The following is a 56,105-nucleotide window of genomic DNA, read 5'->3' on the forward strand; positions in this document are numbered from 1 at the left end:
AGCCCGCGGCGCACCCCGACGCGTACCGAACGGCGCATTATCAAAGTCCGTGTCCTGCGGCGCTGGGGACCCGCCCGGTCGGACGGTCCAGCCAGCGCAGTTTGGCCAGGCCGTAGCGGGTCAACACCCGGTGCACTGTGGAAGGATGAACACCGAGTAAGTACCCGATACGGGCGGGTCCCCAGCGCCGCAGGACACGGACTTTGATAATGCGCCGTTCGGTACGCGTCGGGGTGCGCCGCGGGCTGCGATGCGGTCGTGAACTGCGATCAACCATGCCCGCGGCGCCGTCGACGCGATAGCGGCTGGCCCAGCGCGACGCCGTCGTCGACGAAACTTGAAACCGTTCCGCGGCCCGTCGAAGTGTCCAACCCTCCTCAACGACACAGCGAGCCAGCCGCAGGCGACCGGTTTCTGACAATGGGGCATTACGGTGGGACATGAAGACCTCCGACGGTGAGCAGTGCGTTCCTCGACAGCTCGCACTTCACTCGGAGGTCTTCGTCATGTCACCACGCCACGCCGTCCCTAACGTCCGTGGTCAGTACAGCTAGCCGCGCCTTCGGGCTCAGCGCGCCTGGCCCTGCGACGCCAGGAAGCCCGCGACACCGCGGACCATCGCGTCGGCGTACTTCTGCCTGCCCTCGGCCGACTCCATCAGCGCCGAATCCGCGGGATTCTTCATGTTGCCGCACTCGACCAGGATCGACGGATACTGCGCCAGGTTCAGCCCGGCCAGGTCCGAGCGCCCGTACAGCCCGCTCTGGCCGATGTAGTTGGCCGGCGGGATCCCGGAGGCCTGCATCTGGTCGCGCATGATCCGGGCGTACTGCACCGACGGTCCGGCCTGCACCTGGTTGAGCGGCGGCGCCGAGTAGTTGACGTGAAAGCCCCGGCCCGACGCGGGCCCGCCGTCGCCGTGGATGCTCAGCACCGCGTTGGGGTGCAGCGCGTTGGCCATGTTGGCGCGCTCGTCGACGCACGGCCCCAGCCCGGTGTCGTTGCCGCGGGCCAGGGCGGTCCGCACGCCCAGGGCGTTGAGCTCCTGACGTACCCGCAGCGCGGTGTCCCAGGTGAAGGTGTGCTCCGGGTAGCCGCCGTTGGTCGACGTCCCGCTCGCCTGGCAGTCCTTGGTGCCACCCCGGCCGGTGGGCACCTGGCGGCCGATGGAGGCGTCGTTGGCGCCGTTGTGCCCGGGGTCGATGAAGACCACCATGCCGGCGATGTTGGAGGGGGCTCCCCACGCGGCCGGCGCGATCGCCGTCGAAGCGGCAACCAGCACACCGATGACCAACCTGACGCCGACACGCCTGCTCACTCGTAGGTCCACGGCGCAAAGGTAGCGTCGCGCGGTCTACGCTGGGTGTTTCGAATCGCCGGACACCCGCAGGCGAAACCAGTTCGAGACCAAGATGCGAGGGAACTGTCATGCAACCCGGAGGCGACATGTCGGCGCTGCTGGCCCAGGCGCAGCAGATGCAGCAGAAGTTGATGGAAGCCCAGCAACAGCTCGCCAACGCCGAGGTGCACGGACAGGCCGGCGGCGGGTTGGTCAAGGTGACGGTGAAGGGCAGCGGCGAGGTGATCGCGGTGCAGATCGACCCCCAGGTCGTCGACCCCGCGGACGTCGAGACGCTGCAGGACCTGATCGTCGGGGCCATGGCGGACGCGTCCAAGCAGGTCACCCGCATGGCGCAGGAACGGCTCGGGGCACTGGCCGGCGGCCTCGGCGGGCCACCCCCGGGGCAGCCGCCGGCCCCGGAGCGCTAGACACCCCGCGACATGTTTGAAGGACCCGTCCAGGATCTGATCGACGAGCTCGGCAAGCTGCCGGGCATCGGGCCCAAGAGCGCTCAACGCATCGCCTTCCACCTGTTGTCGGTCGAGCCGCCGGATATCGACCGGCTGACCGCGGCGCTGGGGAAGGTCCGCGACGGCGTCCGGTTCTGCGAGGTGTGCGGCAACGTCTCCGACAACGAGCGCTGCCGGATCTGTTCGGACCCCCGCCGGGACGGCTCGCTGGTGTGCGTCGTCGAGGAGCCGAAGGACGTCCAGGCCGTCGAGCGCACCCGCGAGTTCCGCGGCCGCTACCACGTGCTGGGCGGCGCGCTCGACCCGCTGTCCGGGGTGGGGCCCGACCAGTTGCGGATCCGCGAGCTGCTGAGCCGGATCGGGGAGCGGGTCGACGACGTCGACATCGCCGAGGTGATCATCGCCACCGACCCCAACACCGAGGGCGAGGCCACCGCCACCTACCTGGTGCGGATGCTGCGCGACATCCCCGGGCTGACCGTGACGCGGATCGCCTCCGGCCTGCCGATGGGCGGCGACCTGGAGTTCGCCGACGAGCTGACGCTGGGCCGCGCGCTCGCCGGCCGCCGGGCGATGGTCTGAGGTCGCTCAGGACTTGATTAATCGGAACGGCCGGGTGACGGTCGAGCCTGGACCTCCACACCCGTCCGACGTGGTCGTCCGGCCCTCACCGGCAAGCGACACGGCGTCGAAGCCGTAGTCGACGGTTGCCGGGACCGAGGCTCCGTTCGCGCATGGCGCCTGCGTCGCGCCGCTGTGGGTCCAGCGTCCGTTCGCGAGGTCGAACTCCCAGCTGATGACGAACGTCCCGCCGTCCTGCGAGGTCGCCAGCGTGCAGTCCGACCCGCACGGGACGAACAGCCAACTGGTCGACTTGTCGCTGTCGGTATAGAGCACGGTGTACCGACCGCTCGGCACCTCCGGGGCGGCGTGCGCGGGCACCGGCGTGATCAATGCGGCTGCGACGAGCAGGGCGCCGCCGCCTGCCCACCCCGGCCGGCTGCTTCTCGCGATGTCTTTGCTCACGTCAGCGCGCCGCCAGCCGCTCCCGGCGCAACAACTCCACCTCTGGCAGGTTCAGCGGCGCCAGCTCACCGACGACCTTGCCCAGCAGCAGGTCGGCCAGTTCGGGGTTGCGGGCCAGGCATGGCCCGTGCATGTAGGTGGCGATGACGCTGCCCTGCACCGCGCCGTCGTAGCCGTCGCCCGCCCGGTTGCCCGCGCCCTTGATCACCGCGCCCAGCGGCGATGCGGCGGGTCCCAGCACGGTGCCGCCCCGGTGGTTCTCGAAACCGGTGAGCCGTTGGGTCAGCCCGGGCAGCAGCGGCTTGGTGATCAGCTCGCCGATGGTGCGGGCGTCCTGCGGCGAGGTGGTCGCGTCGAGCAGGCCCACGCCGTCGACCCGTTCCCCCGCCGACGTCTCGTACCACTGGCCGAGCACCTGAACGGCGGCGCAGATCGCCAGCACGGGCGCCCCCCGGTCGGCGGCGCGCTGCAGCCCTGGGTGCTTGATCAGGTGCCTGGTGGCCAGCCGTTGCGCGTAGTCCTCCGCCCCGCCCAGGGTGTAGAGGTCCAACGAGTCGGGAACCGGGTCGGCCAGCGTGATCTCGACGATCTCGGCGGCGATGCCCCGCAACCGCAGCCGCTGGCGCAGCACCAGCGCGTTGCCGCCGTCGCCGTAGGTGCCCATCACGTCGGGCAGCACCAGCCCGATCCGCACGGTCGAGTCAGCCATGACGCGCCAACGCCCGTTGCAGCTGCAGGAACGCGGTGTAGTTGGCGACCACCTCGACCCGCCCGGGCGGGCAGGACGCGATGGCGGCCACGGTGTCGTGCACCAGGGTGTGGTCGACGCCCGCGTAGCCGAGGCGCACGGCGAGGTCGGTGCCGCGCTCGCCGGCGGCGACGACGGCCGTCTCTTCGAAGTGCTCGAAGCGCACGTCCCACAGCCAGGACAGATCCTCGCCGTCGGGCACCTGGCCGTTGACCGCGATGACCACCCCGGCCGCGTGCTTGTCGACCATCGACAGCGCCTCCTGCCAGCCGGCCGGGTTCTTGGCCAGCAGGATCCGCGCCTGGTGGTCGCCGATGCGGACGGTCCGGTAGCGCCCGGCGACCTCGTCGACCCCGCTGACGGCCGTGACGGCCCTGGCCGGGTCCGCCCCCAGCGCGACGGCGGCGGCGACCGCCTGCGCGGCGTTGCCGCGGTTGACCGCGCCCGGCAGCGCCAGCCGCATCGGCAGGGCCAGCCCGTCGGGCCCGTACAGCGTCTCGTCGTCGAACCACCACTGCGGGCTGGGCCGCTTGAAGTCCGCGCCGGTGGAATACCAGTGGCCTTCCCCACCAGGGGGGTCGCGGACGATCACCTCGCCGCTGCGCGGGCAGCTGACCGAGTCGTTGGCCCACCCGCCGCCCGCGGCCACCCACACCACCTTCGGGCTGTCGTAGGCCGCCGACGTCATCAGCACGTCGTCGCAGTTGGCGACGACGACGGCCGCCGGGTGCCGCGCCAGGCCGGCGCGCAGCGTGCGTTCGATGACGTTGATCTCGCCGACGCGGTCCAGCTGGTCGCGCGAAAGGTTGAGCAGCACGACGACCGCGGGCTCGACGGCATCCGACACGTGCGGCACGTGCATCTCGTCGACCTCCAGGGCCGCCAGCGGCGCCTCGCGGTTGGCGGCCAGCGCGGCGACCAGGCCGGCGTCCATGTTGGCGCCCTCGGCGTTGGTGGCCACCGGTCCCAGCGTGCCGAGCGCGGCGGCGGTCATCCGGGTCGTGGTCGACTTGCCGTTGGTGCCGGTGACGACGACGGTGCGCCGTCCGGCCGCGAGCTGACGCAGGACCGAGCCGTCCAGGGTCATCGCGATCAGGCCGCCGATCATCGCGCCGGCGCCGCGCCCGGTCACCCGGGATGCCCAGCGCGCGCTCGATCCCGCGGCGAGGGCGAGACGCGCGCGGGTGGTGATCACCCGGGCAGATTACCGACCGACACGGCTGCGCAGCGACCCGGCGATGTCGGTCGGACGTGCCATCCTCGAGTCATGAACCGGGTGTCCTGGGGGCGGCCGGCCGTCGAGCCGGACGGGGGTTGGGCCGTCATCGACGTCGAGACCTCGGGCTTTCGGCCGGGCCAGGCCCGGGTGATCAGCCTGGCGGTGCTCGGGCTGGACGACGACGGCCGCGTCGAGCAGTCAGTCGTCAGCCTGCTCAACCCGGGCGTGGACCCCGGCCCCACCCACGTGCACGGCCTGACCGCGGCCATGCTCGAAGACCAGCCGCAGTTCGCCGACGTCGTCGACGACGTGGTCAAGGTGCTGGACGGCCGCACGCTGGTAGCCCACAACGTCGCGTTCGACTACGCGTTCCTGACCGCGGAAGCCGAGCTCGCCGAGGCCGAGCTGCCCATCGACTCCGTCATGTGCACGGTCGAGCTGGCCCGGCGGCTGGACCTCGGCATCGACAACCTGCGATTGGAGACCCTGGCGGCACACTGGGGCCTCCGCCAGGAACGGCCGCACGACGCCTTCGACGACGCCATGGTGCTGACCGGTGTGCTGGAGTCGGCGCTCGAGCGCGCCCGCGAACGCGACATCTGGCTTCCGGTGCATCCGGTCACCCGGCGCCGCTGGCCCAACGGCCGCGTCACCCACGACGAGCTGCGCCCGTTGAAGGTGCTGGCCTCGCGGATGCCGTGCCCGTACCTCAACCCGGGGCATTACGTGTGCGGCCGGCCGCTGGTGCAGGGCATGCGGGTGGCCCTGGCGGCCGAGGTCGCGCGCACCCACGAGGAGCTCGTCGAGCGGATCCTGCATGCCGGGCTGGCCTACAGCGACGCCGTCGACCGGGAGACCTCGCTGGTGGTCTGCAACGACCCCGCCCCCGATCAGGGCAAGGGGTATCTGGCGCGGCAGCTGGGGGTCCCGGTGGTTTCCGACGCGCAGTTCATGGAGTCCATCCGCGCGGTCGTCGGCGGCACCAGCATGGAGGAATTCACCGACACCACCACGCTCGACCAGCAACTCGCCCTGTTCTAGGCCCACCTAGGCCGGCTGGCCGGCACTACCGCGATGGTGCCGAACCGCGGCACCCGGCGCCGGCGCCGCGCTTGCGATCGGCACTAGCGCGACGCCCGGTTGACGGCCGACACGACGGCGCGCAGCGACGCGGTGGTGATCGACGGCGCGATGCCCACACCCCACACCGTGCGGCCGTTGACCGACGCCTCCACGTACGCGGCGGCCTGCGCGTCGTCACCGGCGCTCATCGCGTGCTCGGAGTAGTCGAGTACCGCGACGTCGAACCCGACGTCGCCCAGCGCGTGCACGAACGCCGCCAGGGGGCCGTTGCCCGCGCCGCTGATCTCGGTCTCCTCCCCGTTGACCTTGACGGTGGCCGAGATCGTGGTGGTGCCGCTGTCCTCCTCTGACGCCTCGACCCGCTGCTTCATCCGCTCCAGCGGCCACACCGGGGCCAGGTACTCCTCGTAGAAGGCGTCCCACATCTCCTTCGGGGAGACCTCCCCGCCCTCACCCTCGGTGATCTTCTGGACGGCCTGGGAGAACTCGATCTGCAGCCGCCGCGGCAGCGCCAGGCCGTGGTCGGACTTCATGATGTAGGCCACCCCGCCCTTGCCGGACTGCGAGTTGACCCGGATCACCGCCTCGTAGGTGCGCCCGACGTCCTTGGGGTCGATCGGCAGATACGGCACCTGCCAGAGCATGTCGTCGACGTCGGCGTCCGCGGCGTCCGCGTCGATCTTCATCTGGTCCAGGCCCTTGTTGATGGCGTCCTGGTGGCTGCCGGAGAACGCGGTGTACACCAGGTCCCCGCCGTAGGGGTGCCGCTCGTGCACCGGCAGCTGGTTGCAGTACTCCACCGTGCGGCGGATCTCGTCGATGTTGGAGAATTCGATCTGCGGGTCGACGCCGCGGGAGAACAGGTTGAGCCCCAGCGTCACCAGGCACACGTTGCCCGTGCGCTCGCCGTTGCCGAACAGGCAGCCCTCGATCCGGTCGGCGCCGGCGGCGAAGCCCAATTCGGCTGCGGCGACGGCTGTTCCGCGGTCGTTGTGCGGGTGCAGGCTCAGGATGACCGATTCCCGGTTGGCCAGGTTGCGGCTCATCCACTCGATCGAGTCGGCGTACACGTTGGGGGTGGCCATCTCCACCGTGGCGGGTAGGTTGAAGATGATCGGGTTGTGCGGGGTCGGCGCGATGATCTCGCCGACGGCGTCGCACACCTGCCGCGCATACTCCAGCTCGGTACCGGTGTAGGACTCCGGCGAATACTCGAAACGCCATTGTGTGCCAGGGTATTTGGCGGCCTCCTCGACGCATTTGCGGGCGCCGTCGGTGGCGATGGCCTGCACCGCCGCCCGGTCGGCGCGAAAGACCACGCGGCGCTGCAGGATTGACGTCGAGTTGTAGAAGTGCACGATGGCCCGCGGCGCGCCCTCGCACGCGAGGAAGGTGCGCTCGATGAGTTCGGGCCGGCACTGGGTCAGCACCTGGATGGTGACGTCGTCGGGAATCGCGCCGTCGGTGATGATCTCGCGCACGAAGTCGAAGTCGGTCTGACTGGCCGAGGGGAAGCCGACCTCGATCTCCTTGTAACCCATGCGCACCAGCAGATCGAACATGCGGCGCTTGCGGGTCGGGCTCATCGGGTCGATCAGCGCCTGGTTGCCGTCGCGCAGGTCCACCGCGCACCACAGCGGCGCGCGGTCGATGACGCGGTCGGGCCAGGTCCGGTCGGCCAGCCGGATGGGCTCGACCTCGTCGGCGAAGGACCGGTACCGGTTGACCGGCATCGCCGAACCGCGCTGGGGATTCCACCCGGGCTGGCCGGGCGCCCGCGGGCCCGCGGGTTTGACGATGGATCGTTGCGACGTATAAGCGTCGGGATGGGAAGTCACGGTGATTGCTCCGGGGGTGTCAGAAGGAACCTCAGACCGGCGCATCGCGAACACCCGCGACGGGAGGCCGGTCTGGATCAGACCCCGTCGCGGCGTCCGAGGAGGAGCACCCGCTGCACGAGGAGAACTCTACCGCGGTTGGCGCCACGGAGAAAATTGCGCGACAGTCGCCGGGTGTGCGGCGATGGCCTCGCGTGTGCGGTCAGGGCGGGAAACCCGCGAAAATTCAGCCCCGGACGCACACGCAAAGCCGTCAGTGCACACCGGACGCCTCGCCGAGAAAATCCCGATGTGCCGGCACGTATTCTGTTGTGGACCTAAACGCCTGTGGGAAAGGGAAACAGTGGCGCTCGTCGTGCAGAAGTACGGCGGATCCTCGGTGGCCGACGCCGATCGGATCCGCCGCGTCGCCGAGCGCATCGTCGCGACCAAGAAGCAGGGGAACGACGTCGTCGTGGTGGTCTCCGCCATGGGCGACACCACCGACGACCTGATGGACCTGGCGCAGCAGGTGTGCCCGGCCCCGCCGCCGCGGGAGCTCGACATGCTGCTGACCGCCGGCGAGCGCATCTCCAACGCGCTGGTGGCCATGGCGATCGAATCGCTGGGAGCGCAGGCGCGCTCGTTCACCGGCTCGCAGGCCGGCGTCATCACCACCGGCACCCACGGCAACGCGAAGATCCTCGAGGTCACGCCCGGCCGGCTGCAGGAAGCGCTCGACGAGGGGCGCATCGTGCTGGTCGCCGGGTTCCAGGGCGTCAGCCAGGACACCCGGGACGTCACCACCCTGGGCCGCGGCGGGTCGGACACCACCGCGGTCGCCCTGGCCGCCGCCCTGCACGCCGACGTCTGCGAGATCTACACCGACGTGGACGGCATCTTCAGCGCGGATCCCAGGATTGTGCACAACGCCCGCAAGCTCGACACGGTGTCCTTCGAGGAGATGCTCGAAATGGCGGCGTGCGGCGCCAAGGTGCTGATGCTGCGCTGTGTGGAATACGCCCGCCGCTACAACATCCCGGTGCACGTCCGCTCGTCGTATTCGGACAAGCCGGGCACCGTCGTCGTCGGATCGATCAAGGACAAGCCAATGGAAGACCCCATCCTGACCGGAGTCGCGCACGACCGCAGCGAGGCGAAGGTGACCGTCGTCGGCATCCCCGACATCCCGGGTTACGCGGCGAGGGTGTTCCGTGCCGTCGCGGACGCCGAGGTCAACATCGACATGGTGCTGCAGAACGTCTCGAAGATCGAGGACGGCAAGACCGACATCACCTTCACCTGCTCGCGGGACAGCGGGCCCACGGCGGTGGCCAAGCTGGACGCGCTCTCCGACGAGATCGGGTTCGCCCAGCTGCTCTACGACGATCACATCGGCAAGGTGTCGCTGATCGGCGCGGGCATGCGCAGCCACCCCGGCGTCACCGCGACGTTCTGTGAGGCCCTGGCGGAGGTGGGCGTCAACATCGAGCTGATCTCCACCTCCGAGATCCGCATCTCAGTGCTGTGCCGCGACACCGAACTGGACAAGGCCGTCGTGGCGTTGCACGAGGCGTTCGGGCTCGGCGGCGAGGAGTCGGCGACGGTGTATGCGGGGACGGGTAGGTAGATGGTTTCCATCGGGGTAGTGGGCGCCACCGGCCAGGTGGGCCAGGTGATGCGCAGGTTGCTCGACGAGCGGGACTTCCCCGCTCGGGATAGTGGGGGGTCGGTGCGGTTCTTCGCGTCGGCCCGCTCGCAGGGGCGCAAGCTGGAATTCCGCGGCCAGGAGATCGAGGTCGAGGACGCCGCGACGGCCGACCCGACGGGGCTGGATATCGCGTTGTTCTCCGCGGGCAAGGCGATGTCGCTGGTGCAGGCGCCGCGGTTCGCCGCGGCGGGCGTGACGGTGATCGACAACTCGTCGGCGTGGCGCAAGGACCCCGACGTGCCGCTGGTGGTCTCCGAGGTGAACTTCGAGAGGGATGTCGCCGCGGGCGCCCAGTCCCTGAAGAAGGGCATCATCGCCAACCCGAACTGCACCACGATGGCCGCGATGCCGGTGCTCAAGGTGCTGCACGACGAGGCCGAGCTGGTGCGCCTGGTGGTCTCGAGCTACCAGGCGGTGTCGGGCAGCGGGCTGGCCGGGGTCGAGGAGCTGGCGACCCAGGCGCGCGCGGTCATCGGCGACGCCGAGCAGCTGGTGCACGACGGTTCGGCGGTCGAGTTCCCGGCGCCCAAGACGTACGTCGCGCCGATCGCGTTCAACGTCGTGCCGCTCGCCGGCTCGCTGGTCGACGACGGCTCCGGGGAGACCGACGAGGACCAGAAGCTGCGGCACGAGAGCCGCAAGATCCTCGGCATCCCCGGGCTGGCGGTGAGCGGGACCTGCGTGCGGGTCCCGGTGTTCACCGGGCACTCGCTGTCGATCAACGCCGAATTCGCCCGGCCGCTGTCGCCCGAACGCGCCCGCGCGCTGCTCGACCGCGCGCCCGGTGTCAAGGTGGTCGACGTGCCGACCCCGCTGGCGGCCGCCGGCGTCGACGAGTCGCTGGTCGGCCGCATCCGGCGCGACCAGGGGGTGCCCGACGGGCGCGGCCTCGCCCTGTTCGTGTCGGGGGACAACCTGCGCAAGGGGGCGGCGCTGAACACCATCCAGATCGCCGAGCTGCTGGCCGCCCAGTTGTGAGAAGCGGGTGAGCACCGCCCACACCCGACTGGTCGCGCGGTGCTCGCTTGCACTGATTCTGGTTGCGCCGCAATGGTGTTGGGTTGCCCATGCCTACCCGCCGGCGCCGGCCCCCGAGCCGATCGTGCAGCCGCTGGCTCCCGGTCAGGTGTTGCGGATCGGCCCCACGGCCGGCACCGGCACCCCCACCGGCGACTACGGCATCGGGGCGACCGACCTCTGTGAGTTCGTCGAATTCCCCACCGAGTTGCTCCAGGTCTGCGGCGACAGCTTCGCCGGCCAGGGCGTGGGTTTCGGCGGCTGGTATGCGCCGGTGGCGCTGCACGTCGACACCGCGAGCGTCGACGATCCCGCCGGGGTGCGCTACACCGGCGTGACCGGGATCGGCAAACCGCTGCTGGCCGATCCCGCCCCGCCCGGCGCCTCGCAACTGCCCGCGGGCGTGGTGCAGATCAACCGGCGCAACTACATGCTGGTGACCACGACGAAGAACCTGGAGCCGCAAAGCTCGCGGCTGGTGACGGCCGAACCGCAGCGGGCGGGCTGGCAGACGATCGCCGGCTCCCGGCGCCCCGCCTCCTACCAGGGCGGCTCGCAGACCCAGATCAGCGGTTACTACGACCCGATCCCCACCCCGGACTCACCGACCGGCTGGGTGTACGTCGTCGCCGACAGCTTCACCCGCCGCGACCCGGTCCTGCTCTACCGGGCGACCCCGCAAACGTTCACCGACCGGTCGAAGTGGCAGGGCTGGGCCGGTGGGCCGGGCGGCGGGTGGGGCAAGCCGCCGACCCCGCTCTGGCCGGACCCGGTCGGTGAGATGTGTGTGCGGCAAATCGACGGCAAGGCCGTGCTGTCCTACTTCAATGCGGTCACCGGCAACATGGAGGTCCGCGTCGCCGACGACCCCACGTCGCTGGGCGACGCCCCGGTGACCACGGTGGTGCAGCATGACGAGTGGCCCGAGCCGGCGGACAGCCTGCCGCCCCCCTACGACAACCGCCTCGCGCAACCGTACGGCGGGTACATCTCGCCCGGTTCCACCCTCGACGAGCTGCGAATCTTCGTCAGCCAGTGGGACACCCGCGCGCGGGTGGCCGCGCCGTACCGGGTGATCCAGTTCGCCGTCAACCCGTTCAAGCCGGAGTAGCGCCGCGGCGGGGCCGGAAATCCCGCCGGATCGGGGTGTCTTGCCAGCTGAGCGGGTGTTTTCAGCTCACAGCTGCTACATAACCACCGCATAGCCCAACTATTGTTAACGCCTTCATCATTTGTCTCATGAGTGAAACATCTGAAACCCCCACCGCGCGGACCTCGACCGCGACCGCACCGGCGCCCGCCGTGGCGCAACCGCTGTACAAGACCCCCCGGGTCTTCATCGCCGCGGCATGGGTCGCCATCGTCGCCGGCATCGTGTTCATCGTCTCGGTCATCTTCTTCACGGGAATGGCACTGGGGCACCACGGCGGCCATCACCACCACCACCACAAGCACCCCGCGGCGTGGATGCATCCGCACCGCATGGGTGGCCCGGGCGGTCCGGGTGGCCAGGCCGGCCTTCAGCAGGGCGGACCCGCGTCGGCGACCCCCGGCGCGCCCGGCCCCGGCCAGGTTCCGTCCTCGGTCGCCCCATCCCGGACGCCGTAGTCCAGGTCAACCCAGCGGCCCGGTGCTCGGCAGAGCACCGGGCCGCGCGTCATTGCGGCGACGGCAACCGGCCGCCGCCTTTCGATTCACAGCAAGTTTTGTGGGCTGAACCTGTTACGCGCGTCGCGACCCGGGGCATCATGCAGGCATGAGCGAGACACCCGAACCGCCCAAGACACCGCCGACTCCCGCCGCCGCGACCGCCCCGCCGCCTCCGCCGCCGCCACCGGAACGGGTGAAGCCCCCGAGGCTCTACACGGCCGCCGCGTGGGTGATCATCGTCGCCGGAATCGTCTTCATCATCTCCACCGTGTTCTTCGCCGGCGCGTTCGTCTATGGGCACTACCACCACTGCCACCATCACCACGGCCAGATGTTCAACCCGGGCGGCGGCCCCGGCGGTCCCGGACCGGGCAACGGCCCGTGGGGACCGGGACCCGGCGGGCCGTGGGGACCGGGGCCGGGCCCCGGACCCGGTGGCGCCGGGGGTCCGTGGGGCGACGGCGGGCCCGGCCTGATCGTGCCCATGCCCCCACCCGGGCCGGGCGGACCCGGCGGGCCCGGCCGCGGCCCGGGGATGAGCGGTCCCGGTCAGCCGCCGACCGGCGGCAGCCCGACACCCGCATCGCCGGCGCCACGACCGTAAGCCCCACGACATAGTGGTTGGCGCGCAAGAAATTTCGTCGCCGACTTCTGGAGTCAACCCAGCAAATGAGGAGATAGCGACATGACGGAGCGTTTCACGACCACCGACGCCGGCATCGCTGCGCCCAGCGACGACCAGTCGTTGACGATCGGCCCCGACGGCCCGATCCTGCTGCAGGACCACTACCTGATCGAGCAGATGGCCCAATTCAACCGGGAGCGCATCCCGGAGCGTCAGCCGCACGCCAAGGGCGGCGGCGCCTTCGGCACGTTCGAGGTCACCAACGACGTCAGCAAATACACCAGGGCCGCGGTCTTTCAGCCCGGCACCAAGACGGACATGCTGGCCAGGTTCTCCACCGTCGCCGGCGAGCGGGGCAGCCCGGACACCTGGCGGGACCCGCGCGGCTTCGCGCTGAAGTTCTACACCAGCGAGGGCAACTTCGACCTGGTGGGCAACAACACGCCGGTCTTCTTCATGCGCGACCCGCTCAAATTCCAGCACTTCATCCGGTCCCAGAAGCGCATGCAGGCGACGAACCTGCGTGACCACAACATGCAGTGGGACTTCTGGACCCTCTCGCCGGAGTCCGCGCACCAGGTGACCTGGCTGATGGGCGATCGCGGGATCCCGAAGACGTGGCGGCACATGAACGGCTACAGCAGCCACACCTACAGCTGGATCAACGCCGCCGGCGAGATCTTCTGGGTGAAATACCACTTCATCACCGACCAGGGCATCGACTTCCTGACCCAGGAGGACGCCGACCGGTTGGCCGGCGAGGACGGCGACTACCACCAGCGCGACCTCTACGGGGCGATCGAGGGCGGCGACCATCCGAGCTGGACGTTGAAGATGCAGGTCATGCCGTACGAGGAGGCCAGGGAGTACCGGTTCAACCCGTTCGACCTGACGAAGGTGTGGCCGCACGGCGACTACCCGTTGATCGACGTCGGCAAGATGACGCTGAACCGCAACGTCACCGACTACCACACCGAGATCGAGCAGGCCGCCTTCGAGCCGAACAACACGGTGCCCGGCACCGGGCTGAGCCCGGACAAGATGCTGCAGGCGCGCGGGTTCTCCTACTCCGACGCGCACCGCGCCCGGCTGGGAACCAACTACCGGCAGATCCCGGTCAACGAACCGAAGGTCGAGGTGAACAGCTACTCCAAGGACGGCGCCATGCGGATGAAGAACGTCACCGATCCCGTCTACGCGCCCAACTCCTACGGCGGGCCGCACGCCGACCCGGCGCGCGCCGCCGAGGTGCGCTGGCACGCCGACGGCGACATGGTCCGCGCCGCCTACACCCTGCACGCCGAGGACGACGACTGGGGACAGGCCGGCTCCATGGTCCGCGACGTCCTCGACGACGCGGCCCGCGACCGGCTGGCGCACAACATCATCGGGCACGTCTCCAAGGGTGTGAAGGAGCCGGTGCTGTCGAGGGTTTTCGAGTACTGGCGCAACGTCGACCCGGACCTCGGCAAGAAGGTCGAGGAGGGCGTGCGGGCCCAATAGCCGCCGTTCGCCACCCGGTAGCCGCCCTGGCATGATCGAAAACCATGACCATGCGGATCCGTGCCGCGGTGGTGGCCGTGGGTGCGGCGGTAGGGACGGCGCTGGGCGTCCCGGTTGCGGTCGCGCACCCGTCGGAACCGGGGGTGGTGAACTACGCGGTGCTGGGTAAGGGGTCGGTCGGCAACATCGTCGGCGGACCGATGGGCTGGGAGTCCGTGTTCACCCGACCGGTCCAGAACGACTGGGTGGACCTCCCGGTGTGCAACAACTGGGCCGACATCGGCTTGCCCGAGGTGTACGACGACCCGGACCTGGCGTCGTTCAACGGCGCCGTCACCCAGACGTCGGCCACCGACCAAACCCACTTCGTCAAGCAGGCGGTCGGGGTGTTCGCCACCAACGACGCCGCGGGCCGCGCCTTCCACCGGCTGGTGGATCGGACGGTGGGCTGCTCTGGCCAGACCACCGCGATGCACCTGGACAACGGCGCCACCCAGGTGTGGTCCTTCGACGGCGGTCCGGCCGGCCCCGCCGACGCGAGCTGGACGAAGCAGGAGGCCGGCACCGATCGGCGGTGTTTCAATCAAACCAGGCTGCGCGAAAATGTCCTGCTGCAGGCGAAGGTCTGCCAATCCGGCAACGCCGGGCCCGCGGTCGACGTGCTGGCAGGGGCGATGCAGAACGCGCTGGGTCAGTGAGCCGGGCGCGGCGGCCCGGGCGGGCATGCTTGAAATTCGGCGCGGACGGGAATATGTCGGACCCATCTGCTAGATGAAGTAGTGGCGGTCACCGTTCCCTCAGCGGGTGGGGATGCGGGGCCGCAGACGCACAAGTTCGGCTTGCTCGGGCCCGAAGGGATAGTGATTTGACGTTCGCCGCCATCACTACCGCGGGCTCCGAGCTGGGCAGCCCCGAAATGGCCGATTCGCAAACGGCCGCGGGCTACATCGCCGACGGCTGCCTGGTGGACTCGCCGCTCGGGCGGGTGGGCCTGGAGCTGGAGGCCCACTGTCACGACCCGGCCGACCCGCACCGCAGGCCCGGCTGGGACGAGATCGCCGGGGTACTGGCATCGCTGCCGGAGTTGCCCGGTGGCAGCCGAATCACGGTGGAGCCCGGCGGCGCGGTGGAGCTGTCCGGTCCGCCGGCCGACGGGGTGCTGGCCGCCATCGACGCCATGCGGCGCGACCAGGCCGTGCTGCGGTCGGCGTTCGTCGACGCCGGGCTCGGCCTGGTGTTCCTCGGGGCGGACCCGCTGCGGCCGCCCCAGCGCATCAACCCGGGCGCGCGCTACCGGGCCATGGAGCAGTTCTTCGCGTCCAGCCGGTCGGGCGAGGCGGGCGCGGCGATGATGACGTCCACCGCGTCCATCCAGGTCAACCTGGACGCCGGGCCGCGCGCCGGCTGGGCCGACCGGGTGCGGCTGGCGCACGCCCTGGGACCCACGATGATCGCGATGGCCGCGAACTCGCCGATGCTGTGCGGCGGGTTCACCGGGTGGTCGTCCACCCGGCAGTGGGTGTGGGGCCAGATGGACTCGGCGCGGTGCGGGCCCGTCCTGGGCGCCAGTGGTGACGACCCGGGCACCGACTGGGCGCGCTACGCGCTCAAGGCCCCCGTGATGCTGGTCCACTGCCCGGACGCGGTGGCGGTCACGGATTGGGTCCCCTTCGCCGACTGGGTGGACGGCCGGGTGTTGCTCGGCGGCCGCCGTCCCACCGTCGCGGACCTGGAATACCACCTGACCACGCTGTTCCCGCCGGTGCGCCCGAGGCGCTGGCTGGAGATCCGCTACCTGGACAGCGTGCCGGACGACTTCTGGCCGGCCCTGGTGTTCACCCTGGTCGCCCTGCTCGACGACCCGGTCGCGGCCGGCGTCGCGGCCGAGGCGGTCGAGCCGGTGGCCACCGCCTGGGACACCGCGGCGCGGTTGGGCCTGCGCGACCGGCGGCTGCACGCCGCGGCCGCCACGTGCGTGGCCGCCGCCGCCCGGCTGGCACCGCCCGAGCTCGACGGCTCGATGCAGCGGCTGGTCGACGCCGTGGACCGGGGCCGGTGTCCCGGCGACGACTTCTCCGACCAGGTAATCGAACACGGCATCGCGGCCACGGTCGCCAGGGCGGCGCGGTGCCCGCAAGGGGGGCTGTGACTTCGACTTCTCGGGCAGGTCTTGCCGACGATCTGGCGCGCGCACGGACGCGGACGCTACGGCTGGTCGAGTTCGACGACGACGAGCTGTACCGGCAGTACGACCCGCTGATGAGCCCGCTGGTGTGGGACCTGGCGCACATCGGTCAGCAGGAGGAATTCTGGCTGCTGCGCGGCGGTGACCCCGGCCGTCCCGGCATGTTGCCGCCCGCCGTCGAGGGTCTCTACGACGCCTTCGTGCATTCCCGCGCGAGCCGGGTCGAGTTGCCGCTGTTGTCTCCCGACCGCGCGCGGGCCTACTGCCGCACGGTGCGGTCGGCCGTCCTCGACGCGCTCGACGCCCTGCCGCGGGACAGCGACGACTTCACGTTCGCGTTGGTGGTCAGCCACGAAAACCAGCACGACGAGACCATGTTGCAGGCGCTGAACCTGCGCAGCGGCGCGCCGCTGCTGCGCGAGAAGGCGGCGCTGCCCGCCGGCCGGCCGGGGCTCGCGGGCACCTCGGTGCTGGTACCCGCCGGCCCGTTCGTGCTGGGCGTGGACGCCGCGAGCGAACCGTATTCGCTGGACAACGAGCGTCCCGCCCACGTCGTCGAGCTGCCGGCGTTCCGGATCGGGCGGGTGCCGGTCAGCAACGGCGAATGGCGGCATTTCATCGAGGACGGTGGGTACCTCGCGCCGCGTTGGTGGTCCGAACGCGGCTGGGAGTACCGGCAGCGCGCGGGCCTGACCGCGCCCCAGTTCTGGAGTGCCGACGCGCGGACCCGCACCCGGTTCGGTCACGTCGAGGACATCCCCGCCGACGAGCCGGTGCAGCACGTCACCTACTTCGAGGCCGAGGCCTACGCCGCCTGGGCCGGCGCGCGGCTGCCCACCGAGATGGAGTGGGAGAAGGCCTGCGCGTGGGACCCGGCCGCCCACACCCGGCGCCGCTACCCGTGGGGCGCGCAGCCGCCGTCCGCGGACCTCGCCAACCTGGGTGGCGACGCGTTGCGCCCGGCGCCCGTCGGGGCCTACCCCGCCGGCGCCTCCGCGTACGGGGCGGAGCAGATGCTGGGCGACGTGTGGGAGTGGACAACCTCGCCGCTGCGGCCCTGGCCGGGGTTCGTCCCGATGATCTACGAGCGCTATTCGCAGCAGTTCTTCGACGGCGACTACCGGGTGCTGCGCGGCGGCTCCTGGGCGGTGGCATCCGCCATCCTGCGGCCGAGCTTCCGCAACTGGGACCATCCGATCCGGCGCCAGATCTTCTCCGGCGTCCGGTTGGCCTGGGACGTCGAGGATGTCGGCTGATGTGCCGTCACCTCGGCTGGCTCGGGACCGACGTGACGGTGTCCTCGCTGGTGCTGGACCCGCCCTACGGGCTGCGGGTGCAGTCGTATGCCCCGCGCCGGCAGAAGCACTGCCTGCTCAACGCCGACGGTTGGGGGGTCGGGTTCTTCGACCGCTCCGTGCACGGCCAGGTGCCGCGCCGCTGGCGTAGCCAGGCGCCGCTGTGGGGGGACGTGTCGTTCGAGTCGGTCGCGCCGGCGCTGCGTAGCCACTGCGTGGTGGCCGCGGTGCGTTCGGCGACGGCCGGCATGCCGATCGACGTCAGCGCGACGGCGCCGTTCAGCGACGGCCAGTGGTTGTTGTCGCACAACGGAATTGTCGACCGCGCCGTGTTGCCGGTGACGACGCGGGCCGAATCCGTCTGTGACAGTGCGCTGCTGGCGGCCGTCATCTTCGAACGCGGACTCGACGCGCTCGGCGAGACCGTCACCGAGATCGCCGCCGCCGACCCGGGCGCCCGGCTGAACGTGTTGGCCGCCAACGGCTCTCGCCTGTTGGCGACGGCCTGGGGCGACACGCTGTCCATCCTCCGGCGTCCGGACGGCGTCGTGCTGGCCAGCGAGCCCTACGACAACGACTCCGACTGGGAGGACGTGCCGGACCGCCACCTCGTCGAGGTCACCGCGGCGGGTGTCGTGCTGACCCCGCTGGATCACCCGGAAGGTTATCGATGACGCTGACCCTGTCCAACCACCTGGCCGCCGACTCCGCTGACCAGGCGCTGCGCCGCGACGTCCTGGACGGCCTGCGGCAAACACCGAAATCCTTGCCGCCCAAGTGGTTCTACGATTCGCTGGGCAGCCACCTGTTCGATCAGATCACCCGGTTGCCCGAGTACTATCCGACCCGCGCCGAGGCCGAGATCCTGCGTGCCCGGTCGGCCGAGATCGCGGCCGCCAGCGACGCCGACACCCTGGTGGAGCTGGGCAGCGGAACCTCGGAGAAGACCCGGCTGCTGCTCGACGCGCTGCGCGACCGGGGAGCGCTGCGCAGGTTCGTGCCCTTCGACGTCGACGCGGGCATCCTCTCGACGGCCGCGGCGGCCATCCAGCAGGAATACGCGGGTGTCGAAATCAATGCGGTCTGCGGGGATTTCGAGGAACACCTGACCGAGATCCCGGCCGGCGGCCGGCGGCTGTTCGTGTTCCTCGGCTCGACGATCGGCAACCTGACGCCCGGCCCCCGCGCGGAGTTCCTCTCCAGCCTGTCCGCCCAGATGCGGCCGGGGGACAGCCTGCTGCTGGGCACCGACCTGGTCAAGGACACCGGCCGGCTGGTGCGGGCCTATGACGACTCGGCCGGGGTGACGGCGGCGTTCAACCGCAACGTGCTGGCGGTGATCAACCGGCAACTCGACGCCGATTTCGACGTCGAGGCCTTCCGGCACGTCGCGCGGTGGAACGCCGACGAGGAACGCATCGAGATGTGGTTGCGCGCCGACCGTCCGCAGCGGGTCCGCGTCGACGCGCTCGACCTGACCGTCGACTTCGCGGCCGGCGAGGAGATGCTCACCGAGGTGTCCTGCAAGTTCCGCCCGGACGGGGTGAGCGCCGAACTGGACGGGGTGGGACTGCGCCGCACCCGGTGGTGGACGGACGCCGCGGGCGACTTCGGGTTGTCGCTGGCCGTGAAGTGACGGCCGGCGCGTCGCTGGCCGACCGCTGGCGGGCGGCCCGCCTGCCGGCGGCCGGGCTGCACCTGGACAGCGCGGCCTGCTCGCGGCAGAGCCTCGCGGTGATCGACGCCGCCACCCAGCACGCGCGCAACGAATCCGAGGTCGGCGGCTACGTCGCGGCCGAGGCGGCGGCCCCCGCGCTCGACGCCGGGCGCGCCGCGTTCGCCGCCCTGGCCGGCATGCCCGACGCCGAGGTGGTGTTCACCACCGGTTCCCTGAACGCGCTCGACCTGCTGCTGGGCGGCTGGCCGGCGGATCGTCGCAGGGTGGCCTGCCTGCCCGGCGAGTACGGCCCCAACCTGGCGCTGCTGGCGGCCCACGGGTTCGACCGTCGGCTGCTGCCGGCGCTGGAGGACGGGCGGATCGCGCTCGACGACGCGGCGCTGGCGCTTCAGGCCGATCCCCCCGACCTCGTTCACCTGACCGCCGTCGGCAGCCACAGCGGCGTGGTGCAACCGCTGCCGATGATCGCGCAGCTGTGCCGGGAGTTGGGGCTGCCGCTCGTCGTCGACGCCGCCCAGGCGCTGGGCCAGGTGGACTGCGCCGTCGGCGCCGACGTGACCTATGCGTCGTCGCGCAAGTGGATCGCCGGGCCGCGCGGTGTCGGGGCGCTCGCCGTGCGCCGCGAGCTGATGGAGTGCCTGCGTCCCAGGCTGGCGGCGCCGGACTGGCTCGCGGGCTCGTTCACCATCGCCCGGCAACTCGAGTTCGGCGAGGCCAATGTCGCCGCGCGGGTCGGCTTCTCGATGGCGCTGGGGGAGCACCTCGCGTACGGGCCGCAGACCGTGCGCGCTCGGCTGGCCGAGCTGGGCGCCGCCAGCCGCGCGGCGCTGGCCGACGTGGCCGGCTGGGCGGTGGTCGAAGAGGTCGACGAGCCCAGCGCCATCACCACCCTGGCCCCGGTCGAGGGCGCCGACCCGCAAGCGGTGCGCTCGTGGCTGCTCGCCGAGCGGGCGATCCTGACCACCTTCGTGGGCGTCCCGCGGGCGCCGCTCGCGCTGGCCGGGCCGGTGCTGCGGATCTCGCCGCACGTCGACACCACGGCCGAGGACGTGGAGACCTTCGCCGAGGCGCTGATCGCCGCGACGGCGGCGACGTCCGGTTGAGGGCCTAGGCCGCCTTGTGCGCCGCCAGCAGGTAGGCGGGCATCTTCATGCGGCCCTTGTCGTCGCGGTCGTGGGGCGGAAACTTGAAGGGAGCGTCGGGAATGTCGATGACGTTCGACAGGATGAAGGCGGGCCGGATCTCGTCCACCTCCCAGTACTTGCTCACCGCCGCGCGGAGTTCCTCTTCGTCGACCTCGTTGGGCTTGGGTTCCATCTCGGCGGGAAACGCGCCCTTGGCGAACACCAACACGAACAGCCCGGCGCCCGGCGCGGCCGCGCGGTGAACGGAGCTCAGGTAGCCGTCGCGGCCCTCGACCGGCAGCGAATGGAACAGCGTGGAATCCACGATCGTGGAGAACCGGCCGTCATAACCGGAAAACGTCGTGATGTCGGCTTGGACGAAGCTGGCCGTGGTCAGCCCGCGCTCCTGGGCGGCCTTGGTGGCCGCCGCGACGGCGGTCGGCGTGAGGTCGACGCCGACCACGGTGTAGCCCTGGGCGGCCAGCGCCAGCGACAGTTCGGCGACCCCACAGCCGGCGTCGAGCACGTCGCTGCGGAACTTCCCGGCCGCGGCCAGGGCGGCCAGTTCGGGTTGCGGCTCACCGATGTTCCACGGCGGCGGCCCCTCGAAGTGCGCCTGCTCGCGGTATGCGCTGTCCCAGTCCATAACCCGATCGCCCGTCATGGTTTTCAACGTACCCCCGGTCAGGACTCCCAGGTGTGGACCGGCTCGTTGGCGTGCATGTGCTCGCAGTACCGGCGCAGCATCTCGGCCAGCGCCGCGGGCCGGTTGAGGCCCTTGTCCTCCAGCGCGCGCACGGTGGACACCTGCCAGCCGGCGCCGTTGCGGCCGGTCCGGGCGCGGCCCTCGATGACGCCGAGGAACCGGTCCCGCACTTCCGCGTCGACGCCCCAGCGGCGCAGTCCCTCGTCGGCGATCGGCAGCAGCGTGTCGAGCACCAGTGTGGTGGCCGGCACGTCACCCAGCCCCGGCCAGTGCAGCCGGGCGCCGATGCCGTCGCGCGCGGCCGCAAGGAAATTCGCCTGTGCGGCAGCGAAATCCATGCCGGCCCACACCGGATCGTCGTCCTCCGACAGGCTGCGCAGCATGCCGTAGAAGAACGCCGAGTTGGCCAGCATGTCCACGACGGTCGGCCCGGCCGGCAGCACCCGGTTCTCCAGCCGCAGATGGGGCCGGCCGTGCACCACGTCGTAGACCGGCCGGTTCCACCGGTAGACGGTGCCGTTGTGCAGCCGCAATTCGGACAGCTGCGGCGCCCGCCCGGCGGCCAGCTCGGCGACCGGATCCTCGTCGGACACCTCGGGCAGCAGGGACGGGAAGTACCGGATGTTCTCGTGATACAGGTCGAGGACCGAGGTGATCCACCCTTCGCCGAACCACACCCGCGGCCGCACGCCCTGGGACTTGAGCTCCTCGGGGCGGGTGTCGGTGGACTGGGTGAACAGCTCGATGCGGGTCTCGGCCCACAACTGGTGGCCGAAGAAGTACGGCGAGTTGGCGCCCAGCGCCAGCTGCGGGGCGGCCACCACCTGGGCGGCGTTCCAGTTCGCGGGGAATGCCTCCGGGGCCACCTGCAGATGCAATTGGATGCTGGTGCAAGCGGATTCGGGCGCGATCGAGACGGCCTGCCAGCTCAGCGGCTCGGGTCCGGAGATGTTGATCGGGATGTCCTCGCCGCGGGCGGTGAAGATCGACTCGTTGAGCGCCGCGTAGCGCCGCGAGTCGCTCATCCACCCGGTGGCCAGGTGTTCTGGCATCAGTGTGGGCAGGATTCCGATCATCACGATGTGCGCACCGCCGACGCTGGCCTTGGTCTCGGCGTCGTTCAGGCTGGCCCGCACCTCGCCTTCGAGATCCAGTGTGGTGTGCCCGGGCAGGGCGTGCGGCGGGACGTTGAATTCGATGTTGTAGGCGCCCAATTCAGGCTGGAACGCCGGATCGCCGATGGCGTCGAGCACGTCGCGGTTCGACATGGCGGGCTGATAGTCGCCGTCGACGAGGTTGCACTCGATCTCCATGCCGGTGAGCGGCTGCGCCGAGTCGAAGTGCGACCGGGCCAGCATCGTCTCCAAGACGTCCAGGCACAACTGGAGCTTCCGCCGGTATTCCCGCCGATCTGCGTCGTTGTACGTGGTGCGCTTGACCTCTTCGCCCACACCGCCGATGGAACAGGGTTACCGGCGGTAAAGCAAGCGACGCGGTGAGCTTGCCGAGTCCACCCAGACCATGATGGACTCCTGACGTGTCCGAGTTTGTCGCCGCGATCGACCAGGGAACCACCAGCACCCGCTGCATGATCTTCGATCACGACGGCGCCGAAGTGGCCCGCCATCAACTCGAGCACGAACAGCTCCTGCCCCGCGCCGGCTGGGTCGAGCACGACCCCGTCGAAATCTGGGAGCGCACCTCGTCGGTGCTGATGTCGGTGTTGAACCGCGCCAATCTGAGCGCGAAAAATATTGCCGCCCTTGGCATCACGAATCAGCGGGAGACGACGTTGGTGTGGGACAGGCACACCGGGCGGCCCTATTACAACGCGATCGTCTGGCAGGACACCCGCACCGATCGGATCGCGTCGGCGGCCGAACGCGACGGCCGCGGCGAGGTGATCAGGCGCAAGGCCGGGCTGCCGCCGGCGACGTACTTCTCCGGCGGCAAGTTGCAGTGGATCCTGGACAACGTCGACGGGGTGCGGGCGGCCGCCGAGCGCGGTGACGCCCTGTTCGGCACCGCGGACACCTGGGTGTTGTGGAATCTGACCGGGGGGCCGCGTGGCGGCGTGCACGTCACCGACGTCACCAACGCCAGCCGGACCATGCTGATGGACCTGGAGACCCTGGACTGGGACGACGAGCTGTTGTCGTTCTTCTCCGTCCCGCGCGCGATGCTGCCGGTGATCGCGCCGTCGTCGTCGCCGCAGCCCTACGGCGTCTCCGCGCAGGCCGGACCGCTCGGCGGCGAGGTGCCGGTGACCGGGATGCTCGGGGACCAGCACGCCGCGATGGTCGGCCAGGTCTGTCTGTCCGAGGGCGAGGCGAAGAACACCTACGGCACCGGAAACTTCTTGCTGCTCAACACCGGTGAGACGATCGTGCGGTCCAACAACGGGCTGCTGACCACGGTCTGCTACCAGTTCGGGGACGCCAAACCCGTGTACGCGCTCGAGGGATCGATCGCGGTGACCGGCGCCGCGGTGCAGTGGCTGCGCGACCAGCTGGGCATCATCAGCGGCGCCGCGCAGAGCGAGTCGCTGGCGCGTCAGGTCGCCGACAACGGCGGCGTCTATTTCGTCCCGGCGTTTTCCGGGCTGTTCGCGCCGTATTGGCGATCCGATGCGCGGGGCGCGATCGTGGGGCTGTCGCGGTTCAACACCAACGCGCACCTGGCCCGCGCGACGCTGGAGGCGATCTGCTACCAGAGCCGCGACGTGGTGGACGCGATGGCAGCGGATTCCGGTGTGCGCCTTGGGGAATTGAAGGTCGACGGCGGCGTCACCGGCAACGACCTGTGCATGCAGATCCAGGCCGACGTGCTCGGTGTCGACGTGGTGCGTCCCGTGGTCGCGGAGACGACCGCGCTGGGCGCGGCGTACGCGGCGGGCCTGGCGGTGGGGTTCTGGGCCGATCCGGCCGACCTGCGAGCCAACTGGCGCGAGGACAGGCGCTGGACGCCGGCCTGGACCGACGAGCAGCGCGCCGCCGGGTACGCGGGTTGGCGCAAGGCCGTGCAGCGGACCCTGGATTGGGTGGACGTCACCTAGCGCCCTCGGCCGCCAGCCCGCCCCCCGCGAGCGCCCGTGTCTGTACGGCGACACGCCGGTACGGCCGTACATTTGCGCACGCTCGCGGAGAGCGGAGAGCAAGAGCGGAGGGCTCAGTCCTCGCCGAGGATGCCGTAGACCTCGCGCCGCGCGTTGTTGAGGATGTCGACGATGCGCTGCTGCTGGTCGGCGGTGGCGGTGTGCGCGGCCTGCGCGACCGCGCCGAACAGCTGACCGACGGCCGCGCGCAGGTTCATGTGACCTGGGTCGGCGCCCTCGGCGATCTCCTCCCACGGCGGGGTCTCGACCTTTTCGGCCGCCGCGCGGCCCTCGTCGGTCAGCTCGAAGAGCTTCTTGCTGCCCTCGCTTTCGCTGGCCGTGATCAGGCCCTCGTCGGTCAGCAGTTGCAGCGTTGGGTAGACCGAACCCGGGCTGGGCTTCCAGATCCCGTTGCTGCGTTCGGCGATTTGCTGGATCATCTCGTAGCCATGCATCGGCCGCTCGGCCAGCAGCGCCAGGATGGCGGCGCGGACGTCGCCGCGCTTGCCGCGACCCGGGCCGCCACGGCGCCATCCGCCGCGCCGGCCGCCGGGCCCGAAGCCGAATCCCGGCCCGAATCCGGGACCGAAGCCCGGGCCGAACCCGGGACCGAATCCCAGCGGGCCGTCGGGGCCGGGGGCGTGCTCCCGAAGGTGTTCGAAGAACTCCTGGCGGGCGCGCCGCCGGGCGCCGTGCAGGGCGCGCCGTTGGGTGTCGGGACCGAACCCGAAGCCGGGGCCACCGGCGAATGGGCCGCCCGCGGGGGTGAATGGGTTGTTCATGTTTGTTTCCTTACGTCTGCAGGGGAAGCGCACCGTGCGCTTCGAAGTATCACGATATATCGGAAACTATCGCGATGCAACGTCGGGAGGCGGGTGGTGCGGCCCTGGGCGGCCGTGAGGGCCGCTGAGGTGCGGCGTCGGGCCGCCGGCGCGCGCGCCGGGCCCGCCGCCCCGGCCCGGTTTGCGCCCGACAGGGGGCGGGTAGGACCTCTGGGATGAACGCTGATAACTCGGATGTGGCGGTGGGCAGCGGGACCTCCACCGCGCCCGGCGCCGCGCAGGGTGGCGGCGGTCCTCGAAGCGGTAGCCGCAACGGATGGCTGTGGGTCAACTGGGGACTGGCACTGGCCACGGTGCCCGCCGCCGCCATCGTCATGCTCTTCGCCCTCGGCGCGGTGATGAGCACCGACGGCTGCAGTGAGCGCGGCTGCCCCAATCTGGGCCACGGCGGGATCAATTTCGGGGTGGCGTTCTACGGCGCGCCCGCCGTCGCGGTCGCCGTGATCGTCATCTCGCTATTCACCGCGAAGCGGCGGGGCGGCATCGCCGTTCCGCTGTGCGGGTGGGCGCTGCTGGTCGCCGACGTCGTCCTCATGGCGGCCAGCGTCTCCGGTTAGCGCGGCCCTCAGGCGGGCGGCGAGAAACCGCCAGGCGCGGCACTGGGCGGGGCCTGCGCCGGCGGTGCGGCGCCCGGCCGCGGGGCGGCCTGCGGTGCGGCCGGCCAGGAGGCGTGCGGTGCGGCCGGCCAGGTCGGCCAGGGCGCGGTGCCCGGTGGCGGCATGGCGGGACGGAGGCGCGCCAATTCGCGGCGGTGCCGTTCGGCCAGCACGGCGGCGAGCACCAGTTCCGGCGGTGCGCCGGGCGGGGGCGGCGGGGCGATGCGGGACACCACGTCGCCGGCGATTCGGTATGCCATTTGATGGCGCAGCTGGCGGTCGAGTTGTGGTGCCCGCGAGAGGAATTGGCGCGCCACCTCGGCCTGCCCGGGGGTCAGGCCGGAAAGCTGCAGCGATGCCGCCCACCAGGCCAGCGCGGGCGGCATCACCGGCGGTGGGCCCAGCCGGGGCCCGCGCTCGTTGATGACGACGGTGCCGGCGAAGATGTCCCCGATCCGCTTGGCCTTCGGCGACACGATGCTGCAGATGACGGCGGGACTTCCGAACAGCATCCAGATCTCCACCACCGACGCCAGGGCGCGAAACAGGGCCTGGCGGAAGCGTTCTGGGCCGCCGTCGTCGGACACCACGCGCAGGCCCATCGCGATTTTGCCCACCGAACGCCCGCGTGTCGCCGTTTCGAGCACCACGGGATACCCGACGATCGCCACCACCGTGAAGATCAGCAACACGGCGGTGCTCAGCGCGGAGTCGAACTGGGTCAGGGTGGCGGCCCACAACATCAGCCCGAGCAGATAGCCAACCACGATGACGGCGATGTCGATCAGTGCGCTCAGCGCCCGCACCGGCAACTGGGCGATCTGCACGTCGAGCACGACGGCGTCGCCGGTCACCACCTCCGCCATAACACCGAACGGTACAGGGCGATTAGGCTGCGCAGGGTGGACGTGGACGCATTCGTGCTGGCCCATCGTGGTACCTGGGACCGTCTCGACCGGCTGGTCGCGAAGCGTCACGCGCTGACCGGGTCCGAGGTCGACGAGCTCGTCGAGCTGTACCAGCGGGTGTCGACCCACCTGTCGATGCTGCGCTCGGCCTCGTCGGATTCGCTGCTGATCGGCCGGCTCTCGAGCCTTGTCGCGCGCGCCCGTTCGGTGGTGACCGGCGCCCACGCGCCCTTGAGCAATACGTTCGTCCGGTTCTGGACGGTGTCCTTCCCGGTGGTCGCGTACCGGTCGTGGCGGTGGTGGCTGGGCACGGCGGCGGGCTTCTTCGTCGTGGTCCTGCTCATGGCGTTCTGGGTGGCCGGCAGCCCGGAAGTGCAGTCGGCAGCCGGAACACCAAGCGAAATCGAGCAATTGGTCAACCACGACGTCGTCGCCTACTACAGCGAACATCCCGCAGCGGCGTTCGCCCTGCAGATCTGGGTGAACAACTCCTGGGTGTCCGCGCAATGCATCGCCTCGTCCGTTCTGCTGGGGCTGCCGATTCCGTTCGTGCTGTTCCAAAACGCCGCCAACCTGGGGCTGATCTCCGGCCTGATGTTCCAGGCCGGCAAGGGCGGTGTGCTGCTCGGGCTGCTGGTTCCGCACGGGCTGGTGGAGCTGTCGGCGGCCTTCCTGGCGGGCGCGGCCGGGATGCGGTTGGGCTGGTCGGTGATCTCGCCCGGTGACCGTCCCCGCGGACAAGTGCTAGCCGAGCAGGGGCGTGCCGTCGTGTCGGTGGCGATCGGGCTGGTGGGCGTGCTGTTGGTCTCGGGTCTGATCGAGGCGCTGGTGACGCCCTCGCCGCTGCCGACGTTCGTCCGGGTCGGCATCGGGATCGTCGCCGAGGCCGCGTTCCTGACCTACGTCGTGTATTTCGGCCGCCGGGCGGCCAAGGCCGGGGAGACCGGCGACATCGACGACGCGCCCGACGTGCTCCCCACCGGCTGACGGGCCAGATGTACTGCCCGGCGTGCATCGTCGCCGGGCTAGATGTACTGCCCGGCTCCTTCTCACGCCGCTGCGCGGCGTGCATCGTCGCCGGGCTAGAGCCGGCCGGTGGCCTTCATCGCCAGGTAGCGGTCGGCCAGCGCGGGCGCCAGTTCGGTGGGCGGGGCGTCGACCACCTCCACGCCGACGCGGCGCAGCCGCGAGGCGATCGCGCGGCGGTCGTTGCGGGATCGCTCGGCGGCCGCCGCGTCGTAGACGGCGGCCGGATCCGCACGGCCGGAGGCCATGAGGTCGACGCGGGGGTCGGCGACGGCGGCGACCATCAGGTGGTGTTTCGCCGACAACTGCGGCAGCACCGGCAGCAAGCCCTCGTCGAGCGCGGTCGCGTTGAGGTCGGTCATCAGCACCACCAGCGACCGGCGGCGGGCGCGCCGAGCGACGGCGGAAACCATTGCGGTCCAATCGGGTTCGAGCAGCGCCGGTTGCAGGGGGGCCATCGCCTCGACGAGGTGGGCGAGCAGTTCGGTGCGCGACGCGCCGAACACGCCGGCCCGGGTGACCCGGTCGTGGGCGAGGAAGTCGACGTGGTCGCCGGCCCGCGACGCGAGCGCGGCGAGCAGCAGCGCGGCGTCCATGGACCAGTCCAGCCGGGGCCAGCCCGCCGGATCCGCGGCGGTCGGGTCGACACCGACCCGGCCCGCCGAGGTGCGCCCCGTGTCGAGCACGATCAGCACGCGCCGGTCGCGTTCGGGGCGCCAGGTGCGCACGACGACGTCGGCGCGGCGCGCGCTGGCGCGCCAGTCGATCGACCGCACGTCGTCACCGACGACATACTCGCGCAGGGAATCGAATTCGGTGCCCTGACCGCGGATGAGCGTCGGGAGCAGGCCGTCGATCTCGCGCAGCTTGGCCAGCCGCGCCGGCAGGTGTTTGCGGGACAGGAAGGGCGGCAGCACCCGGAGCAGGCCCGGCACCGCCTGCGAACCCTGCCGCCCGGCCAGCCCCAGCGGGCCGATGGATCGGGCGGTGACCAGCGCGGCGCGCTGCTCGCCGCGCCGGACCGGGCGCAGCTGCGACGCGACGTGCTGGTGCTGCCCGGCGGGGATGTTCAGGGGATGGATCCGGGGCCGGGCGCACGCGCTGGGCGGCCAGGCGTCGCGAACCTGGCCGCGGAACCGGCGCCGGCCGTCGTTGTGGATCAGCAGGCCCACGTCCACCTGCTGCGCGAGCCGGGCGGAGCGATCCGGCGACCGGATGTAGCGCAATCCGCGGGTGCTGGCCGCCAGCCTCATGTCGACGGCGACCAGGGTCGCGAGCGTGGCCAGCAGGACGGCGAAAGTCCTTGCCGGCCAAGGGGACAGCGCGATGGGCAGGACGCATATCAGCGCGGCCAGCCCGGCGCGTCCGGTCAGGATCACTAGCGGGGCACCGGGACCGAGGCCAGGATCCCGTCGAGCACACCGTCGGGGGTGGCCCCCTCCAACTCGGCCTCGGGGCGCAGCATCACCCGATGCCGCAGCGTCGAGCGGGCCATCGCCTTCACGTCGTCGGGCGTGACGTAGTTACGGCCGGACAGCCAGGCCCACGAGCGGGCCGTGGCCAGCAACGCTGTCGCCCCGCGCGGCGAAACGCCCAGCTGCAGCGCGGGCGAGGAGCGGGTGGCGCCGACGATGTCGACGATGTAGCCCAGCACCTCGTCGGCGACCAGCACGTGGCCCACGGCTTCGCGTCCGGCCGCCAGTTCGGCGGGCCCGGCCACCGGGTTGATCGCCGACAGGTCGCGCGGGTCGAAGCCGTGGGCGTGCCGGCCGAGGATGGCGATCTCCGAATCGCGCGGCGGCAGAGTCACGTTGAGCTTGAGCAGGAAGCGGTCCAGCTGCGCCTCGGGCAGCTGGTAGGTGCCCTCGTACTCGATGGGGTTCTGGGTCGCGGCGACGATGAACGGGTCGGGCAGCGGCTGGGCGACGCCCTCGACGCTGACCTGGCGTTCCTCCATCGCCTCGAGCAGCGCGGCCTGGGTCTTCGGCGGGGTCCGGTTGATCTCGTCGGCCAGCAGCAGGTTGGTGAACACCGGACCGGGCCGGAACGCGAACGCGGCGGTGCGCGCGTCGTACACGAGCGAACCGGTCACGTCGCCGGGCATCAGGTCGGGAGTGAACTGCACCCGCTTGAACTCCAGCCGCAGGGCGGCCGCCAGCGCCCGGACCAGCAGCGTCTTCGCCACTCCCGGAACGCCTTCCAGCAACACATGACCGCGGCACAGCAGCGCGATCACCAGACCGCTGACCACTCCCTCCTGCCCGACGACGGCCTTGGCGAGCTCGGCACGCAACGCCAGCAGCGCATCTCGCGCGGATTCAGCGGTGGGGGTGGAGGCGGTAGATGGTTGCGTCACGTCCGTGTGACCTGCCTTTCGATGTCGTCGAGCGCACGGGCAAGTTGTAGCAGGTCGTGGTCGGTCGCCGGGGGCGGACCGAACAGCTGGTAGGCGATGACCGCCGGGTCGGATCCGCTGCGGCCGGCCACCGCGGCCGCCACCGCGGGCGCCGGCGCCCCGGTGTTCAGGCCCAGCCGGGGCAGCATCCGCTGCAGCGCGGCGGTGCGTAGCGCCGCGGCCGCGCGATCGCGCGCCCGGCGGGAGCGGTAGAGCCGGCCGCGGCCCTCGACGGTCTCCGACGCGCGCACCACGACGGGCAGCGCCTCGGCGACCAGCGGCCCGGGCCGCCGCCCCCGCCACACGGCGACCAGCAGCACGACCAGGCACAACTGGAAGACGATCCACGTCACGTTCTGCGGGATCAGGTCGAAAATCGAGCCGGGCGGCGGAGATTCGCCCTCGACGTGGTGGGGCGCATACCAGATGAGTCGGGGTCGGGCGCCGGCCAGGTTCATCGCCAGGGCGGCGTTGCCCGCCTGCAGCAGGGCGCCGTTGGTCAGGAAGTCGGTGCTGCCGACCGCCGTGACGGTCCGCCCGCTGTCCCGGAAGCGGATCAGCGCGCCGTGATAGCAGCGGGTGATCGGCCGGCCGTCGGTGGCGCGGTAGCTGTCGCTGGGGCCGAATCGCACCGGCCCGGCGCGGGTGGCCTCGCGCAGCGTGCAAGCGGGGTCGGTGTCGAAGTTGTTTGCCGCCGAGACGCGCAGGCCGGGCATCAGCGCCTCGCGGGTGCGCGCGGTCGGTTCCACCAGCAGCAGGTCGCCGGGCGCCGCCGCCAGCCGGTCCAGCAGCGGTCCGGTGAGGTATTGGCTCTGCGCCACCAGGATCAGCGCGTCGGGCCGCGCCGCCCGTTCGACGTCGCCGATGCCGTGAGCGACCACGACGTCGACACCGCCGTCGCGCAGCAGCGCCACCAGCGCATGGGTGCCGTCGGGACCCGTCGACTCCGGATCCATGCGCGCGCCGGGGCGCGGCGCGGTCAGGTAGGCGTCCACGCCGGCGACCACGGCGAGCACGACGAGGGTGAGGATCACCCAGCGCCAGGACCGCCGGCGATGCGGCGCCGCGGGGATGGCGGCGTGACCGGTGGCCGCCATCACCGCACCTGCGCCCACGAGTCGGGCGCCGCGGGGTGCGCCGGCCCCGGCGCGACGGCCGCCGAGCGGGACCGCAGGTGGTCGTCGAGGTCGGCGATCAGCTGGTAGGCGCTCTGTGTTCCCGGTTGCTCGCCGTAGGTGACGTCGTTGAAAGCCGTTGCCCCCTGTGTCAATTCGTCGGCAAGGTGGGGCAGTGCCGCGCCGGCATTCGAGGCCAGCTCGTTGGCGGTGCGGCCCGGCGCGGGGTTCAGCACGCCGGTCTCCTCCAGCTGGCGGGCGACCGCCCGCAGCCGGTGACGGATCGCCGCGGCCCAATCTCCCTGCGCCGCAAAGCTCTCGGCGGTCGCCCGATGCTGGGCCGCGGTGAGCTGGGCGGCTTCGAACAATCGGTAGTCGCCGCCGCGGTTGGTGCGCATGGTGCGCCGCGCGACGTGGACGGCGACCGCCAGCGCGACCCCGAGCATGATGAAAAGCACCGTCGCCGTGAGCCACCCGCCCGGCAGCGAGGCGGTCTTCTGGAGCAGCCGGAAGATCGTCTCGTTGAGCCATTCGGCGATCTGCTCGGTGGCCGAACCCTTGGAGTAGATCGGTTTGTTCAGCTCGTCCCGGGCGGCCTGGTGCGCGGCATCGCGGTCGATGTCGATGGAGGGCACTGTCTCACTCGCCTCAGACCGGCCGGGTCAGCCAGAGATTGTCGGTGGACTCGGCCGCGTACGGCCCGCCGGCGGCTCCGGTCTGCAGCACCAGATCGAATGCCTCGGCACGCATCCGGCGATCGGTGTAGAGCAGCGCGATGACCCCGGCGTTGAACGGCGCGGTGATGATCTCGCCGATCGCCGCGCCCACCGACGTCACCGCCGTGCTCGCCAGGAACGCCGCGGTGGAGGAGGTGATCAGGAAGAACTGGCCGACGATGTTGAACGGCACCGCGACCGCACCCGCGACGACGGCGGTCACCAGCAGCGTCAGCACGCGGATGCCCAGCACCCGCCAGAAGCCGTTGCGCACCAGCACGAACGATCGGGTGATGGCGTCCAGGACGGGCAACCGCTCCAGCACGATCAGCACGGGCGCGAACAACACCACCGTGTACAGGTACACCAGCAACGCGAGCACGCCCAGCGCGAGCGGCAACCCCAGGACGACCACCGCCGCGGCGCTGCCGATCGCCGCCAGGACCGCGACGATCACCGCCACCAGACCCGCGAAGACGGCGAGCACGGCGCCCTCCAGCACGGCGAGACCGAACAACGGCACCAGGCGCCCGCGGATCCTGGCCCACGTCTCCCCGATGGTGATCGGCGTGCCGAACACCGCCCGCCCGACGATGACGGTGAGCATCCCGGACAGCAGCATGCCGCCCAGCCAGGCGACCAGGACGCCGGCGCCCATCGAGGTCAGCCAGGCGCCGACGACCCCACCGCTCAGCTCCTTGGCCTGGTCGGTCGTCAGCCTGCCGTAGGCCGCCAACGGCCCGAAGACGGCGACCTTCGTGACGATCTGGATGGCCACCACCACGATGGCGGTCAGCCCCAGCGTCGCCTTTGGGTTGGCCCGCACGTAGCCGACCGCGCCGTTGAAGATGTCGCCCAGGGTCAACGGCCGCAGCGGGATGATGCCGGGCTTGACGGCTCCCGGGACCAGTGGGGGCGGGCCGTATTGCCAAGCCGGCGGCGGGCCGTAACCCGGCGGCGGGCCGTAACCCGGTGGCGGGGCGTATCCGGGAGGCGGCCCGTACCCCGGCGGGGGACCGTAACCCGGTGGCGGGGCGTATCCGGGAGGCGGCCCGTAGCCCGGCGGCGGCCCGTAGCCGGGCGGGGGGCCGTAGCCCGGTGGCGGGCCAACCGGATGGCCGGGCGGCGGCGCGCTCACCGTGTCCCGCGGCGCATGCGGGCCGGCCCGTCGTTCGTCATGGGCTCCATCCTGTCGGTGGTCCGGGCATTTCTCAATCATGGCCGGGCCGTCGGCGCGTAGCGTCTCTGGCATGGCCGAACTGAAATCCCGGCTGCGGGCCGACCTTACCGACGCGATGAAGAGCAGGGACAAGCTGCGCACGGCGACGCTGCGACTGCTGCTCGCCGCGATCCAATCCGAGGAGGTCTCCGGCAAGCAGGCCAGGGAGCTCTCCGACGACGAAGTGATCAAGGTGCTTGCCCGCGAGTCGCGCAAGCGCGCGGAGTCGGCGGAGATCTACACGCAGAACGGTCGCGGGGAACTCGCCGCCAACGAGCACGCCGAGGCGCGGATCATCGACGAATATCTGCCGACGCCACTCACCGAGGCGGAGCTCGCCGACGTCGCGGACACCGCGATCGCGCAGGTGGCCGAGGAGATCGGCGAGCGGCCGAGCATGAAGCAGATGGGGCTGGTGATGAAGGCGGCCACCGCGATCGCGGCAGGCAAGGCCGACGGGGCCCGGTTGTCGGCGGCGGTCAAGGAGCGCCTGTAGCCGACCGCGCGAGCACCCGCGCGACGGCCGAACGAGCCACCCGGACCCCGGCGACGAGGCGCGGGAACTGCGGACCGCCCCTGTCGTCGCCGCGCGCCGGGTGGCCGGCGTCGAGCCGTTCCCGTTGCGGCACCACGACGTATTTCGGGTCGCGGGTGGATTCCACCCCGGCGTGGAACACGCCGAACCGCTGAAAAGCGCTGCCGACCAGCAGCGCCAGGCCGCACACCGCCGCCGCGGGCCGGCTACGGCCCGCCGCCAGCGTGCCCAGCGCCCCGCCGACCGTCAGGTACTCCGCCCATTTGCGCTCCCGGTGGGCCTTTCCGGTCGTGTAGGCCTCCGCGACCAGGCCGAGCCGTCGCTCGATTAGCCGTGACGCAGCCACCTCGAGCCCGGCCCCCAGCACCGCCATCCGCCGCGCGGGACCGGCCTCGCCGGCCGGGGCGAGCAGCATGCCGAGCCCGCCGCCGCTGGCCGCGGCCGAACCGGTGAACACGAACGGCAGGTACGGGTGCGCCTCGCGCCAGGCCGGCACGGCGGTCTGCGACAGCAGGACCGCCGTATAGGAGGCGACGCCTGGCGCGAACGCCGCGGCCGACAAGCCGGCCGGCCGGGCCAGCCGGGCGAGGAGTCTTCCGAGCCGGGTGCGCCGCAGCGGCCCCGGCATCAGCTCCGCGGCCGCGGCCAGGGCGGCGCCCGGCCCGTACGCCGCCAGGATCCACGTGCCGACGCTCATCGGCGAGCTCGGCTTCGCCACCCGCAGCATGTGGTGGAACCGCTCCGGGCGGCCCAGGTCGGTGACGAGGAAGTACATGCTCGCCAGGAGGCTGGCCAGCGCGCCGAGCCTGCCCGACCGGCGCAGGCCCGGCCGGCCGCTGAGGTCGGCACCGGCGGCCAGCAGCGCCGAACCCGCCGACAGGCCGCCCGCGAACAGGTACGCCGCGATCTTCCATTCCCACACCGGCGTCTTGAGCACCGCGCGCCCGTAGTAGGACCGGAACTCCGCCCGCGGCACCGCGAGCTGCTCACGGTTGCCGCCCCCGCGGCCGAACATCTGCGCGTGGATGTCCCTGGCCCCGGCGTCGCTGCGCTGTTCCCGCAGCAGCGGATCCTTGTCTCCCGCGCCGTCGCTCATCGCCCGGCCCGGCCCAAAAAGCTCGAGACCGCGGCGGCGACAAGGGCCGACGCGGCCATCCCGGCGTATTTCCACATCGCGCCCGCGTCCCTGGTCGGTACCACCGGGTCGGGGGGCAAGCCGTAGACCTCGGGCTCGTCGAGGAGCAGGAAGAAGGCGCCGTCACCGCCCACCCCGTCGTCGGGGTCGTGACCGTACAGGCGCGCCTCGGGCACCCCCCGCTCGTGCAGTTCCTCGACGCGGCGGGCCGCGCGCTCGCGCAGCTCGTCCAGCGGACCGAACTGGATGGAGTCCGTCGGGCAGGCCTTGGCGCACGCCGGCTCCAGCCCGTCGTGCAGCCGGTCGTAGCACAGCGTGCACTTCCAGGCCCGGCCGTCGCCCTCCCGCCGGTCGATCACGCCGTACGGGCAGCCGGACACGCAGTAGCCGCACCCGTTGCAGATGTCCTGCTGCACAACGACCGTGCCGAACTCGGTGCGGAACAACGCGCCCGTCGGGCAGACGTCCAGGCAACCGGCATGCGTGCAGTGTTTGCACACGTCGGAGGCCATTAGCCAGCGAAACGACGTGCGGGCTTCCGGACCGGTCGCGTCACCCGGGCGTTCGAACTTGGGGACGCCGAGGTCCACCCCGGTCGTGCCCAGCTCGCCGCCGCCGCGCGCGGTGGCGGCGATCGCCGACGCGGCCACCTCCGCCGACTGCTCGCTGCCCGACGGCCCGGTCGGTCGCCCCGCCAGCCCGGGATCCTGCTCGCCCAGGGGGCGGGCCTGCTCGATGAACGCGACGTGCCGCCACGTGCTGGCGCCCAGCATGCCGGTGTTGTCGAAAGACATGCCCAGCAGGTTGAAGCCGTCGTCGGGCACCATGTTCCATTCCTTGCACGCCACCTCGCAGGCCTTGCAACCGATGCAGATCGAGGTGTCGGTGAAGAACCCCACCCGCGGCGGGTGGTCGCCGGGATGGCCGGCGTTGCCGGCCGGGTCATCCAGGGGCCCGTAGAAGCTGTTGTCGCTCATGGTTTTTCCTCTGGCTCGACGTGGCTGATCCCGTCGGACCGGGTGGTGTCGATGTGCGTGCCCGTCTCCGCCGTGACGCCGGCGCGCCGGCGGTAGTCGGCGACGTATTCGAGCAGGGCCGGGCCGCGTGGCCGGCGGCCCGGCCGCACGTCGCAGGTCGCGACCTTGCTCTCCTGGATGAACACATTGGGGTCGAGCACGACCCCGAGCAGGTCGTTGACCACGTCACCGTCGACCAGTCCGGCGCCGCCGAAGTGGTACGGCATCCAAACCTGTTGCACCACCCGGTCTTCGATGCGCAGCGGCTTCATCCGGTCGGTGACGAACACCCGCGCGTCCACCGCGGTGCGGCTGGTGATCACGTGCGCCCAGTCCATGTGCGCCAGCCCGCGCATGCGCGCCAGCTCCGGTGACACCTCCACGAACAACGCGGGCTGCAGCTCGGCGAGGTAGGGCAGCTGCCGGCTCATCCCGCCGGCGGTGTGGTGCTCGGTCAGCCGGGCGGCGGTGAACACGAACGGAAACACCTCGGCGTGCGCCTCCGGCGGCGACGGGTTGGACGGATTGTCCTTGCGCCCGTACACGATTCGCGTCGGGTTGCCCTGCTGCGCGTAGAGCGCGTTGCGCACCGGCGACTCGTGCGGCTCGTAGTGCGTCGGCATCGGGCCGTCCGCCAGGCCGTTCGGCGCGAACAGCCAGGCCTTGCCGTCGGCCTGCATGACGAACGGGTCGTCGCCGCGCAGCGCTTCGACGCCCACCGCCCCCTCGGGCGGGCGGTAGTCCGGCGGCTTGGTCTTCTCGAAGTCGGGGATGTCGTGGCCGGTCCACTCGCCGCGCTCCGGGTCCCACCAGATGAGCTTCTTGCGTTCGCTCCACGGCCGGCCCTGCGGGTCGGCCGACGCCCGGTTGTAGAGCACCCGCCGGTTCATCGGCCAGGTCCAGCCCCACTCGGATTCGTAGGGCCCCTGCTCCTCTTTCGGCTTGCGCCGCGCCGCCTGGTTCACCTCGTCGGCGTACACGCCGCTGTAGATCCAGCAGCCGCACGCGGTGCTGCCGTCGGCCTTGAGCTCCGTGTACCCGTTGACCGCCCGGCCGGAGGTGAGGTCGATGCCGCTCATGCGGCGCAGCACGTCCTCGCCCGACGGCTCGTCGCCCTCGGGGTCCTCGGTCGCGTAGTCCCACGCCAGGTCGAGCAGCGGCCGGTCCCGCTCGTCGGTGGACCCGGCCAGTTTCTCGCGCAGCTTGCGGCCGAGGTGGTAGAAGAACCACAACTCCGACCGGGCGTCGCCGGGCGGATCGACCGCCTTCTCGCGCCACTGCAACATTCGCTGGGTCTGGGTGAAGGTGCCGGCCTTCTCGACGTGAGCCGCCGCGGGAAAGAAGAACACCTCCGTCCGGCAGGTCTCCGGTGCGATCTCGCCGGTCTCGATCTCCGGGGAGTCCTTCCAGAAGGTGGCGCTCTCGATCATGACGAGGTCGCGCACCACCAACCAGTCGAGGTTGGCCATGCCGAGGCGCTGCAGGCGCCCGTGCGCGGACCCGACGGCCGGGTTCTGGCCGAGCAGGAAATAACCGAACACCTTGCCGTCGATCATGTCCATGACCGTGCGGTAGGTGCCGTGGTCGCCGCTGATGCGCGGCAGGTAGTCGAAGCAGAAGTCGTTGTCGGCGGTGGCGTGCTCGCCCCAGTACTCCTTGAGCAGCGACACCATGTAGGAATCGGCGTTGTGCCAGAAGCCTTTCTGGTTCTGGCTGCGCACCCTGTCGAGATAGTCGGCGAGGGTTTCCTGGCCGGCGTGCGGCATCGCGAGGTAGCCGGGCAGCAGGTTGAACAGCGTCGGCACGTCGGTGGAGCCCTGGATGCTCGCGTGCCCCCGCAGCGCGAACACGCCACCGCCGGGCCGGCCGATGTTGCCCAGCAGCAGCTGGATGATCGACCCGGCGCGGATGAACTGCGCACCCATCGAGTGCTGCGTCCAGCCCACGCTGTACACCAGCGCGGCCGTGCGCTCGCGCCCGGAGTTCTCCGCCCACGCCCGCGCGACCTGGAGGAACGTTTCGGCCGGCACGCCGCATACCCGCTCCACCATCTCCGGGGTGTACCGGGCGTAGTGCCGCTTGAGGATCTGGTACACGCATCGGGGGTGCTGCAGCGTCAGGTCGCCCGGGATTTCGCCGGCGCCGCCCTCGACCGCCGCCCCACCGGAACCCAGCTGGTCCGGCGCGGCGCTCTGCTTGGCGGCCGCCCCGCCGCGGCCACCGTGATGGGTGGACTCGTAGTGCCAGCTCGCCGGGTCGTAGGACGCCGTCTCGTGGTCGTAGCCGCTGAACAGCCCGTCGAGATCCTCGGTGTCCCGGTAGTTTTCGTCGACCAGGAAGGAGGCGTTGGTGTAGGCGGTGACGTACTCCCGGAAATCGAGCCCGCCCGACAGGATGTAGTTGATCACTCCGCCCAGGAACGCGATGTCACTGCCGGCGCGCAGCGGCACGTGCCGGTCGGCGACCGCGCTGGTGCGGGTGAATCGCGGGTCGATGTGGATCACCTCGGCGCCGTTCGCCTTGGCCTCCATCACCCATTGGAATCCCACCGGATGGGCCTCGGCCATGTTCGAACCCATGATGACGATGAAGTCCGAGTTGGCGAGGTCTTGCTGATAGTCCGTCGCCCCGCCGCGACCGAAGGAGGCTCCCAGACCGGGAACCGTGGCGCTGTGTCAAATACGCGCCTGGTTCTCGATCTGCAGGGCGCCCAGCGCGGTGAAGAGCTTCTTGATCAGATAGTTCTCTTCGTTGTCCAGCGTTGCGCCGCCGAGACTCGCGACGCCCAGGGTGCGGCGCAGGGTGTTGCGGTCGGCGTCGAAGTCCTCCCAGCCCTTGCGGCGGGCGTCCAGCACCCGGTCGGCGACCATGTCCATGGCCGTGTCGAGCTCGAGCTCCTGCCACTCGGTGGCGTAGGGGGCGCGGTAGCGCACCGTGGTTTCCCGCTGCGGCCCGGTGACCAGCTGCTTGCTTGCGGATCCCTTGGGGCACAACCGCCCCCGGGAGATCGGGCTGTCCGGGTCGCCCTCGATCTGGACGACTTTGCCGTCCGTGACGTAGACCTTCTGCGCGCAGCCGACGGCGCAGAACGGGCACACGGAGTGCGCGACGCTGTCCGCGGCAGCGGTCCGGGGCTGCAGCCCGGCGGAACGTTTGGACTCGGCGGCCTTGCCGCGGGCCAACGCGTCGGCCCCGGTGAGCTGCCGGTAGACCGGCCACGACTCGAACAACTTCTTGAGGTCCATCGGTGTCCGTCCTCTCGCGTCTGCTCCGATCCAACCACAACACGTCGGCGGCGGGCGGACTACGCATCCTCGGCGCACCCGCCATCGCCGCGGCGGGGCGCGCCGATTGCGCTGTCCGTCATGACGATTGGCGCCGATGGAAGTTCACCACCGGCTGGTGCGACGGGCGGGTCGACTCCGTCGGGCGGAGCTCTACCCGCTCGCGGGCCCGCCAAACAACGTCCGGGTGCCGTCGGTGGCGCGCCGCGTGACGCGGCGCGCGTCGAGCCGCTCGAGCAGCGGCACCGCGACCCGCCGGGTGGTGCCGAGCGCGCGGCGCGCGTCGCTGACGGTGAACGGCTGGGGCAGCGCCGCGAGGATCGTTGCCGCGCGGTCGAACGCGTCGGGTCCGAGCACCACCCCGTCGGCGATCCGGGTCAGGCGCCCGGCGCGCACGGCGGCGGCCAGCTCGCGGGCACCGAGCCCGAGCTCGGCCAGTTCGTCGGCCTCCGGCGCCCGGAACGGCTCGTCGGCCAGCCACTCCTCGACGGTGCGCACCGCCTTGTCGACGCGGGCCGGCAGGCCCGCGCCCGGGGGGCGGACCAGCCCGTCGACCACCTGGAGGCCGGTGCCCTCGAGCAGCGTCGGCAGCAGTTCCGCGGACGGCAGCCCGGCCCGCTGTCGCAGCGTCTCGAGCGGCATCCCCGCCGCGACGTCGTGGTCGTCGCCCCATTGCCGCACCGCGGCGGTGGCGCGCTCGCGCCGCTCCTGCCACCAGCGGGGGTCCACCACCCAGTCGCCCACCCGAAGCCCGGACGGCGGGAGGCCCATCGCCCGCAGTTCGTCCCCGCGCGCGCAGTCCGGCGGCCGGGCCCGGCCGGTCGCCAGTTCGGCGGCCCGCTCCCGCGCGGCGCCGCGGCGGCGCAGTGCCGGCGGCCGGACGTCGAGCACTTCGATGCCCGCCGCGATCCGGTGTTCCCCGGGATCGCGCAGCAGCCCGACGTCGGACACCCGCAGGGGCAGGGCCCGCGCCAGCCGCAGCCGGGCCGCCGCCTCACCCAGCTGCCGCACCCGCACCGGCACGGCCGCCGACCCGATGTGCAGGACGAGCTGGCGGTGCAGCCCGCCCGCCGACCGCAGGGCGACGTCGACCTCCGCGGTCTGAAGCCACCCACCCGGGGTCCGAACCGTGTCACCGCGCCCGATCTGCCGGCGGTCCACGCCGCGCAGGTTCAGCGCGACGCGCGCGACCGGGCCGACCGCCGACTCGTCACGGCCCAGCGATTGCAGCCCGCGGACCGTGACGCGCCGGCCGGCGTGTTCCAGCTCGTCGCCCACCCGGATGGTGCCGGCCGCGAGCGTCCCGGTCACCACCGTGCCCGCGCCGCGGACGGTGAAGCTGCGGTCGACCCACAGCCGCACGTCGGCACCCGCGTCGGGCGCCGGCAGGCGCCCGGTCAGCGCCAGCAGCTCCGCGCGCACCCGCTCCAGGTCGGTGCCGATCACGACGGGGGAGCCGGCGAGCGAGGTGGCGGCGAACCGTTCCCGCGCCTGCTCGATCGCCGGGCCGGGGTCGGCGAGGTCGGCCTTGCTGATCACCAGCAGCCCGTGGCGGACGCCGAGGGCGTCCAGCGCGGCGAGGTGCTCGTCCGATTGCGGCATCCAGCCCTCGGTCGCGGCGACCACGAACAACACCGCCGGCACCGCGCCAACCCCGGCCAGCATGTTGGCCACGAACCGTTCGTGGCCCGGCACGTCGACGAACGCCAGCCGGTGGCCACCCAGCTCGGTCCACGCGAAGCCGAGGTCGATGGTCAGCCCCCGGCGCCGTTCCTCGGCCAGCCGGTCCGGCCACATGCCGGTGAGCCGGTGCAGCAGGGTGGACTTGCCGTGGTCGACGTGCCCGGCGGTGGCTAGGACGAACATGCCCGCACCGCGGCCGCCAGCAGCGCGTCGTCCTCCGGCGCCACCGTGCGCAGGTCGAGCAGGCACCGGCCCGCCTCGAGGCGGCCCAGCACCGGCGGGCGGGCGGCGCGCAGCGCGGCGGCGTAGCGCTCGGGCAGGCTCACGGCGGCGCTGGGCAGCCGGACGTCGGGTGCGCCGCCGCCGCCGACGGCCGCGACGCAGTCCACCGCCTCGGCGCCCGGCAGCGCGGCGGCGAGCGACTCGGCGCGGGCACGGAGTTCGGCGACGTCGGCGACCAGCGCCCGGGCCACGGGCGGGGGCGGGCCCGTCAGCGTCGCTTCCAGCGCGGCGAGGGTGAGCTTGTCCACCCGCAGGGCGCGCGCGGCCGGGTGGCGGCGCAACCGCGCGACGAGCTCGGCGTCGCCCAGCAGCAGGCCGGCCTGCGGCCCGCCCAGCAGTTTGTCGCCGCTCGCGGTGACCAGGTTTGCTCCGTCCCGCAGGCAGGAGGTGGCGTCGGGCTCGTCGGGCAGCACCGGATGCGGGCACAGCAGCCCCGAGCCGATGTCGACGACGAGCGGCGCGCCCAGTTTCGCCAACTCGGCCACGCCGACCGCCGAGGTGAACCCGGTGACGTGGAAGTTGGACGGGTGGACCTTGAGGACGAAACCGGTCTGCGGCCCGATCGCCTCGGCGTAGTCACGCAGGCTGGTGCGGTTGGTGGTGCCGACCTCGCGCAGCCGGGACCCGGTGGAGGCCAGCAGCTCGGGGATGCGGAAGCCGTCGCCGATCTCGACCAGCTCGCCGCGGCTGAGCACGATCTCGCTGCCGGCCGGGGCCAGCGTGAGGGCCGTCAGCAGCAGCGCGGCGGCGTTGTTGTTGACCACGTGCACGGCGCCGGCGGTGGGCACCGCACGGGACAGGGCGGCCAGCGCGGCCCGCCCGCGGCGGCCGCGGCGGCCCGTCGCCAGGTCCAGCTCGACGTCGGTGGTCCCGGCCGCGGCGACCACCGCGTCCACGGCGGCCCGCGACAGCGGTGCCCGGCCCAGGTTGGTGTGCACCACCACGCCGGTGGCGTTGATGACCGGCCGCAGGCTGGACGCGGTGGCCGGCAGGGCGGCGACGGCGTGCTCGGCGACGCTGTCGGGGTCGATCTCCCCGGCGCGCGCCCGCTGCTGCGCCTCGGCGACCACGGACTTCACCAGCGCGCGGCCCAGCACCCGCGCGGCCTCGACCAGGCGCGGATCCGCCAGCAGCGTGTCGGTGCGCGGCACCCGGCGGCGCGGGTCGCTCATGCCGGGCCCGGGGAAGTATGGCGGAGGCGGACGGGAATCGAACCCGCCAGCGGCAGCGTCTGCCGTTCGACGGTTTTGAAGACCGCGCCGGTCACCAGACCGGACACGCCTCCTCGGACCATGGCGACAATTATGTATCCCGTGACCTACCGACTGACCCAGTACGCCCACGGCGGCGGCTGCGCATGCAAGATCCCGCCCGGCGAGCTGGAGGAGGTGGTTCGGGGGCTGGGCGTGAGCGCGCCGCGCGACCCGGCCGGCGAGCTGCTCGTCGGCCTGGACCATGGCGACGACGCGGCCGTCGTGCGGATCGAGGGCGGCACGGCCCTGATCGCGACGACGGACTTCTTCACCCCGGTCGTCGACGACGCCTACGACTGGGGCCGCATCGCGGCCACCAACGCGCTGTCCGATGTGTACGCGATGGGCGGGCGCCCGGTGGTCGCGGTCAATTTGCTCGGCTGGCCGCGCGACGTGCTGCCCTTCGAGCTGGCGGCCGAGACGCTGCGCGGCGGGCTGGACGTCTGCGCCCTGGCCGGCTGTCACTTGGCCGGCGGGCACAGCGTGGACGACCCCGAGCCCAAGTACGGGCTGGCCGTGACCGGGATCGGGGACCCGAACCGATTGCTGCGCAACGATTCCGGCCGGCCCGGCACGCCGCTGTCGCTGACCAAGCCGCTCGGCGTCGGCGTGCTCAACAGCCGCCACAAGGCCACCGGCGAGCGCTTCGAGCAGGCGATCGCCGCGATGACCACGTTGAATGCGGCCGCGGCCGCGGCGGCGCTGGCCGCCGGTGTCGAATGTGCCACGGACGTCACCGGATTCGGCCTGCTCGGGCACCTGCACAAGCTGGCGCGGGCCAGCGGCGTGACCGCGGTCGTCGACGCCGCGGCGGTGCCCTACCTGGAGGGCGCGCGGGAGGCGCTGGCGGCCGGCTATGTCAGCGGGGGCACGCGGCGCAACCTGGACTGGGTGGCCCCGCACGTCGACCTGTCCGCGGTCGGCGAGGAGGAGGCCCTGTTGCTCGCCGACGCGCAGACCTCCGGCGGGTTGCTGATCGCGGGCGAGATCCCGGGCGCGCCCGTCGTCGGGGAGCTGATACCGCGCGGCGAGCACACGATCGTGGTGCGCTGACCGGCCGGCGGTTTGCGTCGCGCGCGTTACGCCGATGACGAATCGGGTAACCCTGGCGGTATGACGAATTTCGGCTACACTCTCATGACCGAACAGAGTGGACCCAAAGACCTTGTGCGGCAAGCTATTTGCGCCGAAGAGCGGGGCTTTGACTTCGAAGTTTGCAGCGACCACTTCTCCCCCTGGCTGACGTCGCAGGGGCACGCGCCCAACGCCTGGACGGTGCTGGGGGCGGTGGCGCACGCCACCGAGCGTGTCGACCTCTACACGTACGTGACGTGCCCCACCATGCGCTATCACCCGGCCGTCGTCGCCCAGCAGGCCGCCACCGTGCAGATCCTCTCCGACGGCCGGTTCACGTTGGGCCTGGGCACCGGCGAGAACCTGAACGAGCACATCATCGGCACGGGGTGGCCGACCGTCGAGCGCCGGCAGGACATGCTGCGCGAGGCGATCAAGATCATCCGCGAGCTGTTCGGCGGCCACCTGGTGAACTTCACCGGCGACTACTTCCGGGTGGACTCCGCGCGCCTGTGGGACGTCCCCGAGGTTCCGGTGGGCATCGCGGTGGCGATGGGCGGCACCAAGGCCATCGACCGATTCGGCCGGCTGGCCGACCACTTCGTCGCGGTGGAACCGGACGGGGAGCTCGTCGACGCCTGGCACGCCGCGCGTCAGGCCGCCAACCTCGCCGGCGGCGGCCGCGTCGTCGGGCAGATCCCGGTGTGCTGGGACCCGGACCGCGACTCCGCCATCCAACGCGCGCACGACCAGTTCCGGTGGTTCGCCGGCGGTTGGAAGGTCAACGCCGACCTGCCGACGCCGGCCGGTTTCGCCGGCGCGACCCAATTCGTTCGCCCCGAGGACGTCGCCGATTCCATCCCGTGCGGGCCCGACCTGGACGCGATCGTCGAGGCCGTCCGGCCCTACTGGGAGGCCGGATTCACCGACGTGGCGCTGGTGCAGGTGGGCGGGGAATCGCAGGACCTCTTCCTGTCCGAGGCCGCGGAACCTTTGCTTGCCGCGCTGCGTAAGGCAGCAAACTAATCCGACGTTTGGCCGGTAACTGCCCGGGTATCCGGCTGCAATCGTGCTCGCCTGCTCTGCGGGCCGGCGTGGCGCGCGGATACCGGCTAGCAGCGCGATTACCCGTTGACCAGCAAAGCGGCTGTCTTGCAGCGACTTTGCCCGACATGTGTTCGCCGCAAGGCAAGGAGAGTTGACGATGGGCGATCGATCCGCCAGCACCACTTCCGCGTTGGTCAAGGCACTCAGCGGCGCGAGCTTCGGGCTGGGATTGAGCGAGTTGGTGGTCCCCGGAAAGGTTGCTGCGCTCGCCGGTGTCGACGACACCGCCCGGTCGCGCCGGGTCATCCGCGCGCTGGGCGCCCGCGAATGCGGCCATGGCGCGGCGCTGTTGGGCGGTCCCGACAAGCTGGTATGGACCAGGGTGGCCGGCGACGTCTTGGACGTGGCGCTGTTGGCGGCCGGGGTGGCCGCCCGCGGCCCGGGCCGGCGGCGCCGGGGCGCCATCTCGGCCGTGCTGCTCACCGGCATCGGGGGGCTGGACCTCTACACGGCGTTGCGCACGGCCGGCGGCGGCGGCCGGCACCTCAACGGGGCCCGGCACCGGACCCTGCGCGCCGCGGTCACCGTGCGGCGCCCGCCCGAGGAGGTCTACCGGTTCTGGCGCGATCTGGAGAACCTGCCCCGCTTCATGCACCACCTGAAGTCGGTCACCCCGGCCGCCGACGGCCAGTCGCACTGGGTCGCCAACGCCCCCGCGGGACAGTCGGTGCGGTGGGACGCGCAGATCACCGAGGACGATCCCAACAGGCGGATCGCGTGGCAGTCGCTGCCCGGCTCGGCGATCGAGAACGGCGGCAGCGTCGAGTTCACACCGACGGCCACCGGCGACGGCACCGAGGTCCGCGTCAGGATCGGCTACCACATCCCCGGCGGCCTGTTCGGCAAGGCGGCGGCGACCCTGTTCGGTGAATCCCCCGAGCAGCAAGTCAGCGACGACCTCCGCCGCTTCAAGCAGATCCTCGAGACCGGCCAGGTGCTGCGTTCGGACGGATCCCCCGAGGGGACGGCCTCGGCCCGGCAGATGCACCAGCAGCCCGCGCAACCGAACGAAGGAGCAAGCGTATGAAGGCCACCGTCTGGGCGGGCCGCAACCGCGTCCAGGTCGAATCGGTTCCGGACCCGAAGATCCTCAACGACCGTGACGCGATCGTCCGCATCACCTCTACGGCGATCTGCGGGTCGGACCTCCACCTGTACGACGGCTACATCCCCACCGTGAAGCACGGCGACGTGCTCGGGCACGAGTTCATGGGCGAGGTGGTGGAAGTCGGCAAGTCCGTCGAGAACCTGGCCGTCGGCGATCGGGTCGTGGTGCCGTTTCCGATCGCGTGCGGGGCATGCTCCGCCTGCCGGCGCGACCTGTACTCGCTGTGCGAGAACTCCAACCCGAACGCGGGCATCGCCGAGAAATTCATGGGCCACTCGCCGGCCGGCCTGTTCGGCTATTCACACATGCTGGGCGGATTCGCCGGCGGCCAAGCCGAATACGCGCGGGTGCCGTTCGCCGACGTCGGACCGCTGAAGATCGAGGACGACCTGACCGACGAGCAGGTCCTGTTCCTGTCAGACATCCTGCCCACCGGCTACATGGGTGCCGAGATGTGCAATATCACCCCCGGTGATGTGGTCGCGGTGTGGGGGGCCGGCCCGGTCGGCCTGTTCGCCATCATGAGCGCATATCTGCTCGGGGCTTCGAAAGTCATTGCCGTCGATCGAGTTCCATATCGGCTCGAGTTGGCCCAGAAGATCGGCGCCACGCCGGTCAACTTCGCCGAGACGTCGGTTCTCGAGGAACTGCGCGACATCACCGCCGGGCGGGGCCCCGACCACTGCATCGACGCCGCCGGCATGGAGGCGCGCAGCGGTTCGGGCCCGGTGGACGCCTACGATCGCGTCAAGCAGGCGGCCCGCCTGGAAACCGAACGCCCGCAAGCGATTCGCGAGGCCGCGATGAGCTGCCGCAACGGCGGCACCCTCTCGATCGTCGGGGTGTACGGCGGCCTGATGGACAAGTTCCCCATCGGCGCGGTGATGAATCGATCGCTGACCATCAAGACCGGTCAGTGTCACGTGCACCGCTACATGCGCCCCCTGTTGGAGCGGATCCGCAAGGGCGACATCGACCCGACCATCATCGTCAGCCACCACCTCACCCTCGACCAGGCGGCGCACGGGTACGAGATCTTCAAGAACAAAGAGGACCGCTGCACGAAAGTCATCCTGAATCCGACGTAGCCGAAAGATTGCTGAAGGGGAGATAGTCATGGCAAACGAATTGAAAGGCAAGAAGGTCGCGATTCTGGCGGCCGACGGCGTGGAGAAGGTGGAACTCGAACAACCGCGCGCGGCGCTCACGGACGCCGGCGCACAAGTCGAGCTGCTTTCGCTGAAAGCCGGGGAAATTCAGGCCCGCAATCACGATCTCGAGCCGGCGGGTACCTTCAAAGTCGATCGGGCGGTGTCCGACGTCGCGGTGTCCGAATTCGACGGGCTGGTGCTTCCGGGCGGCACCGTGAACCCTGACAAATTGCGGATGGACGATTCCGCGGTCGCCTTCGTGCGGGACTTCGTCAGCTCCGGAAAGCCGGTCGCCGCGATCTGTCACGGCCCGTGGACGCTGGTGGAAGCCGGTGTGGCAGAGGGCCGGACGCTCACGTCGTATCCGTCCATCCGCACCGATCTGCGCAACGCGGGCGCCAAAGTGGTGGACGAGGAGGTCGTCGTCGACGGCAATCTGATCTCCAGCCGCTCACCCAAGGACCTCCCAGCCTTTTGCGCGGCCATTGTCAAGCAATTCGCCCATGCGCCTGCGAGTTAGCGGAGAAAGGCTTTTCTGCACGCCGTTTGAAGCCATCGGTTTGCGGGCATTACACAGGCCATGCAGTGATCGCCGCGGCGATCTGTCGAAAGGCCAAAGTTGACCACAACATATCCAGGACCCGCTGTCTCGGCTGCTGCCAACGTTTATCGGCCGCAAGACGATTCCCGCCTGCTGGTGGAAGTGATGCGGGAAAGCTCGCTCATCCCGGGACGGCGAGTTCTCGACCTGTGTACGGGTAGCGGATTCGTCGCAATCGCCGCCGCCGAAATGGGTGGCGCGGACGTGACCGCCTTCGACGTCTGCCCGCACGCCGTGGGCTGCTCCCGCGGCAACGCGGCCGCCGCCGGCGTCAACGTCGACGTCCGGAAGGGGACCTGGAGCGACGCGCTGGAATGCGCGCCGTTCGACGTTGTCGTGTCGAATCCGCCGTACGTGCCGACACCTCCCGACGGCGACACGGAATACATCAGCCCCAGTGCGGGCCCGTCGTGGGCCTGGAACGCCGGACCCGACGGCCGGATGTTGCTGGACCCGCTGTGCGAAGCGGCGCCGAAGTTGCTCTGCGACGGCGGATGCCTGCTGCTCGTGCACTCGGCGCTCGCCGGTGTCCAGCAGTCGCTGGACTCGTTGAAGTGGGCCGGCATGGACGCGAAAGTCGTTGCCTCGAAATGGATACCGTTCGGTCCGGTGATGACGGCGCGGGCGCGCTGGCTGGAAGGTGTCGGCTTGATCCCCCGCGGTCGCCGGGAAGAGGAGCTGATCGTGATCCGGGCGGACAAGCGGTGAGCGCCACCCGGGTGCAGGTGGTCCCGGGCGGGCCGGTGCTGGTGTCCGGCCCGGTGCGCATCGAGATGCCCAACGGGGAGGTCGTCGAGTCCGACCGGTTCATGGTCGCGATCTGCACCTGCCGGCGCAGCGAGAACTACCCCCTGTGCGACACCAGCCACCGCAGGTGCCGGAATCTGGGGCGCCGAGCCGCTAGTCCAGCGCCCTCCGCAGCGACGTCCGATCCTGCTGCCACGACGCCATAATCGCGTCCGCCAAACGGTTTTCGACCGCGGCGTGCGCGCGGATCCCGAACACGACGTCGCGATCGAGCTGCGGCTCGCGGGCGACCAGGTCCCCTACCACGTCGATGCGCACGACGTGTTCGTGCACCGCGTCGGCCTCGACATGCTCGGCGTAGAACTCGATGCAGGCCGACGGCGCCCCCATCCGCTGCAGCGCGCCCACCATCCGCCGGGATCCCGGCGGGGAGGTGATCTCGGTGGACGCGAAGTGTCCGATCGCCGCGCCGCGCAACTCGCGGTGCAGTCCGAAGAGCGACATCAGGTTGACCGCCGCCAGCGCCTCGGCGGTCACGACGTCCGCGTACGCCAGATAGCTGGTGTCGAGGTTCGCGGCGGCCATCAGGTCGGCGAACAGTTGCTGGTGCAGGCGTGGGCCCTGCCCGGCGCCGTATTCGTCGAATTCGACTGCCACGAAAGCGGCTTTGGCGACACCCATCAGGCGCGGGATCGCCCACGCGTGCGGGTCGCCCTCCTTGAGGTGATACACCGACCGGTGCACGAAGTATTCACGCATCTGCTGCCAGGTCCCGGTGTCGCGCAGGTAGTACGACGGGCCGGTGCCTTCGGCCGGCTCGGACGCGATGGCATCCATTTCCGCGGCCGCCGTCTGGTCCGGCGCGATGGGCCCGACGTCGCGGCGCACGCCCGCCAAGAAGACGCGCTCCAGTTCGCCACGCAGCGCGAGCAGCGCGGGATTCCACTCCCAGCTCGGGTCGACGCCCGCGAAGCCGCGGTAGTGCAGCTCGTAGCACATGCACAGCGCCAGCTGCAGATCCAGCCCGTAGGGATCCGAATCGCGGACGGACGCGCCGATCCGGGTCAGGTGGTCGTGTGACGGCGGCCCGGTGAGAGCGCGACGAACGGCGGTCGACAGCGGCCCGTGTGCCGCCGGCAGGGCGGGTTCGGTCGTGATTGATGCGCGGGTCACGCCCACGACTACCCGCTATCAGGGGCCCACAAACGGTGGGGTGTCAGCGCCGGCCGGCAGCCGGAAGCTGATGTCGGCGGTCGTGCCGGTGGGCGCGCAGTCGAGTTGGATTGCGCTGCTGAGCGCTCTCATCAGCAACAAACCCCGCCCGCCATCGTCCGGGTTGGGGGCCGGCGTCTTCCACGAGCCGTGGTCGGTGATCCGGGCGCGGATTTCCCCCTCGGCGAGTTCGGCGTCGAGCACCATCGTGCCCACACGCTGGCCTGCGTAGGCGTGCTCGACGCAGTTCGTGCAGGCCTCGTTGACTACCAGCACGATGTCTGCGGCCGATTCGTCCGGCACGCCCGCGGTGCGCAACCAGTCGGCCAGCCTATGCCGGATTCCGACCAACCGCTCTGCGCTGGCCTCGGTTTCGATCCGCAGCGGGGATTGCTGATGCCGGTAGATCACCATCGCCACATCGTCGTCATACCCCGCCGGCGGAGCCAGCCCACGCAGCACCGCATCGGCGACCGAATCCAGCTGCAGCGTCGTCGTCTTCACCAGAACCGCTGCGGCGCGGTCGATCCCGTCGTCGATGGACTCGTGTTTGCGTTCCACCAGCCCGTCGGTGAACAGCATCAGGGTGGAGCCCGGCGGCAACACGCGACTGCTCTGCGGGCGCGGTTCCGGGCGGCGGACCGCGAGCGGCACCGACGCGGCATCGGTCAACATCGTGATCGTCCCGGGTCCGGACCCGACGAGCACGGCGGGCATGTGGCCGGCGTTGCTGTACTGCAAAACCCCGGATTCGGTGTCCAGGATCGCGAGAAAGACGGTGGTGCAGTAGGCATTCGGGATGAGCGATGCCGCCGAGTCGAGCTGCTCGAGCAGTAGCGCGGGCTCCGCCCCGTTGATCAGCAGTGCGCGCGCCGAGCTGCGCAGCTGGCCCATGACCGCGGCCGCCGGCAGCCCACGACCCACGCAGTCACCCACGACGATGCCGATGCGGTGATCGCCGATCGGCAGCACGTCATACCAGTCGCCGCCGATCTCCAGCGGCGGGACCGCGGGCTCGTAGCGCACGACGAACCCGGGCGGGGGCTGCATCGTCGGCAGCAGGGCGCGCTGCAATGTCAGCGCCGTCTCGCGGGCGCTCTCGAACTGGCGGACATGCTGCATGGCCAGGCTGAGGTGGCCGATGAGGACGGTGATCAGGAGCCGGTCTTCGGCGCTGACCCAGCGTGGCGTGCGCAGCTCCAGCCACAACGCCAGGTCGCCCGCGCCGGAAAGCACCGCCACCAAACCCTGTGCCTTGCCGGGGTTCTCGGGCCGTTCGACCGTCTTGGCGGTCAGCGGAAGCTGATGGCGCGCGTCTTCGAACGTGTGACGCAACCACGGATCCAGCCTGCGCCAAGAGGTTTGGGACGTCTCGCCCGCCACCTGGACGGTCGGCTCGCCCTCGCCGCTCGGCCAGGAGATCGCGACCACCCGTTGCACGTCGATGGCCGTGCTGCATTCGTCGAGGGTGATGGACAGCAGCTCGTCGACGCTCTTGGCCACCGCCACCGCCGTGGCCAACCGCAGGACGGCGCTCTCGCGCGCGGCGAAGGCCCGTTCGGCGGTGATGTCGCGCATGGTCCCCACGAAGACGCCTTGCTCACTGCCGCTGCCCTGAACGGCGTTGATGCTCACCGTCACCCACACCAGGTGCCCGTCGCGATGCCGGATCGGTGTCTCATAGGCGGTGGTGCCGATGCTCTGGACCAGGGCCTGCTGCTGCCTTGCGCCCTGTTGGTCCACCAGCCACGGATGTGGCCACCGGTAGGGCAGGCCCTCGGCGGGATAGCCGAGGATCTCGATCAGCGCGTTGTTCATCTCGATCACGGCGCCCTGGTGATCGGCGACGAAGAACCCCTCCTGCAGCGAATTGACCAGCGCGGTGCGGAATTTGTCGCGGTCGGCCAGCCCCTCGGCGCGGGCCCGCTCGCGTGCGTAGCGCCTGGTGCCGTCCAGGAAGCCGCGGGTGGCGATGTCGAGCGGGACGAGCATCTGCAACAGGAACTCCAGCGCGATCGGCGCGTCGATCCGGACGTCCTCTGCCACTTCGAGGATCAGCTGGACGTGGCGCTCGATGATGGCGAGCAGGCTGACCTCTTCCTGCAGGGCCCGCCGCCCGAGCTCGTAGGCGACGGCCAGGCTGTCCTCGTCACGCGCCTGCAGGTAGCCGCGCAATGCCGCGGCGTACTGGGCGTGGAAGTCGTCGTCGCTCACGTCGACGCTCCCCGATGGCGGGCGGTCAGCACCATCGCGTCGTCGGTTTCCTTGGCGTCCTTGCCCAGCAGCTCTTCGGCTATCGCGACGGCGGAGGCCGCGAAGTCGACGTGGTCGAGGTAGTCGCCGGCGATCCCGTCGGTGCTCATCACGAGCAGGTCGCCGGGGCGGATCGAAACCACCTGCGCCGGACGGACTTCCGGGATGCGGTAGCCGACGATGCCCGCGGTCAGGCGCGCGCTGGACCGGATCTGGACGCCGGTCGCGGACTTGGCCACCAGGTCGGCGGTCACGTTGCCGACGCCCGTCCAGGTCAGCGTGTTGGCCGCGAAGTCCACCCGCGCCAGGGTCATCGCGACCCCTCGGGTGCCCTCCAGCACCCGGTGGCAGAGCTGGACCAGGACTTCGAGCCGCTCGGAGCCGGAGCGTGTAACCGCGTCGATGGCGCGCAGCGCCGCGGCTGCCGCCTCCGGACCGTGGCCGAGGCCGTCCACCACCCCGAACAGCGCGGCCTCGCCGTCGATGTCGACCGCGAGGCCCCGGTCACCCGAGATGTACTCGCTGGGCAGCGGGCGACCCGCCCGCGCCCATTCGATCGGCCCGATGCGGCCGTTCTCATGCACGGGGCGGCACCCATTTCCACATTTCGACGACCGTCCCGCGGCCGAGCGCCGACTCGACGAGCAACCTGTCCATCAGCCGGCGCGAACCGGGCAGGCCCATCCCCAGCCCCCGGCCGGTCGAGTAGCCGTCCTCCATCGCCCGCTCGATGTCGGCGATGCCGGGTCCCTGATCCTCGGCCCGCACCACCAGGGCCTTGCGCCCGTCCCGGTCGGCCACGAACACCCGGACGGCGCCGCGACCGGCGTAGCTGGTGATGTTGCGCGCGATCTCGGAGATCGCCGTGGCGATCATCGTGACGTCGGTGAGGGAGAATCCCAGATCGAGTGCGAGTTGGTGGCCCGCTTTGCGGGCTTCGACGATGTCGTCGGGGTGGTCGATGTCGACGACGATGTCAGCCCCCACCGTCGCGCCCGATCGTCGGTTTACGCTGCCCCAGTTGGCGATTGAGCAGGGCCAGGCCCTCCTCGAGGTCCAGCGCCGTATTCATGTCGTCGAACGCCAGGCCCAGCTGGACCATCGCGAAGGCCACCTCCGGCTGCAGGCCGACGATGACGGTGTCCGCGCCGCGCAGCCGGGTCATGTGCGCGATCGTGCGCAGCGACCGGGCCGCGAAGGAGTCCATCACGTCGATCGCGGTGACGTCGACGATGATGCCCTGCGCGCGGAACCGGCTGACCCGCTCCATCAGGTCGTAGCGGAGCCGCTCGGCGTCGGAGTCGCTCAGGGCGGCCTGCACCGAGGCGATCAGGATCGCACCCTGTTTCAGGATCGGTACCGGCATGGGGCGCTCGCGTTCCTGATGTCTAGCCGGTCTGCTCGCCGGTGCGAGAGACCTCGTAGCCCAGCAGGCGCTCGGCTTCCTCGATGCCGCCCTGCAGGTCGCCGACGGCGTTCATCTTCGACAGGTCCAGCCCGATCGTCACCAGCGTCAGCGCGATCTCGGAGGACAGGCCGGTGATGATCACGCTCGCCCCCATCAGACCCGACGCGTCGACCGTCTGGACCAGGTGGTTGGCCACCGTGGAGTCGATGGTCGGCACGCCGGTGATGTCGATGACCACCACCTTGGCGCGGTTGGCGCGGATGGCCCGCAGCAGTTGCTCGGTGACCTGGCGGGCGCGCTGGCTGTCCAGCACCCCGATGATCGGCAGGATCAGCAGCTGTTCGCGCACCTGCAGCACCGGCGTCGACAGCTCACGGATCGCCTCCTGCTGCTGGCGGATGATGCGCTCGCGTTCCTGCACGAAGCTGACCGCCACGGTGTTGGCGATCCGGTTGGCCGCCGGTTCGTAGGCGTCCAGCACCCGGTTGAGCATCTCGAACTCGGTCTGGTACTTCTCGAACAGGGAGCGCGCCAGCACGTCGCGCAGCAGCAGCACGATGCCGACGACCTCGTCGGTCTCGACGCCGCGGGGGATGATGCGTTCGGACAGGTCACGCGCGTAGGCCTGCAGCGCCTCGACGCTACCGGTCTCGAGCACCTCAACGTAGTTGTCGTAGACGGCCGTCGCCTCGGAGAACAGTTCCTCCGGCGTCATCGCGGTGAGCAGTTCGGCCTCGGTGATCCTGCGCGCCCATTCCTCGCGCAGGACGGTCCGGTTCTGCCGAAGATGCTGGACGAGCTGGGGCAGCAGGCCCTCGCTGGAGATGCTGATCGCCTGCGCGGTGGCACCCGCGCCGCTGAACTCCGCCGGCGAATGTGACATGTGGCCTCCCGACTGCCGGTCCGGGCCCCGCCCCGTGCAGGCTCGATTTTGCGAGACTAGCGTGGGTTGTCGCGAGGCAGGTGTTGAGGGCATATTCTTCTCGCAGTTCGCAACGCAGGCTAGGCTTGCACCACACTTAGAGCCCAGGACAAAGGACCGCCGTTGTCAGCTCCCGATTCGATTACCACGTTGGTCGAGGACCACGATGGGGTGTCCGTGGTCAGCGTCAGCGGCGAAATCGATCTGGTCACGGCGCCGGCCCTGGAGCAGGCCATCGGCGCGGTGGTCGCGGAGAATCCGACGGCACTGGTGATCGATCTGTCCGCGGTGGAGTTTCTGGGCTCGGTGGGGCTGAAGATCTTGGCGGCCACCTACGAGAAGCTGGGCAGCGCGACGGGGTTCGGGGTGGTCGCGCGGGGTCCGGCGACCAGGCGGCCGATCCACCTGACCGGGCTGGACAAGACCTTCCCGCTGTACCCGACGCTGGACGACGCGCTGACCGCGGTGCGGGACGACAACGTCAGCCGCTAGCGAGTTGCGCGGCGCGGTGCCGCCGCGGTTGGGCGCCAACGTGTTTGGCCGAATTGCCGGCGTCCCGTTGCGAACATGAATTCCCGTCTACGGGCGCGCAATGCGATTCGCGTTGCACAAGCCGGCGAGGACTATCGCGACCCGGGTGGCGAAACGGCGCCGGCGCACGCGATGGGTGCGATGATCACGGCTATGGACGTCGATAATCCCCAAGACGACCAGCGGTGGGACAGCCGCGAGCGTGGGGAAACCGAAATCCAACGGCTGGACCGCAATTGGAACAACCTGCTGCAAGAGCTGCGGGTTGTGCAGACGGGCGTGCAGCTGCTCACCGGTTTCCTGTTGACGCTGCCGTTCCAGCAACGTTTCGACATCCTGGTCCCGTCGATGCGCAGCCTGTATCTCGCGACGGTGGCGTGTTCGGTCGGCGCAACGGTGCTGTTGATCGCCCCGGTCGCCATGCACCGCCTGCTCTTCCGGCGCCACCGCCTCAAGGTGCTGGTGTCGGCCGCGCACCGCTGCGCGTACGCCGGGCTGGCGCTGCTCGGCCTGGCGCTGACCGGGGTCACCGTCATCGTGTTCGCCGCCGTGGCCGGCAACCGCCCGGGGCTGGTCGCGGGAGCGTGCGCGGTGACGCTGTTCGTGCTGTTCTGGTCGCTGCTACCGCTGCTGCTGCGCACTCGCGGCATGTAGCGCGAGTTCGGCGATGCGGGTCGCGTCGAGATGGTCGAGCAGGCCTTGCGGATCGGCGAATACCGGGGACGAGCCCGCCGCCTGCAGCTCCTCGCGCGCGATGCCGCCGCTGAGCAGCCCGATGCAGGGCAATCCGGCGCCCGCCGCGGCGTGTGCGTCCCACACGGCGTCCCCGACGAACACGGCATGGTCGGCATCAACCCCGGCCCGGTCGAGCGCGACCCGCACGATGCCGGGCTCGGGTTTGGCGGTGTCGACGTCGCGCGACGACGTCGTTTCGGAGATGACGTCGTCGCAGTCGAGCACCTTGCGCAAAATCTCCAGCTCGTCGTCGGGCGCCGAGGTGGCCAGCACGACCTGCAGCCCGAGCTCGGCGACGCGGCGCAGCAGGGCCCGGGCCCCGGGCAGGGGCGCGAGCAGCGGGGTGCTCTCCCGGTAGTAGCGGCTGTGGCCGTCACTCAGCCGCTCCTGGACCTCGTCCGGCGCGTCATGGGAGAGCGTTCGCACCAGCGTGGAGCCGTCCATGCCGATGCAGCGGTGGATCTGCCAGGCGGTCACGGGCAGCCCCTCGGCGTCGAAGGCGCGTAGCCACGCGTAGACGTGCAGATAGTTGGAGTCGACCAGGCTTCCGTCGACGTCGAACAAGACGGCGGGTTTCATCTGCGCGGCATACCCATACCGAGGCCGGCTGACACCGGGACGCCGTCTCGTTTGGGTTGGCGGGCGGCGGGTAACCGCGATGTGATCCGCGAAACGGTTGCGGTTCTGCAGTAGCGGCATGGCCCCTGTTGTCGCGGCGTCCCGGCCGGTAGGCCGCCAACCGCGCGAATCAGCCCGGCAGACAATAATTCTCGCGAGGAGTGACGTTGGATTTCGGCAAAGGTGACCCGGTCGATCACCAACGGACCGCCCGTCGGCACGCGGGCGAAACCGTCACCTACGGCGCGAACGCGCCCGGCCTGGCCGGTTCGGCCGTCGCGGTGGTCGCCCTGACCGTCGGCTTGTTCGCGTTGGCGACGGGTCACGCGCCGGCGGGCTG

55 protein-coding genes, 1 tRNA gene and 1 pseudogene (1 of these 57 running past the window's edge) are annotated in these 56,105 nt (G+C 71.0%); 29 read left to right on the forward strand and 28 right to left on the reverse strand.

Annotation, left to right across the window (positions count from 1 at the left end):
* Positions 1-67: 67 nt before the first annotated feature.
* Positions 68-442 (reverse strand): annotated as a pseudogene (locus tag BST44_RS07965) (leucine zipper domain-containing protein); the annotation flags it as partial.
* 126 nt (positions 443-568) lie between these two features.
* The gene (locus tag BST44_RS07970) at positions 569-1,330 is read right to left on the reverse strand and encodes an Rv3717 family N-acetylmuramoyl-L-alanine amidase (RefSeq protein ID WP_083176402.1); all 762 of its coding nucleotides are present in this window, start codon (positions 1,328-1,330) and stop codon (positions 569-571) included.
* A 98-nt stretch (positions 1,331-1,428) separates the two neighbouring features.
* Between BST44_RS07970 and BST44_RS07975 the strand changes: the two genes are divergently transcribed.
* Both BST44_RS07975 and recR read left to right on the forward strand, forming a co-directional pair.
* Positions 1,429-1,770 (forward strand): YbaB/EbfC family nucleoid-associated protein, encoded by a 342-nt coding sequence (locus BST44_RS07975; protein ID WP_083176404.1) that lies wholly within the window; start codon positions 1,429-1,431, stop codon positions 1,768-1,770.
* A gap of 12 nt (positions 1,771-1,782) precedes the next feature.
* The gene (gene recR / locus BST44_RS07980) at positions 1,783-2,394 is read left to right on the forward strand and encodes a recombination mediator RecR (protein ID WP_007166700.1); all 612 of its coding nucleotides are present in this window, start codon (positions 1,783-1,785) and stop codon (positions 2,392-2,394) included.
* A gap of 6 nt (positions 2,395-2,400) precedes the next feature.
* Here recR and BST44_RS07985 read toward each other — a convergent pair whose 3' ends face one another.
* The 3 genes from BST44_RS07985 to BST44_RS07995 are packed head-to-tail and all read right to left on the reverse strand — an operon-like array spanning position 2,401 to position 4,781.
* Complete coding sequence (locus BST44_RS07985; protein ID WP_083176406.1) at positions 2,401-2,838, reverse strand: hypothetical protein; 438 nt, start codon at positions 2,836-2,838, stop codon at positions 2,401-2,403.
* Between the two features lies 1 nt (position 2,839).
* Positions 2,840-3,547, reverse strand: a complete 708-nt coding sequence (locus BST44_RS07990) for a type 1 glutamine amidotransferase (protein WP_083176408.1) — start codon at positions 3,545-3,547, stop codon at positions 2,840-2,842.
* Positions 3,540-4,781, reverse strand: coding sequence for a Mur ligase family protein (locus BST44_RS07995; protein ID WP_083176410.1), 1,242 nt, complete (start codon positions 4,779-4,781; stop codon positions 3,540-3,542). Before BST44_RS07995 ends, BST44_RS07990 begins: the two co-directional genes overlap by 8 nt.
* Positions 4,782-4,853: 72 nt before the next feature.
* Between BST44_RS07995 and BST44_RS08000 the strand changes: the two genes are divergently transcribed.
* Entirely contained in the window at positions 4,854-5,846 is a 993-nt protein-coding gene (locus BST44_RS08000) for a DEDDh family exonuclease (protein ID WP_083176411.1), read from the forward strand.
* A gap of 83 nt (positions 5,847-5,929) precedes the next feature.
* Here BST44_RS08000 and leuA read toward each other — a convergent pair whose 3' ends face one another.
* Positions 5,930-7,771, reverse strand: a complete 1,842-nt coding sequence (leuA, locus tag BST44_RS08005; protein ID WP_439330704.1) for a 2-isopropylmalate synthase — start codon at positions 7,769-7,771, stop codon at positions 5,930-5,932.
* A 298-nt stretch (positions 7,772-8,069) separates the two neighbouring features.
* Between leuA and BST44_RS08010 the strand changes: the two genes are divergently transcribed.
* From BST44_RS08010 to egtE, 12 genes are all read left to right on the forward strand, one after another.
* A complete protein-coding gene (locus tag BST44_RS08010; protein WP_083176415.1) occupies positions 8,070-9,335 on the forward strand; it encodes an aspartate kinase in 1,266 nt (421 codons plus the stop codon).
* Complete coding sequence (locus BST44_RS08015; protein ID WP_083176417.1) at positions 9,336-10,394, forward strand: aspartate-semialdehyde dehydrogenase; 1,059 nt, start codon at positions 9,336-9,338, stop codon at positions 10,392-10,394. It begins immediately after the preceding gene.
* Between the two features lie 7 nt (positions 10,395-10,401).
* Positions 10,402-11,544 carry a DUF4185 domain-containing protein gene (locus BST44_RS08020; protein ID WP_083176419.1) on the forward strand — a complete coding sequence of 381 codons (1,143 nt, stop codon included), beginning with the start codon at positions 10,402-10,404 and terminating at the stop codon, positions 11,542-11,544.
* A 128-nt stretch (positions 11,545-11,672) separates the two neighbouring features.
* A complete protein-coding gene (locus tag BST44_RS08025) occupies positions 11,673-12,041 on the forward strand; it encodes a hypothetical protein (RefSeq protein ID WP_083176421.1) in 369 nt (122 codons plus the stop codon).
* A gap of 148 nt (positions 12,042-12,189) precedes the next feature.
* On the forward strand, positions 12,190-12,687 hold the full coding sequence (locus BST44_RS08030; protein WP_083176423.1) for a hypothetical protein: 498 nt from the start codon (positions 12,190-12,192) through the stop codon (positions 12,685-12,687).
* An 81-nt stretch (positions 12,688-12,768) separates the two neighbouring features.
* Positions 12,769-14,211, forward strand: coding sequence for a catalase (locus BST44_RS08035; protein WP_083176425.1), 1,443 nt, complete (start codon positions 12,769-12,771; stop codon positions 14,209-14,211).
* 50 nt (positions 14,212-14,261) lie between these two features.
* Positions 14,262-14,909 carry a sensor domain-containing protein gene (locus BST44_RS08040; protein ID WP_142274416.1) on the forward strand — a complete coding sequence of 216 codons (648 nt, stop codon included), beginning with the start codon at positions 14,262-14,264 and terminating at the stop codon, positions 14,907-14,909.
* Between the two features lie 167 nt (positions 14,910-15,076).
* Entirely contained in the window at positions 15,077-16,360 is a 1,284-nt protein-coding gene (gene egtA / locus BST44_RS08045) for an ergothioneine biosynthesis glutamate--cysteine ligase EgtA (protein WP_142274402.1), read from the forward strand.
* Positions 16,357-17,652: an ergothioneine biosynthesis protein EgtB gene (gene egtB, locus BST44_RS08050; RefSeq protein WP_083176429.1), complete on the forward strand. Its 1,296-nt coding sequence runs from the start codon at positions 16,357-16,359 to the stop codon at positions 17,650-17,652. Before egtA ends, egtB begins: the two co-directional genes overlap by 4 nt.
* Positions 17,652-18,365 carry an ergothioneine biosynthesis protein EgtC gene (gene egtC, locus BST44_RS08055; protein ID WP_083176431.1) on the forward strand — a complete coding sequence of 238 codons (714 nt, stop codon included), beginning with the start codon at positions 17,652-17,654 and terminating at the stop codon, positions 18,363-18,365. The genes egtB and egtC overlap by 1 nt, the downstream gene beginning before the upstream one ends.
* A complete protein-coding gene (egtD, locus tag BST44_RS08060) occupies positions 18,362-19,327 on the forward strand; it encodes an L-histidine N(alpha)-methyltransferase (RefSeq protein ID WP_083176433.1) in 966 nt (321 codons plus the stop codon). Before egtC ends, egtD begins: the two co-directional genes overlap by 4 nt.
* A complete protein-coding gene (gene egtE, locus BST44_RS08065) occupies positions 19,324-20,472 on the forward strand; it encodes an ergothioneine biosynthesis PLP-dependent enzyme EgtE (RefSeq protein ID WP_083176435.1) in 1,149 nt (382 codons plus the stop codon). Before egtD ends, egtE begins: the two co-directional genes overlap by 4 nt.
* Positions 20,473-20,476: 4 nt before the next feature.
* Here the strand turns inward: egtE and BST44_RS08070 are convergent, their stop codons facing one another.
* Both BST44_RS08070 and BST44_RS08075 read right to left on the reverse strand, forming a co-directional pair.
* Entirely contained in the window at positions 20,477-21,157 is a 681-nt protein-coding gene (locus BST44_RS08070) for a class I SAM-dependent methyltransferase (protein WP_083176437.1), read from the reverse strand.
* 20 nt (positions 21,158-21,177) lie between these two features.
* On the reverse strand, positions 21,178-22,650 hold the full coding sequence (locus BST44_RS08075) for a glutamate-cysteine ligase family protein (RefSeq protein ID WP_083176439.1): 1,473 nt from the start codon (positions 22,648-22,650) through the stop codon (positions 21,178-21,180).
* A gap of 86 nt (positions 22,651-22,736) precedes the next feature.
* Between BST44_RS08075 and glpK the strand changes: the two genes are divergently transcribed.
* On the forward strand, positions 22,737-24,254 hold the full coding sequence (gene glpK, locus BST44_RS08080) for a glycerol kinase GlpK (RefSeq protein WP_083176441.1): 1,518 nt from the start codon (positions 22,737-22,739) through the stop codon (positions 24,252-24,254).
* Positions 24,255-24,367: 113 nt separating this feature from the next.
* Here the strand turns inward: glpK and BST44_RS08085 are convergent, their stop codons facing one another.
* Entirely contained in the window at positions 24,368-25,075 is a 708-nt protein-coding gene (locus BST44_RS08085) for a PadR family transcriptional regulator (protein WP_083176443.1), read from the reverse strand.
* A 215-nt stretch (positions 25,076-25,290) separates the two neighbouring features.
* On the opposite strand from BST44_RS08085, the gene BST44_RS08090 reads away from it, so the two are divergent.
* Positions 25,291-25,692 (forward strand): hypothetical protein, encoded by a 402-nt coding sequence (locus BST44_RS08090; protein ID WP_083176445.1) that lies wholly within the window; start codon positions 25,291-25,293, stop codon positions 25,690-25,692.
* A gap of 8 nt (positions 25,693-25,700) precedes the next feature.
* Here BST44_RS08090 and BST44_RS08095 read toward each other — a convergent pair whose 3' ends face one another.
* Positions 25,701-26,597 (reverse strand): RDD family protein, encoded by an 897-nt coding sequence (locus BST44_RS08095; RefSeq protein ID WP_083176447.1) that lies wholly within the window; start codon positions 26,595-26,597, stop codon positions 25,701-25,703.
* A 36-nt stretch (positions 26,598-26,633) separates the two neighbouring features.
* Here BST44_RS08095 and BST44_RS08100 point away from each other — a divergent pair, with 36 nt between their 5' ends.
* Positions 26,634-27,626 (forward strand): stage II sporulation protein M, encoded by a 993-nt coding sequence (locus tag BST44_RS08100; RefSeq protein WP_083176449.1) that lies wholly within the window; start codon positions 26,634-26,636, stop codon positions 27,624-27,626.
* A gap of 95 nt (positions 27,627-27,721) precedes the next feature.
* Here the strand turns inward: BST44_RS08100 and BST44_RS08105 are convergent, their stop codons facing one another.
* Genes BST44_RS08105 through BST44_RS08125 form a run of 5 tightly spaced genes read right to left on the reverse strand, consistent with a single transcriptional unit; the run spans position 27,722 to position 33,143 of the window.
* The gene (locus BST44_RS08105; RefSeq protein WP_083176451.1) at positions 27,722-29,044 is read right to left on the reverse strand and encodes a DUF58 domain-containing protein; all 1,323 of its coding nucleotides are present in this window, start codon (positions 29,042-29,044) and stop codon (positions 27,722-27,724) included.
* A complete protein-coding gene (locus tag BST44_RS08110; RefSeq protein ID WP_007166672.1) occupies positions 29,044-30,021 on the reverse strand; it encodes an AAA family ATPase in 978 nt (325 codons plus the stop codon). The genes BST44_RS08105 and BST44_RS08110 overlap by 1 nt, the downstream gene beginning before the upstream one ends.
* Positions 30,018-31,157 (reverse strand): DUF4350 domain-containing protein, encoded by a 1,140-nt coding sequence (locus BST44_RS08115; RefSeq protein ID WP_083176642.1) that lies wholly within the window; start codon positions 31,155-31,157, stop codon positions 30,018-30,020. The genes BST44_RS08110 and BST44_RS08115 overlap by 4 nt, the downstream gene beginning before the upstream one ends.
* Positions 31,157-31,810 carry a DUF4129 domain-containing protein gene (locus BST44_RS08120; RefSeq protein ID WP_083176453.1) on the reverse strand — a complete coding sequence of 218 codons (654 nt, stop codon included), beginning with the start codon at positions 31,808-31,810 and terminating at the stop codon, positions 31,157-31,159. Before BST44_RS08120 ends, BST44_RS08115 begins: the two co-directional genes overlap by 1 nt.
* Before the next feature lie 13 nt (positions 31,811-31,823).
* Positions 31,824-33,143: a DUF7847 domain-containing protein gene (locus BST44_RS08125; RefSeq protein ID WP_208619749.1), complete on the reverse strand. Its 1,320-nt coding sequence runs from the start codon at positions 33,141-33,143 to the stop codon at positions 31,824-31,826.
* Here BST44_RS08125 and BST44_RS08130 point away from each other — a divergent pair.
* Positions 33,142-33,606, forward strand: a complete 465-nt coding sequence (locus tag BST44_RS08130) for a GatB/YqeY domain-containing protein (RefSeq protein WP_083176457.1) — start codon at positions 33,142-33,144, stop codon at positions 33,604-33,606. The two genes, BST44_RS08125 and BST44_RS08130, sit on opposite strands and share 2 nt — an antisense overlap.
* Here BST44_RS08130 and nrfD read toward each other — a convergent pair.
* The 6 genes from nrfD to BST44_RS08165 all read right to left on the reverse strand — a co-directional run bounded on the left by nrfD (position 33,590) and on the right by BST44_RS08165 (position 42,330).
* A complete protein-coding gene (gene nrfD, locus BST44_RS08135; RefSeq protein WP_083176644.1) occupies positions 33,590-34,660 on the reverse strand; it encodes an NrfD/PsrC family molybdoenzyme membrane anchor subunit in 1,071 nt (356 codons plus the stop codon). The genes BST44_RS08130 and nrfD overlap by 17 nt on opposite strands.
* 77 nt (positions 34,661-34,737) lie before the next feature.
* Entirely contained in the window at positions 34,738-35,757 is a 1,020-nt protein-coding gene (locus BST44_RS08140) for a 4Fe-4S dicluster domain-containing protein (protein WP_083176459.1), read from the reverse strand.
* Entirely contained in the window at positions 35,754-39,041 is a 3,288-nt protein-coding gene (gene fdh, locus BST44_RS08145) for a formate dehydrogenase (protein ID WP_142274403.1), read from the reverse strand. Before fdh ends, BST44_RS08140 begins: the two co-directional genes overlap by 4 nt.
* A 192-nt stretch (positions 39,042-39,233) precedes the next feature.
* Complete coding sequence (locus BST44_RS08155) at positions 39,234-40,946, reverse strand: SelB domain-containing protein (RefSeq protein ID WP_083176465.1); 1,713 nt, start codon at positions 40,944-40,946, stop codon at positions 39,234-39,236.
* Entirely contained in the window at positions 40,934-42,217 is a 1,284-nt protein-coding gene (gene selA, locus BST44_RS08160) for an L-seryl-tRNA(Sec) selenium transferase (RefSeq protein WP_083176467.1), read from the reverse strand. The genes BST44_RS08155 and selA overlap by 13 nt, the downstream gene beginning before the upstream one ends.
* A gap of 18 nt (positions 42,218-42,235) precedes the next feature.
* Positions 42,236-42,330 (reverse strand) — tRNA-Sec (locus BST44_RS08165).
* Positions 42,331-42,349: 19 nt separating this feature from the next.
* On the opposite strand from BST44_RS08165, the gene selD reads away from it, so the two are divergent.
* The 7 genes from selD to BST44_RS08200 all read left to right on the forward strand — a co-directional run bounded on the left by selD (position 42,350) and on the right by BST44_RS08200 (position 48,292).
* Positions 42,350-43,351 (forward strand): selenide, water dikinase SelD, encoded by a 1,002-nt coding sequence (gene selD, locus BST44_RS08170; RefSeq protein WP_439330705.1) that lies wholly within the window; start codon positions 42,350-42,352, stop codon positions 43,349-43,351.
* 60 nt (positions 43,352-43,411) lie between these two features.
* The gene (locus BST44_RS08175) at positions 43,412-44,398 is read left to right on the forward strand and encodes an LLM class F420-dependent oxidoreductase (RefSeq protein WP_083176469.1); all 987 of its coding nucleotides are present in this window, start codon (positions 43,412-43,414) and stop codon (positions 44,396-44,398) included.
* A gap of 178 nt (positions 44,399-44,576) precedes the next feature.
* Positions 44,577-45,506, forward strand: a complete 930-nt coding sequence (locus BST44_RS08180; RefSeq protein ID WP_083176471.1) for an SRPBCC family protein — start codon at positions 44,577-44,579, stop codon at positions 45,504-45,506.
* Positions 45,503-46,675 carry a zinc-dependent alcohol dehydrogenase gene (locus BST44_RS08185; RefSeq protein WP_083176473.1) on the forward strand — a complete coding sequence of 391 codons (1,173 nt, stop codon included), beginning with the start codon at positions 45,503-45,505 and terminating at the stop codon, positions 46,673-46,675. The genes BST44_RS08180 and BST44_RS08185 overlap by 4 nt, the downstream gene beginning before the upstream one ends.
* 28 nt (positions 46,676-46,703) lie before the next feature.
* Positions 46,704-47,258 carry a type 1 glutamine amidotransferase domain-containing protein gene (locus BST44_RS08190; RefSeq protein ID WP_083176475.1) on the forward strand — a complete coding sequence of 185 codons (555 nt, stop codon included), beginning with the start codon at positions 46,704-46,706 and terminating at the stop codon, positions 47,256-47,258.
* 99 nt (positions 47,259-47,357) lie between these two features.
* Positions 47,358-48,047, forward strand: a complete 690-nt coding sequence (locus BST44_RS08195; RefSeq protein ID WP_083176477.1) for a HemK2/MTQ2 family protein methyltransferase — start codon at positions 47,358-47,360, stop codon at positions 48,045-48,047.
* On the forward strand, positions 48,044-48,292 hold the full coding sequence (locus BST44_RS08200; RefSeq protein WP_244184755.1) for a CDGSH iron-sulfur domain-containing protein: 249 nt from the start codon (positions 48,044-48,046) through the stop codon (positions 48,290-48,292). The genes BST44_RS08195 and BST44_RS08200 overlap by 4 nt, the downstream gene beginning before the upstream one ends.
* Here the strand turns inward: BST44_RS08200 and BST44_RS08205 are convergent.
* The 6 genes from BST44_RS08205 to BST44_RS08230 are packed head-to-tail and all read right to left on the reverse strand — an operon-like array spanning position 48,240 to position 53,842.
* Positions 48,240-49,259, reverse strand: coding sequence for an iron-containing redox enzyme family protein (locus tag BST44_RS08205; protein ID WP_083176647.1), 1,020 nt, complete (start codon positions 49,257-49,259; stop codon positions 48,240-48,242). The two genes, BST44_RS08200 and BST44_RS08205, sit on opposite strands and share 53 nt — an antisense overlap.
* An 18-nt stretch (positions 49,260-49,277) precedes the next feature.
* Positions 49,278-51,512 carry a SpoIIE family protein phosphatase gene (locus BST44_RS08210; RefSeq protein WP_083176479.1) on the reverse strand — a complete coding sequence of 745 codons (2,235 nt, stop codon included), beginning with the start codon at positions 51,510-51,512 and terminating at the stop codon, positions 49,278-49,280.
* A complete protein-coding gene (locus BST44_RS08215) occupies positions 51,509-52,135 on the reverse strand; it encodes a SpoIIE family protein phosphatase (RefSeq protein ID WP_083176481.1) in 627 nt (208 codons plus the stop codon). The genes BST44_RS08210 and BST44_RS08215 overlap by 4 nt, the downstream gene beginning before the upstream one ends.
* On the reverse strand, positions 52,128-52,538 hold the full coding sequence (locus BST44_RS08220; protein ID WP_083176483.1) for an anti-sigma regulatory factor: 411 nt from the start codon (positions 52,536-52,538) through the stop codon (positions 52,128-52,130). Before BST44_RS08220 ends, BST44_RS08215 begins: the two co-directional genes overlap by 8 nt.
* Positions 52,528-52,917, reverse strand: a complete 390-nt coding sequence (locus tag BST44_RS08225) for an STAS domain-containing protein (RefSeq protein WP_055399935.1) — start codon at positions 52,915-52,917, stop codon at positions 52,528-52,530. Before BST44_RS08225 ends, BST44_RS08220 begins: the two co-directional genes overlap by 11 nt.
* Before the next feature lie 22 nt (positions 52,918-52,939).
* Positions 52,940-53,842, reverse strand: a complete 903-nt coding sequence (locus tag BST44_RS08230) for an STAS domain-containing protein (protein WP_007166647.1) — start codon at positions 53,840-53,842, stop codon at positions 52,940-52,942.
* A gap of 162 nt (positions 53,843-54,004) precedes the next feature.
* On the opposite strand from BST44_RS08230, the gene BST44_RS08235 reads away from it, so the two are divergent.
* A complete protein-coding gene (locus tag BST44_RS08235; RefSeq protein WP_142274404.1) occupies positions 54,005-54,373 on the forward strand; it encodes an STAS domain-containing protein in 369 nt (122 codons plus the stop codon).
* Positions 54,374-54,565: 192 nt separating this feature from the next.
* Positions 54,566-55,066, forward strand: coding sequence for a DUF6328 family protein (locus BST44_RS08240; RefSeq protein ID WP_083176650.1), 501 nt, complete (start codon positions 54,566-54,568; stop codon positions 55,064-55,066).
* Here the strand turns inward: BST44_RS08240 and BST44_RS08245 are convergent.
* Complete coding sequence (locus tag BST44_RS08245; protein ID WP_083176487.1) at positions 55,034-55,726, reverse strand: HAD family hydrolase; 693 nt, start codon at positions 55,724-55,726, stop codon at positions 55,034-55,036. The genes BST44_RS08240 and BST44_RS08245 overlap by 33 nt on opposite strands.
* A gap of 200 nt (positions 55,727-55,926) precedes the next feature.
* Here BST44_RS08245 and BST44_RS08250 point away from each other — a divergent pair, with 200 nt between their 5' ends.
* Positions 55,927-56,105: the 5' portion of an MraY family glycosyltransferase gene (locus tag BST44_RS08250; RefSeq protein WP_083176489.1), read on the forward strand. The gene runs 139 nt beyond the window's last position; 179 of the gene's 318 nt are visible here — the first part of the coding sequence; its start codon is at positions 55,927-55,929; its stop codon lies off the right edge, out of view.

Origin of the sequence: Mycobacterium scrofulaceum (assembly GCF_002086735.1) — a bacterium.
Classification (GTDB): Bacteria; Actinomycetota; Actinomycetes; order Mycobacteriales; family Mycobacteriaceae; genus Mycobacterium; species Mycobacterium scrofulaceum.

What these genes read in the sequence shown, in the direction of transcription:
- BST44_RS08175 (WP_083176469.1), top strand. Translation starts at nt 43,412, where the DNA reads ATGACGAATTTCGGCTACACTCTCATGACCGAACAGAGTGGACCCAAA.
- BST44_RS07975 (WP_083176404.1), top strand. Translation starts at nt 1,429, where the DNA reads ATGCAACCCGGAGGCGACATGTCGGCGCTGCTGGCCCAGGCGCAGCAG.
- egtC (WP_083176431.1), top strand. Translation starts at nt 17,652, where the DNA reads ATGTGCCGTCACCTCGGCTGGCTCGGGACCGACGTGACGGTGTCCTCG.
- BST44_RS08180 (WP_083176471.1), top strand. Translation starts at nt 44,577, where the DNA reads ATGGGCGATCGATCCGCCAGCACCACTTCCGCGTTGGTCAAGGCACTC.
- BST44_RS08230 (WP_007166647.1), bottom strand. Translation starts at nt 53,842, where the DNA reads ATGTCACATTCGCCGGCGGAGTTCAGCGGCGCGGGTGCCACCGCGCAG.
- BST44_RS08130 (WP_083176457.1), top strand. Translation starts at nt 33,142, where the DNA reads ATGGCCGAACTGAAATCCCGGCTGCGGGCCGACCTTACCGACGCGATG.
- recR (WP_007166700.1), top strand. Translation starts at nt 1,783, where the DNA reads ATGTTTGAAGGACCCGTCCAGGATCTGATCGACGAGCTCGGCAAGCTG.
- selD (WP_439330705.1), top strand. Translation starts at nt 42,350, where the DNA reads ATGTATCCCGTGACCTACCGACTGACCCAGTACGCCCACGGCGGCGGC.
- nrfD (WP_083176644.1), bottom strand. Translation starts at nt 34,660, where the DNA reads ATGTTCGGCCGCGGGGGCGGCAACCGTGAGCAGCTCGCGGTGCCGCGG.
- BST44_RS08140 (WP_083176459.1), bottom strand. Translation starts at nt 35,757, where the DNA reads ATGAGCGACAACAGCTTCTACGGGCCCCTGGATGACCCGGCCGGCAAC.
- BST44_RS08240 (WP_083176650.1), top strand. Translation starts at nt 54,566, where the DNA reads ATGGACGTCGATAATCCCCAAGACGACCAGCGGTGGGACAGCCGCGAG.
- BST44_RS08190 (WP_083176475.1), top strand. Translation starts at nt 46,704, where the DNA reads ATGGCAAACGAATTGAAAGGCAAGAAGGTCGCGATTCTGGCGGCCGAC.
- BST44_RS07990 (WP_083176408.1), bottom strand. Translation starts at nt 3,547, where the DNA reads ATGGCTGACTCGACCGTGCGGATCGGGCTGGTGCTGCCCGACGTGATG.
- BST44_RS08030 (WP_083176423.1), top strand. Translation starts at nt 12,190, where the DNA reads ATGAGCGAGACACCCGAACCGCCCAAGACACCGCCGACTCCCGCCGCC.
- BST44_RS08125 (WP_208619749.1), bottom strand. Translation starts at nt 33,143, where the DNA reads ATGCCAGAGACGCTACGCGCCGACGGCCCGGCCATGATTGAGAAATGC.
- selA (WP_083176467.1), bottom strand. Translation starts at nt 42,217, where the DNA reads ATGAGCGACCCGCGCCGCCGGGTGCCGCGCACCGACACGCTGCTGGCG.
- BST44_RS08040 (WP_142274416.1), top strand. Translation starts at nt 14,262, where the DNA reads ATGCGGATCCGTGCCGCGGTGGTGGCCGTGGGTGCGGCGGTAGGGACG.
- leuA (WP_439330704.1), bottom strand. Translation starts at nt 7,771, where the DNA reads ATGCGCCGGTCTGAGGTTCCTTCTGACACCCCCGGAGCAATCACCGTG.
- BST44_RS08070 (WP_083176437.1), bottom strand. Translation starts at nt 21,157, where the DNA reads ATGACGGGCGATCGGGTTATGGACTGGGACAGCGCATACCGCGAGCAG.
- BST44_RS08035 (WP_083176425.1), top strand. Translation starts at nt 12,769, where the DNA reads ATGACGGAGCGTTTCACGACCACCGACGCCGGCATCGCTGCGCCCAGC.
- BST44_RS08115 (WP_083176642.1), bottom strand. Translation starts at nt 31,157, where the DNA reads ATGGCGGCCACCGGTCACGCCGCCATCCCCGCGGCGCCGCATCGCCGG.
- BST44_RS08245 (WP_083176487.1), bottom strand. Translation starts at nt 55,726, where the DNA reads ATGAAACCCGCCGTCTTGTTCGACGTCGACGGAAGCCTGGTCGACTCC.
- BST44_RS08090 (WP_083176445.1), top strand. Translation starts at nt 25,291, where the DNA reads ATGAACGCTGATAACTCGGATGTGGCGGTGGGCAGCGGGACCTCCACC.
- BST44_RS08025 (WP_083176421.1), top strand. Translation starts at nt 11,673, where the DNA reads ATGAGTGAAACATCTGAAACCCCCACCGCGCGGACCTCGACCGCGACC.
- BST44_RS08000 (WP_083176411.1), top strand. Translation starts at nt 4,854, where the DNA reads ATGAACCGGGTGTCCTGGGGGCGGCCGGCCGTCGAGCCGGACGGGGGT.
- BST44_RS08185 (WP_083176473.1), top strand. Translation starts at nt 45,503, where the DNA reads ATGAAGGCCACCGTCTGGGCGGGCCGCAACCGCGTCCAGGTCGAATCG.
- egtD (WP_083176433.1), top strand. Translation starts at nt 18,362, where the DNA reads ATGACGCTGACCCTGTCCAACCACCTGGCCGCCGACTCCGCTGACCAG.
- BST44_RS08225 (WP_055399935.1), bottom strand. Translation starts at nt 52,917, where the DNA reads ATGCCGGTACCGATCCTGAAACAGGGTGCGATCCTGATCGCCTCGGTG.
- BST44_RS08015 (WP_083176417.1), top strand. Translation starts at nt 9,336, where the DNA reads ATGGTTTCCATCGGGGTAGTGGGCGCCACCGGCCAGGTGGGCCAGGTG.
- BST44_RS08085 (WP_083176443.1), bottom strand. Translation starts at nt 25,075, where the DNA reads ATGAACAACCCATTCACCCCCGCGGGCGGCCCATTCGCCGGTGGCCCC.
- BST44_RS08155 (WP_083176465.1), bottom strand. Translation starts at nt 40,946, where the DNA reads ATGTTCGTCCTAGCCACCGCCGGGCACGTCGACCACGGCAAGTCCACC.
- BST44_RS08095 (WP_083176447.1), bottom strand. Translation starts at nt 26,597, where the DNA reads ATGGCGGAGGTGGTGACCGGCGACGCCGTCGTGCTCGACGTGCAGATC.